This is a genomic window from Komagataeibacter sp. FXV3 (genome assembly GCF_015155755.1).
Lineage (GTDB): Bacteria > Pseudomonadota > Alphaproteobacteria > Acetobacterales > Acetobacteraceae > Komagataeibacter.
Genome location: NZ_VWPI01000043.1, coordinates 1 through 57,671 on the forward strand (window position 1 = coordinate 1; position 57,671 = coordinate 57,671).

At 57.6% G+C, this 57,671-nt stretch carries 46 protein-coding genes, 2 pseudogenes and 7 riboswitches (1 of these 55 running past the window's edge); of the genes and pseudogenes, 17 read left to right on the forward strand and 31 right to left on the reverse strand.

Going from position 1 to position 57,671, the window contains the following annotated elements:
* Positions 1 to 618: 618 nt before the first annotated feature.
* A complete protein-coding gene (metE, locus tag F1542_RS03935) occupies positions 619 to 2,913 on the reverse strand; it encodes a 5-methyltetrahydropteroyltriglutamate--homocysteine S-methyltransferase (protein WP_141301081.1) in 2,295 nt (764 codons plus the stop codon).
* A gap of 113 nt (positions 2,914 to 3,026) precedes the next feature.
* Here metE and F1542_RS03940 point away from each other — a divergent pair, with 113 nt between their 5' ends.
* From F1542_RS03940 to F1542_RS03960, 5 genes are all read left to right on the forward strand, one after another.
* The gene (locus F1542_RS03940; protein ID WP_025811791.1) at positions 3,027 to 3,917 is read left to right on the forward strand and encodes a LysR family transcriptional regulator; all 891 of its coding nucleotides are present in this window, start codon (positions 3,027 to 3,029) and stop codon (positions 3,915 to 3,917) included.
* Positions 3,918 to 4,642: 725 nt separating this feature from the next.
* Positions 4,643 to 4,884, reverse strand: a riboswitch (cobalamin riboswitch).
* 127 nt (positions 4,885 to 5,011) lie between these two features.
* Positions 5,012 to 5,257, forward strand: a riboswitch (cobalamin riboswitch).
* Between the two features lie 234 nt (positions 5,258 to 5,491).
* A complete protein-coding gene (locus F1542_RS03945) occupies positions 5,492 to 6,007 on the forward strand; it encodes a hypothetical protein (protein WP_171791247.1) in 516 nt (171 codons plus the stop codon).
* Positions 5,988 to 6,473, forward strand: coding sequence for a hypothetical protein (locus F1542_RS03950; RefSeq protein WP_025811787.1), 486 nt, complete (start codon positions 5,988 to 5,990; stop codon positions 6,471 to 6,473). The genes F1542_RS03945 and F1542_RS03950 overlap by 20 nt, the downstream gene beginning before the upstream one ends.
* Before the next feature lie 193 nt (positions 6,474 to 6,666).
* Positions 6,667 to 6,902, forward strand: a riboswitch (cobalamin riboswitch).
* Positions 6,866 to 7,234, forward strand: a complete 369-nt coding sequence (locus F1542_RS03955) for a hypothetical protein (protein WP_227000946.1) — start codon at positions 6,866 to 6,868, stop codon at positions 7,232 to 7,234. Its footprint overlaps the riboswitch before it by 37 nt.
* A 53-nt stretch (positions 7,235 to 7,287) precedes the next feature.
* A complete protein-coding gene (locus F1542_RS03960; protein WP_227000948.1) occupies positions 7,288 to 7,761 on the forward strand; it encodes a DUF2147 domain-containing protein in 474 nt (157 codons plus the stop codon).
* A gap of 70 nt (positions 7,762 to 7,831) precedes the next feature.
* Here the strand turns inward: F1542_RS03960 and F1542_RS03965 are convergent, their stop codons facing one another.
* From F1542_RS03965 to F1542_RS03990, 6 genes are all read right to left on the reverse strand, one after another.
* Positions 7,832 to 8,920 (reverse strand): aromatic ring-hydroxylating dioxygenase subunit alpha, encoded by a 1,089-nt coding sequence (locus tag F1542_RS03965; protein WP_141301083.1) that lies wholly within the window; start codon positions 8,918 to 8,920, stop codon positions 7,832 to 7,834.
* A 7-nt stretch (positions 8,921 to 8,927) separates the two neighbouring features.
* Complete coding sequence (locus F1542_RS03970) at positions 8,928 to 10,010, reverse strand: 5-methyltetrahydropteroyltriglutamate--homocysteine methyltransferase (protein ID WP_141301085.1); 1,083 nt, start codon at positions 10,008 to 10,010, stop codon at positions 8,928 to 8,930.
* 35 nt (positions 10,011 to 10,045) lie between these two features.
* A riboswitch (cobalamin riboswitch) is annotated at positions 10,046 to 10,284 on the reverse strand.
* A 68-nt stretch (positions 10,285 to 10,352) separates the two neighbouring features.
* Positions 10,353 to 11,111, reverse strand: a complete 759-nt coding sequence (locus tag F1542_RS03975) for an ABC transporter ATP-binding protein (RefSeq protein ID WP_007396782.1) — start codon at positions 11,109 to 11,111, stop codon at positions 10,353 to 10,355.
* Entirely contained in the window at positions 11,108 to 12,094 is a 987-nt protein-coding gene (locus tag F1542_RS03980) for a FecCD family ABC transporter permease (protein WP_372380121.1), read from the reverse strand. Before F1542_RS03980 ends, F1542_RS03975 begins: the two co-directional genes overlap by 4 nt.
* A gap of 17 nt (positions 12,095 to 12,111) precedes the next feature.
* Entirely contained in the window at positions 12,112 to 12,951 is an 840-nt protein-coding gene (locus tag F1542_RS03985; RefSeq protein WP_025811780.1) for an ABC transporter substrate-binding protein, read from the reverse strand.
* Between the two features lies 1 nt (position 12,952).
* The gene (locus F1542_RS03990; protein ID WP_010516556.1) at positions 12,953 to 15,052 is read right to left on the reverse strand and encodes a TonB-dependent siderophore receptor; all 2,100 of its coding nucleotides are present in this window, start codon (positions 15,050 to 15,052) and stop codon (positions 12,953 to 12,955) included.
* 118 nt (positions 15,053 to 15,170) lie between these two features.
* Positions 15,171 to 15,390, reverse strand: a riboswitch (cobalamin riboswitch).
* A gap of 97 nt (positions 15,391 to 15,487) precedes the next feature.
* Between F1542_RS03990 and F1542_RS17050 the strand changes: the two genes are divergently transcribed.
* Entirely contained in the window at positions 15,488 to 16,459 is a 972-nt protein-coding gene (locus tag F1542_RS17050) for a DUF6925 family protein (RefSeq protein WP_227000950.1), read from the forward strand.
* Between the two features lie 4 nt (positions 16,460 to 16,463).
* A complete protein-coding gene (locus tag F1542_RS04000; protein ID WP_141301087.1) occupies positions 16,464 to 17,918 on the forward strand; it encodes a cobyric acid synthase in 1,455 nt (484 codons plus the stop codon).
* A 202-nt stretch (positions 17,919 to 18,120) separates the two neighbouring features.
* Here the strand turns inward: F1542_RS04000 and F1542_RS04005 are convergent, their stop codons facing one another.
* The 4 genes from F1542_RS04005 to F1542_RS04020 all read right to left on the reverse strand — a co-directional run bounded on the left by F1542_RS04005 (position 18,121) and on the right by F1542_RS04020 (position 22,973).
* The gene (locus tag F1542_RS04005) at positions 18,121 to 18,897 is read right to left on the reverse strand and encodes an aspartyl/asparaginyl beta-hydroxylase domain-containing protein (RefSeq protein WP_084296392.1); all 777 of its coding nucleotides are present in this window, start codon (positions 18,895 to 18,897) and stop codon (positions 18,121 to 18,123) included.
* A 5-nt stretch (positions 18,898 to 18,902) separates the two neighbouring features.
* Positions 18,903 to 19,892, reverse strand: coding sequence for a Rieske 2Fe-2S domain-containing protein (locus F1542_RS04010; RefSeq protein ID WP_227672456.1), 990 nt, complete (start codon positions 19,890 to 19,892; stop codon positions 18,903 to 18,905).
* A gap of 21 nt (positions 19,893 to 19,913) precedes the next feature.
* Positions 19,914 to 20,642, reverse strand: coding sequence for a 5-methyltetrahydropteroyltriglutamate--homocysteine methyltransferase (locus F1542_RS04015; protein WP_227000954.1), 729 nt, complete (start codon positions 20,640 to 20,642; stop codon positions 19,914 to 19,916).
* 310 nt (positions 20,643 to 20,952) lie between these two features.
* Positions 20,953 to 21,187, reverse strand: a riboswitch (cobalamin riboswitch).
* Between the two features lie 148 nt (positions 21,188 to 21,335).
* Positions 21,336 to 22,973: a carbohydrate porin gene (locus F1542_RS04020; protein ID WP_141301089.1), complete on the reverse strand. Its 1,638-nt coding sequence runs from the start codon at positions 22,971 to 22,973 to the stop codon at positions 21,336 to 21,338.
* Between the two features lie 155 nt (positions 22,974 to 23,128).
* A riboswitch (cobalamin riboswitch) is annotated at positions 23,129 to 23,361 on the reverse strand.
* A 329-nt stretch (positions 23,362 to 23,690) separates the two neighbouring features.
* On the opposite strand from F1542_RS04020, the gene F1542_RS04025 reads away from it, so the two are divergent.
* Positions 23,691 to 23,903 carry a CbtB-domain containing protein gene (locus F1542_RS04025; protein ID WP_010518378.1) on the forward strand — a complete coding sequence of 71 codons (213 nt, stop codon included), beginning with the start codon at positions 23,691 to 23,693 and terminating at the stop codon, positions 23,901 to 23,903.
* A 13-nt stretch (positions 23,904 to 23,916) separates the two neighbouring features.
* On the forward strand, positions 23,917 to 24,699 hold the full coding sequence (locus F1542_RS04030) for a CbtA family protein (RefSeq protein ID WP_102325926.1): 783 nt from the start codon (positions 23,917 to 23,919) through the stop codon (positions 24,697 to 24,699).
* Positions 24,700 to 25,207: 508 nt separating this feature from the next.
* On the opposite strand, the gene F1542_RS04035 is transcribed toward F1542_RS04030, so the two are convergent.
* Positions 25,208 to 25,882, reverse strand: coding sequence for a DUF1826 domain-containing protein (locus F1542_RS04035; RefSeq protein ID WP_227672457.1), 675 nt, complete (start codon positions 25,880 to 25,882; stop codon positions 25,208 to 25,210).
* Here F1542_RS04035 and F1542_RS04040 point away from each other — a divergent pair.
* Complete coding sequence (locus F1542_RS04040) at positions 25,869 to 27,101, forward strand: GTP-binding protein (RefSeq protein WP_141301091.1); 1,233 nt, start codon at positions 25,869 to 25,871, stop codon at positions 27,099 to 27,101. The genes F1542_RS04035 and F1542_RS04040 overlap by 14 nt on opposite strands.
* Complete coding sequence (locus F1542_RS04045; RefSeq protein WP_025811767.1) at positions 27,094 to 27,426, forward strand: DUF6525 family protein; 333 nt, start codon at positions 27,094 to 27,096, stop codon at positions 27,424 to 27,426. Before F1542_RS04040 ends, F1542_RS04045 begins: the two co-directional genes overlap by 8 nt.
* Before the next feature lie 114 nt (positions 27,427 to 27,540).
* Here F1542_RS04045 and F1542_RS04050 read toward each other — a convergent pair.
* From F1542_RS04050 to F1542_RS04065, 4 genes and pseudogenes are all read right to left on the reverse strand, one after another.
* Positions 27,541 to 28,856: pseudogene (locus F1542_RS04050) on the reverse strand (OB-fold nucleic acid binding domain-containing protein); the annotation flags it as partial.
* Between the two features lie 335 nt (positions 28,857 to 29,191).
* Positions 29,192 to 32,125 carry an IS110 family transposase gene (locus F1542_RS04055; RefSeq protein ID WP_141301093.1) on the reverse strand — a complete coding sequence of 978 codons (2,934 nt, stop codon included), beginning with the start codon at positions 32,123 to 32,125 and terminating at the stop codon, positions 29,192 to 29,194.
* Positions 32,122 to 33,660 carry a DNA polymerase Y family protein gene (locus tag F1542_RS04060; protein WP_227000960.1) on the reverse strand — a complete coding sequence of 513 codons (1,539 nt, stop codon included), beginning with the start codon at positions 33,658 to 33,660 and terminating at the stop codon, positions 32,122 to 32,124. Before F1542_RS04060 ends, F1542_RS04055 begins: the two co-directional genes overlap by 4 nt.
* Positions 33,560 to 34,336, reverse strand: coding sequence for an ImuA family protein (locus tag F1542_RS04065; protein ID WP_141301095.1), 777 nt, complete (start codon positions 34,334 to 34,336; stop codon positions 33,560 to 33,562). Before F1542_RS04065 ends, F1542_RS04060 begins: the two co-directional genes overlap by 101 nt.
* Before the next feature lie 264 nt (positions 34,337 to 34,600).
* On the opposite strand from F1542_RS04065, the gene F1542_RS04070 reads away from it, so the two are divergent.
* The 3 genes from F1542_RS04070 (at position 34,601) to F1542_RS17055 (ending at position 35,953) form a co-directional block, all read left to right on the forward strand.
* Positions 34,601 to 35,251: an SOS response-associated peptidase gene (locus F1542_RS04070; protein ID WP_141301097.1), complete on the forward strand. Its 651-nt coding sequence runs from the start codon at positions 34,601 to 34,603 to the stop codon at positions 35,249 to 35,251.
* 110 nt (positions 35,252 to 35,361) lie between these two features.
* Positions 35,362 to 35,799, forward strand: a complete 438-nt coding sequence (locus F1542_RS04075; RefSeq protein ID WP_242402479.1) for an SDR family oxidoreductase — start codon at positions 35,362 to 35,364, stop codon at positions 35,797 to 35,799.
* On the forward strand, positions 35,786 to 35,953 hold the full coding sequence (locus tag F1542_RS17055; RefSeq protein WP_227000963.1) for a hypothetical protein: 168 nt from the start codon (positions 35,786 to 35,788) through the stop codon (positions 35,951 to 35,953). Before F1542_RS04075 ends, F1542_RS17055 begins: the two co-directional genes overlap by 14 nt.
* Before the next feature lie 40 nt (positions 35,954 to 35,993).
* Here the strand turns inward: F1542_RS17055 and F1542_RS04080 are convergent, their stop codons facing one another.
* The 14 genes and pseudogenes from F1542_RS04080 to F1542_RS17480 all read right to left on the reverse strand — a co-directional run bounded on the left by F1542_RS04080 (position 35,994) and on the right by F1542_RS17480 (position 50,385).
* Positions 35,994 to 37,766, reverse strand: coding sequence for an AMP-binding protein (locus tag F1542_RS04080; RefSeq protein WP_193731922.1), 1,773 nt, complete (start codon positions 37,764 to 37,766; stop codon positions 35,994 to 35,996).
* Positions 37,767 to 37,780: 14 nt separating this feature from the next.
* The gene (locus F1542_RS04085) at positions 37,781 to 39,028 is read right to left on the reverse strand and encodes an MSMEG_0569 family flavin-dependent oxidoreductase (protein ID WP_193731923.1); all 1,248 of its coding nucleotides are present in this window, start codon (positions 39,026 to 39,028) and stop codon (positions 37,781 to 37,783) included.
* A 16-nt stretch (positions 39,029 to 39,044) separates the two neighbouring features.
* Complete coding sequence (locus F1542_RS04090; RefSeq protein ID WP_045543334.1) at positions 39,045 to 39,332, reverse strand: MSMEG_0570 family nitrogen starvation response protein; 288 nt, start codon at positions 39,330 to 39,332, stop codon at positions 39,045 to 39,047.
* On the reverse strand, positions 39,320 to 40,498 hold the full coding sequence (locus tag F1542_RS04095; protein WP_193731924.1) for an MSMEG_0565 family glycosyltransferase: 1,179 nt from the start codon (positions 40,496 to 40,498) through the stop codon (positions 39,320 to 39,322). The genes F1542_RS04090 and F1542_RS04095 overlap by 13 nt, the downstream gene beginning before the upstream one ends.
* On the reverse strand, positions 40,495 to 41,469 hold the full coding sequence (locus F1542_RS04100; RefSeq protein ID WP_025812335.1) for a sll0787 family AIR synthase-like protein: 975 nt from the start codon (positions 41,467 to 41,469) through the stop codon (positions 40,495 to 40,497). Before F1542_RS04100 ends, F1542_RS04095 begins: the two co-directional genes overlap by 4 nt.
* A complete protein-coding gene (locus F1542_RS04105) occupies positions 41,466 to 42,029 on the reverse strand; it encodes an MSMEG_0567/Sll0786 family nitrogen starvation N-acetyltransferase (RefSeq protein ID WP_141301107.1) in 564 nt (187 codons plus the stop codon). Before F1542_RS04105 ends, F1542_RS04100 begins: the two co-directional genes overlap by 4 nt.
* A complete protein-coding gene (locus F1542_RS04110; RefSeq protein WP_025812334.1) occupies positions 42,029 to 43,135 on the reverse strand; it encodes an MSMEG_0568 family radical SAM protein in 1,107 nt (368 codons plus the stop codon). The genes F1542_RS04105 and F1542_RS04110 overlap by 1 nt, the downstream gene beginning before the upstream one ends.
* Positions 43,132 to 44,106, reverse strand: coding sequence for a Nit6803 family nitrilase (locus F1542_RS04115; RefSeq protein WP_025812333.1), 975 nt, complete (start codon positions 44,104 to 44,106; stop codon positions 43,132 to 43,134). Before F1542_RS04115 ends, F1542_RS04110 begins: the two co-directional genes overlap by 4 nt.
* 24 nt (positions 44,107 to 44,130) lie before the next feature.
* Positions 44,131 to 44,613 carry an MSMEG_0572/Sll0783 family nitrogen starvation response protein gene (locus tag F1542_RS04120; protein WP_110560076.1) on the reverse strand — a complete coding sequence of 161 codons (483 nt, stop codon included), beginning with the start codon at positions 44,611 to 44,613 and terminating at the stop codon, positions 44,131 to 44,133.
* A gap of 340 nt (positions 44,614 to 44,953) precedes the next feature.
* The gene (locus F1542_RS04125; protein ID WP_141301109.1) at positions 44,954 to 46,357 is read right to left on the reverse strand and encodes a PLP-dependent aminotransferase family protein; all 1,404 of its coding nucleotides are present in this window, start codon (positions 46,355 to 46,357) and stop codon (positions 44,954 to 44,956) included.
* 664 nt (positions 46,358 to 47,021) lie between these two features.
* Positions 47,022 to 47,529 (reverse strand): annotated as a pseudogene (locus F1542_RS04130) (transposase); the annotation flags it as partial.
* Between the two features lie 168 nt (positions 47,530 to 47,697).
* Positions 47,698 to 48,399 (reverse strand): hypothetical protein, encoded by a 702-nt coding sequence (locus F1542_RS04135; protein ID WP_025813227.1) that lies wholly within the window; start codon positions 48,397 to 48,399, stop codon positions 47,698 to 47,700.
* Positions 48,400 to 48,667: 268 nt separating this feature from the next.
* Positions 48,668 to 49,924: an IS701 family transposase gene (locus F1542_RS04140; RefSeq protein ID WP_193731925.1), complete on the reverse strand. Its 1,257-nt coding sequence runs from the start codon at positions 49,922 to 49,924 to the stop codon at positions 48,668 to 48,670.
* Positions 49,925 to 50,211: 287 nt separating this feature from the next.
* Positions 50,212 to 50,385, reverse strand: a complete 174-nt coding sequence (locus tag F1542_RS17480) for a transposase (protein WP_199898847.1) — start codon at positions 50,383 to 50,385, stop codon at positions 50,212 to 50,214.
* A gap of 145 nt (positions 50,386 to 50,530) precedes the next feature.
* Here F1542_RS17480 and F1542_RS04150 point away from each other — a divergent pair, with 145 nt between their 5' ends.
* From F1542_RS04150 to F1542_RS04160, 3 genes are all read left to right on the forward strand, one after another.
* Positions 50,531 to 55,741 (forward strand): type ISP restriction/modification enzyme, encoded by a 5,211-nt coding sequence (locus tag F1542_RS04150; RefSeq protein ID WP_193731926.1) that lies wholly within the window; start codon positions 50,531 to 50,533, stop codon positions 55,739 to 55,741.
* Between the two features lie 109 nt (positions 55,742 to 55,850).
* Positions 55,851 to 56,573, forward strand: a complete 723-nt coding sequence (locus tag F1542_RS04155) for a hypothetical protein (protein WP_227672458.1) — start codon at positions 55,851 to 55,853, stop codon at positions 56,571 to 56,573.
* Entirely contained in the window at positions 56,574 to 57,188 is a 615-nt protein-coding gene (locus F1542_RS04160) for an RES family NAD+ phosphorylase (RefSeq protein ID WP_053324228.1), read from the forward strand.
* 288 nt (positions 57,189 to 57,476) lie between these two features.
* On the opposite strand, the gene F1542_RS04165 is transcribed toward F1542_RS04160, so the two are convergent.
* Positions 57,477 to 57,671, reverse strand: partial view of a ScpA family protein gene (locus F1542_RS04165; RefSeq protein ID WP_193731927.1) — the final stretch only. It continues 579 nt past the right edge of the window; the window shows 195 of its 774 coding nt (coding positions 580–774); the start codon falls outside the window, past its right edge — the gene reads right to left on this strand; it ends in the stop codon at positions 57,477 to 57,479.

The window sequence follows — 57,671 nt, forward strand, 5'->3', positions numbered from 1 at the left end:
AGCCCAGTCTGCCAGCAATACGACAGGCCATTCTTGATCGCATCCTGCGACCACCCATCGGGCAATGCCCCCACTGTGGAAACCTTCTACTCCAGACCTCGCAACACATTCTGCCAAAGTAGTGCTAAGTCGACGACCCAGCGTGGCCCATCATTCAACCCGATTATCTCCTCGACCTAAGGTGTTTAGTCCTCGGATTTTATGGTGTGTTAATTTCAGATAAGTCGACGCGCGACCGAACTGGAGTGAGGGTCATGCCAACTTACGCGGCGAACCGATGGCGATCCTCGATCTGGCGAACAGCAGCGCCGTCCGTCGCCTACGAGGTAGGAACGACGCAAAGTGGGAATATTCCGTCTTTATGACAAAGACCAAGGCCAGTAACACAACCAAATCTTTGTATTTCATAAGTTTTGTTATGCCAACAATGGCTTTGTACCGATAAGTACGAATGGACGAAAGCTATGCCGGGCGTCTTACCGGTCCCTGATAGCGAGAGCCGGTCAGACGCATTGCTTTCCGGTGACGTGCGACCAGTCTCTCATGTTATCGTCAGGGAATGGTCACAGCTTTGATACAATCACCCGACTGCAGCGTCCGCCACGTGTAGTCCGCGGTTCAGGCCGACTTCTCCCGCAGCGTGCGGGCCGCGCGTACCATATTGACGAGTGCCGGGATGACCTCGTTCCACTGGCGCGTCTTGAGCCCGCAATCCGGATTCACCCACAGACGTTGTGCTGGAATGCGCTCATTCGCTTTCTCCATCAAAGTAACCATCTGCGCTTCGGTGGAGATGTTGGGTGAGTGGATGTCGTAGACCCCCGGTCCAATCTGGTTCGGGTAGTTGAACGTCTCGAAGACATCAAGCAACTCCATGTCGGAGCGCGAGGTTTCAATGGTGATAACGTCTGCGTCCATGGCAGCAATAGCGGCGATAATGTCGTTGAACTCTGAATAACACATATGTGTGTGGATCTGGGTTTCATCAGCGACACCATTGGCTGCAATGCAGAAGGCCTCCACCGCCCACGTCAGATAGTCCTGCCATTGCGATTTGCGCAGCGGCAGGCCCTCACGCAAGGCAGCCTCGTCGATCTGGATGATGCGAATGCCAGCCTTTTCCAGATCCAGGACCTCATCCCGGATGGCGAGCGCAAGCTGAAAGCATGAGGCCGAGCGCGGCTGGTCATCTCGGACAAAGGACCAGTTAAGAATCGTGACTGGCCCAGTCAGCATGCCTTTCATTGGTTTATCGGTAAGGGATGCTGCGTAGCTGATCCACTCTACCGTCATTGCCTTGGGGCGGCTGATATCTCCGAACAGGATCGGCGGTTTTACACAGCGCGAACCGTAGGACTGAACCCATCCATTCTGGCTGAACACATACCCCTCAAGCTGCTCACCGAAATATTCGACCATGTCGTTGCGTTCCGCCTCGCCGTGGACCAGCACGTCCAGACCCAGCTTTTCCTGCTCGCGCACCGCATGTTCGATTTCACGACGCATGGTTGCCTTATATGTTCCTTCGTCAATTTTTCCGGATTTGAACTGACTGCGCGCGAGACGGATTTCTCTAGTTTGGGGAAAAGAGCCGATGGTGGTGGTCGGGTAAAGCGGCAGTTGCAGCAGTGCGGCCTGTTTTGCTGCGCGAGCCCCAAATTCACTCATCCGACGGCCAAGCGATTCAGTGATGGCCGCAATGGCTTTTTTTACATCCGGATTGTTTACGCGGGGCGAACTGTGGCGTGAGTCCAGCGCAGCCCGATTGGTAACCAGTTCTGACGTCACAGCAGAACGCCCCCGGTCAAGAGCAAGGGCCAGCACGCGGATTTCGTCCAGCTTCTGCACGGCAAAAGCCAGCCACGAGCTGATCTCGGCGTCCATCTTCTCTTCGGCCGCCAGATCCACAGGCACGTGCAGCAGGGAACAGGACGGCGCGATCCAGAGCCGGTCTCCCAGCAGCTTTGCCACAGGTTCCAGCCAGTCCAGCGTCGCTTCCAGGTCCGTCTTCCAGATATTTCGGCCATTGACGATCCCGAGGGAAATTATCCGATCTGGCGGGCTCGTCTTTACCAGTTCAGCGACCTCCTCCCGCGCATTAATGGTATCGAGATGCACGCCCTGCACGGGGAGCCTGCTCACCAGGGCCAGATTTTCGCGCAGCTGACCGAAGTACGTGGCCAGCAGCAGTTTGACCCGGCGGGTATCAAGCGCCTGATAGGTCTGCACGAAAGCGTTCTGCCACGATGCATCCAGTTCCGTTACCAGAACCGGCTCATCGATCTGCACCCATCCGGCACCCGTCTGAGCAAGCGCATCGAGCAGTCTGGCATATACGGGCAACAGTCGCGGCAGCAGATCCAGCTTGTCCGAACCATCTTTGGCCTTACCGAGTGCAAGATAGGTTATCGGGCCGATAATGACCGGCTTCGTCCGGATACCCTGCTTCCGCGCTTCGTCCAACTGGCTCAGCAACCGCGAAGCATCAAGGGTAAACGTCGTCTCGGCATCAAATTCCGGAACGATATAATGATAGTTTGTATCGAACCATTTAGTCATTTCACCGGCGGCGACACCGCCGCAGCATCCGGGCTTTTCTTCAACAACCGTTGCCGAGCGACCGCGGGCAACCCGGAAATAATTATCGAGTTGGTCACCATGGAAGTCACGCACACGGGTGGGCAGGTTTCCAAGCATGAAGCTCGTGTCCAGCACCTGATCGTAAAAGGAAAAATCACCGACCGGTGCGAAATCCAGACCAGCCTGATCCCGCCAGTGGCGTGAGCGTAGTTCCGTGCCAACCTGCTCCAGCATGGCGAGGGAAGACTGGCCTTTCCAGTAAGCTTCAAGGGCGAACTTGAGTTCACGTTTGAAGCCGATGCGAGGGAAGCCGAGATTATGGGTCGTAACCATGAAGATTTATCCAGATGATGTATGGCTTCTGGAAGATAGGGTTTCGGATATATGAAGAAAAATGATATGTTTTCATAGATGTATAAACGGCAATCATATATGGTGCGTAGAACATGAGTATTCTTGAGCGCAGCCATTTGGCGATCATTCAGGAAGTTGCGCGCGAAGGCTCATTGACGGCTGCAGGAGCGCGCCTCAATCTGACCCAGCCTGCGCTTAGTCATTCCATCCGCAAGCTGGAAAGCCAGCTTGGCGTGAAGATATGGCAACGTGAAGGACGCTCTCTCGTGCTCACTCAGGCGGGAGAGTGGCTCCTGTCTCTTGCCAACCGTCTCCTTCCACAATTCACGCTGGCAGAAGATCGGCTTGAACAGTTCGCCCTTGGCGAGCGCGGAACGCTTCGCATCGGGATGGAGTGTCATCCCTGCTATCAATGGCTTTTGAAAGTAGTGTCGCCCTATCTGGAAAGATGGCCCAAGGTAGATGTAGATGTACGCCAGAAATTTCAGTTTGGCGGAATAGGTGCGCTATTCAGCAACGAGATCGATATTCTTGTGACCCCGGATCCGCTCTACAAGCCAGGCCTTAAATTTACGTCGGTTTTTGACTATGAACTGGTACTAGTTGTAGGCCCCGAACATCCTTTGCGAAATTCACAGTATGTTTTGCCAGATCAGCTCATTGGCGAAATACTGATTACATACCCCGTACCGTCAGAGCGCCTCGATATCTATACTCAGTTTTTGCAACCCGCAGGCATAGCCCCGCGACAGCAGAAGCAGATAGAAACGACCGATATCATGCTTGTCATGGTATCACATGGCCGCGGTGTTGCAGCACTTCCACGATGGCTTGTCGAAGAATATGCCTCTCGCTTTGAGCTTTATCCTGTTAAACTTGGTATAAACGGTATTGCGAAACAGATCTTTCTTGGTCATCGCGAGACGGATGAAGACATTCAATATTTACGCGATTTTATAGAACTCGCGGGTATGAATCAGTGAGTCAAGACATGCCTGACTGTACGGGGTCAAAAAGAATAGAAAATGATAAGCACTGCTGGACCTGGCGACAGATGGATAGCGTGATCCGTGCCTGACGCAGTCACTTTTTTAGTGCCGACAGGTGAGTCGATGCGTCTTTCTCCTGTCCCGGAGTTCACGACGGAGACACGAAATAAAGTCATGGTGAACGCTGAAAATTTGTCCGTGGACCAACCGGTCGGCGATCTCTGTATCGTAGAAATTCTCTGTTCCTATCTCACAACGCATACTGCCGACAGGATTCTAAGATCCGCAGCCTTCGAGTTTGTGTCGCAGTTCCCGACCGCGTGCGGTAAGGCGGGAATGCCCCATCCCCCATCGCGCAGAACATCCACCTGCAATAAAGCCCATCAGTACGAGAGATGATCTGATGCTTCCTCCATCCAGCAAGGTTCCATACCCCCCGTCTTTCGGCAGGGACAGAATGGCCCGTTTCTGTGCGGGAGTCAGGCTCTCCGATCCGAAATAAGATCGACCTGTGCCATTTCGCTGGTTGCCGCCAAAATATGTACGCATTTCTCATGTTCCCCTTGTAGCGTTTGACGGGATTAGACCCGCGACACGCCATTGGCCAATGGATGTAATTCTTCAGAACTGGTCAGGAAAGAACACGCTGGATGGGGAACGCAGCAGATAAAACAGAAGACATGATCGCCACTCCGTCTGTCGGGCGCCCCGCCCGATAGAACTGGTTACGTCACAAAGGCAGGTCTCCTGGCTTACGGGTCCTTGATATCGGTTCTGTCTTCCCGGCCTGTTGAGCATAGCCAGTGACGGGTCCTGTTAAGAGGACATACGATCCGGTATCTCTCCGCTTACAGTTGCGGGGGCAGCCACCGACTTGTTCCCGGACCCTGATAAGTCCTGCCAGAACGCACGGCGTTCCCTATTAACCCGTTCGCACGGGGCCTTTGATGTAGAGGTAGTGTGACGCACGCCCGCGAGCAGTGCAAGCCTGCCAGCTTCCCGTCTGTGTGAAGGATACCATGCTCTTTCATCGCAGGTTTTTTGGAAAATCCATATTGCGTAGATCACGAAATCTGACGCATATTGCGACCAGCTTTTATGTCGGTGGTGCCGCGCAAGCGGATTAATAGGGAATACCGTAAGCTCTGGCGGGATCTGCGATGATCCGGGAGCCAGTCGGTAGCTGCGTCCGCAACTGTAGGCGGTATGTAGCCGGATCCGATCATCTGATGTCCGATCAGATGGGTCACTGCTTCCAGTAAGGGAGTGGGAAGACAGGACCGAGCTGCCATGATCCGTGAGCCAGGAAACCTGCTACCGTCGCAAACCGTGCTACCGGGCGGGACCGACCGGTGGCAGGAGATCAGCTATGACGCGTTCTTTCGCGTATCGATATATCTATCAAGCCTCCATATGTATGCGGATCGTTAGCCTGTGCTTGAATGAATCCCGGCTTCGTAAGGCAACCTTAGCAACAGACCTCGCGGCCTGCGGCTTATAATTCGCATGTACTTTCCTGACCCCAGGACACAGGTACCTACGTTTTATTCTGATAAAAAGAAATATCCATGAACACAGATATGAGCATGGTACTCCCTTCCATTGCGTCGCGCCTAATGGCGACCATTACGGAGCCAGAGCCGGTTGTTGCAATTCGGATGCTTATTGCGGCCTGTCTGGATCAATCCTCGTCCCTTCGCCTGCGGCTACCAGAGGTAAAGCAGCTTTTCGCCCGCTTTATAGCCGCCATTATGCGTGAAAGGACAGATGCTCTGGAGGCTATTGCCAACTCGGTGGAAAAACAGATCACCGCGCTGTCTTTTCGTCCGTTTACGCCGCGACAGGTTCGACAGATTCTGGGGATCACCAACCAGGAGCGTCTTTTCTGGACACGAGACGGGCGCCTGCACCAGACAGGAACAATCCTGAACAATCAGCGCGGCCAGAAATTCAGAGTTCCTGTATATTGTGCCGAGAGAATTGGATGGCTCAGTCAGAACCCAGACATGATCGCGGCATGGCGTGACGAGGATGCTCGCATCCTGACTCAAGAAGGCCTGTCCGATGCAGATCTTTCCAGTTAATCCGATCCGATTCCCGGTGAAACGAAAAATGGCCTCTCCCGTCCCTTCGCCTGATTTTATTCTCATACAACAGCGGCGACGTCAGCGTTCTGTCTCGGTATCCCGCCTTATGGAATCCGCACCTCTGCGGGAAGATGTAATTCAGGCAATAGCCAAGACTGAACTCCCTGCCCCCAATCCGGAAGACCGCATTCGTGCGGATGGATTTGAAACATTCCTACGTCTGGTACCTTCCGCTGGCCGATTACCCGCTGCGCCGAAGGCGCGGGGCGACTATCTTGAGGAACTGTTTTCGCCCCTGCTATTAGAAGCTCTCGCCTATGTGGATACAGCCCGCGATTTATCGGACACGCACGGGGTCGAGGCGCTCATGGCCTTGCTTCAGGCCTATATTTCCGCGCAATGGACAATTGGCGCGCGTGACGCCGCCATGCACTTGTATAGCGCATCAAGCCCGAACGCCTGATTGACAACATAGTGGCTAACGCGCGGGCGCGTATCCCCGCCCGCGTGTTTCGAAGATGAAGACACTGAGTGACCTACACTTATTGGATCGGAGCGACAAGTTTGATTGGCATCAACAAGCTCTTCGTTCCATGCAGGCCGGCATCGCGTTTCGAGGAATTGGGCGTTCCTCTCACTTCGCGCATAATGGAATGAGACCCTTGATTGATGATGGCCCCGCGCGAGCGGGTTAAAAGGGAACGCTGTAACGCTCTGGCTGGACAATTCTGTTCCGGGAGCCAGTCAGCGGCTGCTCCCGCAACTGTATGCGGTATGCCACCAGTTCGTTCACCTGCGGGTGAGCCACTGTTTCCCTTGGGGAATGGGAAGGCATGAACTGGCTGGCCATGATCCGTGAGCCAGGAGACCTGCCATCGTCTGCAAACCACGTCGTCGGGCGGGATGCACCGAAGGCAGGAGATTTCCCATGCGTCATGGGAAGACCAATGCGGCCGATCAATGCCCCCCATGTTTCCTGTTTCTGGCGGAAACATCGTGATGCAGCATCGCGGGACCGGCGCGTTTCTGACAACCGGCCTGAAACGCCCGCATGTTGCTGAAGACCCTTACTGGGCCCTTCAAGCCGGTGCAGCAATGGGCAGCAGGCGCGACAAGGCTATCATGGAAAACGTCCATGGCGTAGATAGCACCCTCGCCGCTCATTCCCATGGCGCGCATCTCGGGGCATCAATCATGCGCTTTTCGATCCGAATTCTCCGATAGATCCGCCGATGTTCCATAATTTTAGTCATGTACGAAGCGACGAAAGACACATCATGAATATTGCGCAAAAAGCAACCTGTGTCTCGCTAATACTCAGTATCATGATTGGAGGGGCTGCTGTTCACGCACAAGTTCCTCCAGCGACAACAGTTCCGCCCGCCGTTCTGGGGCAATGGGTCACCAGAAATCACAAGGGTGTTTTCGAGATCACACGGTGTGGCGACCATCTGTGTGGAAAGCTGGTTGGCCTGAACTATAGTAATGACATCCCACGCGACCAGACGGGCCGTTCGGAATGTGGGTTGCCCATGCTGCGGGACTTCGTGCCGGATCCGGATCAACCAGACCGGTGGAACGGGTCCATTCTCGACCCCAATACCAATCATGTGTATCAAGCGCGCATGTGGGTTAACCAGTCCGGACAACTCAAGTTACGGGGCTATCTCGGGATTCCGATGTTCGGACAGACACAGACATGGCTTCCTTATCGCGGTCATATCGGCCCGAACTGCAAAATGAGCACCTGATCTGCGTGGTGCCTGGTCAGGAGAAGATGCCCATGCGCCTTGAGACGGGGCATGGGCGTCTATCAGTTTATTATCCGATATCTTTCTGGGACGGCATACCATTCTGGATAAGCAGTTGGCGCAGCGCCATGATAACTGGAAAGACCTCCTGATTCCGGTCGCCGTCCTGCTCCCGCCAGGCCTGCTGCTCCAGTTCAACAATTTCGCGATCTTCTGTGAAAACACGCTCCGTAAAGGCGATCAGCAGCGGCCACGCCAGATCCAGTAAAAATGGTATTTTCAACCTGCGTATGGAGAGCAGGCCAAATACCCGGTTGATCAATTCTTCCCGGTCCTGTGGCACATATGCAATCCACAGTTCCATGACCGGTTCATCAATCCCCTCCGTCTCGATCCGCAATGTCTGATAGGGATACTGCGTGCGGATGGTCATGACATCCCGATAGGCAAAATCCCGGCCATCCTTGCGACGCTGCCCGTAAATCAGAGCCTCGCTCAGCGGCTGCCTGCCAGACGTGCGGGCAAAGGTATAGCGGGCCTCCACAAAATCCTCACCCCGATCCATGCCTAGAAACCGTGGCTTCATGCTTCCGACCAGTCGGCTGTGCAGAATCTGGTGGTTCATGTCCATCAGGTTTTCATGCATGAAGCTGTAGTGACATTGCACGACTTTTCCAAACCGGCGGGTACGGTAATGGGGGTCACGGACACGTGGAAAGTCCGGCAGCGCAATGCTATCGGATTTTTCCAGATCCCCCATGAACACAAAGATGAGACCATCCTTCTCGCGGCATGCCCATGTCCGCAGTCGTGGCGGTTCGTTTTCCAGCTTCATGCCGGGGGAAAAACACTGGCCACGCCGACTGTATTTCAGTCCATGGTATGCACAGCGAATGAAATCTCCACACACTTCTCCCTTGCTGAGTGGTAACTGCCGGTGGGGGCAAACATCATCCAGCGCAAAGATGGCCCCGGCCTCGGGCCTGACCACCACGATGGGTTGCCCCGCGTACCGTACGCCAATCGCCCTGCCCCGACGAAGCTCGCGAGACCATGCAACCGGATACCAGAAATCCGGATTGCTGCGGACACGACGGATGTCCTGTTGTGGCAAAGCAGCCCCATCCAGGGCGGCTGTTTTCGATGTATTTCCTGTCATGATATTTTCAATGTCTCACGCTGTTATCAGCGCATGGGACAAAACGGATATCATTTTCGCAAAAGTCGCGGATGGATGCGCTGCGACGTGCTATCGTGCGTCGGCTGGCTACGGCCACGATTTCGGACATTTTCTGCGGCAGGACGTTCGTAATGTCCGGATCGGTCAGGGCATTGCTGTCACTTAGCGCACCCGATGGCGCGATCATGAGACGATCCGGCCGATGCGAACGCAGCGTCTGTTCCACGATGCCGTGCGCCATGCTGATGTGGGTAGGCGCCGCGCTGCAGCTATCGACCAGCCCCAGCGAGAGCCAGTGATGCGCCGGGAAATGCTGCAGGACATACGGGAAATCGCGATAGCCATGCACAACGTCCACATGCAGGCCGCCAAAAGGTAGCTGCAGCACGAAAGGAAGATGTCGCCCGAAGCCCCCGCTCCCTCCGACCAGAACAAGTGAAGTGCCCCTTGATGCTTCACTGAGGACATGCCAGGCAACATCCATATGGGTCAGCGTGGCTGCGGGCAGGCCAGGATGGGCAAGGATTGGCTCATCAATCTGGATCCAGAAGCATCCCGCGTTGTTCAGTTGTTCGAAGCATTCAATATAGGCGGGTAGCAGGCGCATCAGTCCCTGGCCGACACTGTCTCCCTTTGTCATGCCGCATAACGCAAGGAAACTGACCGGCCCCAGCAGAACAGGCCGGGTGCTGATACCCAGTTGTTCCGCTGCAAGAAATGCGTCGCGGGGCCAGTTGCGCGCAAGATGGAACGCCTGCCCCGGTCTGAGGATGGGCTTTCTGTAATTGCCGTGCATCGGATCACAGGCTGTGACTGTATTGTCGGTGCCCACGCCAAACATGCGGGCAGTCTGCACAACTCTGTCCCGCCATGGGCTATTGGCCGTAGCGATATGGGAAATGCCTGCCGCGTGCTGGCATCGCACCCCACGCATCTCATCAGCATCGGGAAAACCAAGTGTCGCCGTAAGCAGTCTGGCGATATTCGGGAAGTGATCTATGGAATACTGGCGCGCAGGCACGCCTTCGGTCGTGCCATCATGGCACGCGGCTTTCTGCCATACCGGCATTAAGCTTCTCCCGCCTTCGGCACATCCCGTCCGACGGCTTGATGTATGACGATGGCAGGTCTCCTGGCTTACGGATCATGGCCAGCCGGTTCTGCCTTCCCATTTCCTTTTCGGAAACAGTGACTCACCCCGTCCGGGTGAAATGAACCGGCGGCATACCGCCTACAGTTGCGGGAGCAGCCTCCGACTTGGCTCCCGGGTTCATGACCCGGCCGGAGCGTGACGGCGTTCCCTATTAACCCACTCGCGTGGGACCATCGACTTGATAAGACAACATTGTGCCCGAACCGAGCGGCCGGACGCAAGGTGTCATGGGCAGGATGTCCCAGCGGGCCGCACACGTTAGCGGCACAGGGACCACGGAAGGACCGCGTCCTCGACCCGCCGGACCGTTACGCCGTACACGACGCGCATGATGTCATCATCCAGCACCTGCAGGGCCGGGCCATGGCGGATGACGGCGCCATCATCCATCAGCACCAGTTCATCGCAGAAACGGGTCGCCAGAACCAGATCATGCAGCACGACGACGATCCCCTTTCCCTGCCCTGCCTGCTGGCGGAACAGATGCATCATGGACAGGGCATGAGCGGGATCGAGCGCCGCAATCGGCTCGTCCGCCAGTATGACCGGCGTATCGGTCGCCAGCGCACGCGCCAGATTCATGCGAGCCCGCTCCCCGCCTGACAGGTGGCTGGCCGGACGGGCGCACAGGTCCTGCAAGCCGGTGACATCAAGGGCGTGGCCCACCGCCGGGTGACGGACGGCATGGTCGCCCGCCTGCCCATGCGGCAGGCGTCCGAGTGCGACCAGCGCACGCACCGGCATGGGTGGCGGCGTCCCCCCGTCCTGGGGGATGAAGGCAAGTTGCCGGGCGCGCAGCGCGGAAGAGATCTGGCCCATGCTGCGATCAAGAATCCGGACATCCCCATGATCGGGTGCCTCCAGCCCCGCCAGCAGGCGCATGAAGGTACTTTTCCCCGCGCCATTCGGCCCGATCAGGCCAATGACCCGTCCCTGCGCAAGGGTCAGGGACGCGGCCGAGACGACAGCCCGATCCCCGCGCCGGAGCGACACGTCGCGTGCCTGCAGCAGGATCATGACACGGTTCTTTTCAGCATGATGACGCGGGCGAAGAAAACCGGTGCGCCCACCAGTGCCGTTAGCACACCCAGTTGCAGTTCAGGCCCGACCGCCACCACACGCACCACCATATCCGCCAGCAGCAGCAGCAGGCCTCCCCCCAGAAATGACGGCAGGAGCAGACGCGATGGCTGATATCCCACAAGCGGCCGCAACAGATGTGGCACCACCAGCCCCACAAAGCCGATCGCTCCTGAAACCGCCACGCATGAGCCGACGGCTAGCGCCGCGCCCAGCACGATACGCGTCTGGACGCCGCGCGGGCCATGCAGCTGGAAGCCAAGGCTTGCGGCCACATCCTCCCCCAATGTCAGCGCATCCAGCGCACGCCCCGCGGACAGCATGAGCAGCGTGCCACACACCACACCCGGCAGGCAGATCCAGACATGGGTAAAGGTCCGGTCCGTCAATGACCCCATGAGCCAGTGCATGATCTCGAATGACGCATAGGGGCTGGGCACAAGGTTCAGCACCAGTGCTGTCAGGGCTGCGGCAAAACTGCTGAGTGCAGCCCCCGCCAGCAGCAGCACCAGCGTGCCACCACGTCCCACCAGTCCCATCAGCACGGCCGCCGCACACAGCGCCCCCGTCAGCCCACCCAGCGGCAGGGCCGCGATGGACACCTGCATGAGGCCGGTATAGAACACGCTGACCGCCCCAAGTGCCGCTCCACCTGATACCCCCAGGATGCCGGGATCGGCCAGCGGATTGCGTAGATAGCCCTGCAGAACCGCCCCCGACAGGCCAAGCGTCCCGCCCACCAGGATGGCCAGCAGGGTACGCGGCAGGCGCAGGCGCTCCACAATGATCGCGCCTGCGGTATGCCGCCCGGCCAGCAGGTCCGCCAGTGCATGTGAAAACATGATGCGGGTTTCTCCCCACATGAGCGAGGTAACAAACAGCCCCATGACACCAGCCAGAAGCATGACGTTCAGCAGCATGGTTTGATGGGCAGGTTTCATGGGGCGGACATTTCAAGGTTGTGCCGTGCGTTACGCAGCATGACGACACTATCCAGTGTCTGTGGCAGGCCACACAACCAAAGCCGTGCGGGCAGATCCAGATGATGCGGCCCGGCAAAGGCCTGCTTCAACGCCGGGTGATCCAGCATGGACTGTGCAAGGGACGTTCCCTTCCCCGAACGGTCAAGGATCAGGAGATCGGGTGGCCGTGCAATCAGCAGTTCCATGGAAAAACGGGAAGATGACTGGTGCCCCATGATCGTTGCGTAATTACGAAAGCCGGCATGGGCAAGGACATCATCCGGAAGCGAGCCCTTATGGGTGACAAAGCCGTTGGCCGCATAGACGGCTGCTGTGGGATCGGTGGAACCAGGCTCGACCGAAAGGGAGGCCAGGCGCGTGGCAAAGGCCATAGCCAGTTGCTGCCCACGCTCAGGAACGCCGATGGCGTTGGCGACCGTCATGATCTGGACCGGAATATCCGTCAGGGATTGGGCGGGTGGCAGGGCTACAACCTGTGCGCCCCCTTCCCGCCCCGCCTGCATCGCGACGGCCGCGGTATAGATGCCACCCAGCACGACATCGGGATGGGATGCCACGATGCTTTCCGCCGTGGGTCGCAATACGGGAGCCTGTCGTGCCTGTTCGCACAGCACCGCGCTCCAGCAATCCCGGGCGAGCGGCGTAATACCGACGATCTGGCCCGGTTCGGCCAGCAGCAGCAACAACTGGTCGGTGCAGAGATTAAGCGAAGCCACGCGCGGGAGAGCCCATGCCGGTGCCAACGGGACACAGGCAAGGAAACCGGCCATCATCCCTGCGACCACGCTTTTCATGTCAATAATTCAGCATGAAGCCGCCATAACCGGCGCGACCAGGCTGCAGATAGCCGATGGGATCCTCGAACTGGCGGTTCAGCAGGTTGTCGGCGCGGGCATAGACGGAAACGTAGCGGTTGATTTTGTAATTGGCAGCCACGTCGATGGTGAAATAACCATGCCCCTTGGCGCATGTGCTGCAGGACTCGCTGCCAATAACCGGCAGATCACGCCAGCCACTGGTATACAGGATATTGCCCGAAAAGGTCAGGTCGCGAATGGGGGTCCATGTCGTATTGAAATTAAACTTGTGCTGGGGACGGCGTTGCAACTGGACGTCGTTCGTCTCATCCCGGGCGTGGGTCCAGGTATAGCTCAGGTTAAATTCCAGATTGCTCAGCGCCTTCCAGTTCAGGAAGGCTTCCACACCATACATCCGCGCCTTCGCCACATTGGCGTAGGAGTAGTTGTAGTCATATGATGAATCAATCGAAAGCGAGGACTGGATCAGGTTCCTGACCCGGTTGTCATACCAGGTTGCGCCGAAATTCAGACGGTCATGCAGCAGTTTCTGCTCAACACCCGCGTCATAGCCGATCAACTGTTCCGCCTTCAGGTTGGGATTGCCCTTTTCCGAATAACCCACACCCACCTGATTTGCGAATAACTGATACAGCGAAGGACCATGAAAACCGGAACCGGCGCTGGCCTTGATGATGGTTCCGGTGCCCGGCACATGGATTGCCGGGGCCACGCGCCATGTCACGTGGTTGCCGTAGCGCGAATTGGCATCATAGCGAATATTGGCCGCACCATACAGAATATGGTTCCAGTTCCCCTGATACTGCCCGTAACCTGCGGTCGTATCCATGCTGGCGGATGTATCGTATCCGCTGTCCCACATGCTTGAGGCCGTATGGCTGGTATTGAACGTATCATGGAAATGTTCGGCACCGATCAGAAGCTGGCCATACTGCTTGAAATTGAACGTGCCGTGCCAGTCCACCTTAAGTCGGCTGGAACGGTAATAATCCGGGTCTGGATTGACCGGGCTGCCGTAACTCGTGCCCGTCTCCGTCCAGCGGTTGCGGTTGGTCATGTAGCCAAGGCCAAGCACCTGATCAAAAAGCCCGTGAAAGGAAACCAGATGGGCCGTCCCGCGCACGATGGCCTCGTTCTGGTTGTTCTGTTCCCGCACACCCTTATCACCATACAGATTTTCACTTTGCAGGTCATACAGAGAGTAGGAATGATAATTGCTCTGTATCAGCCGTGCGGTCAGGCCAAGATCGAAATTATGGGTGACGTCATAACCCAGCCTGATATTGACGCCACGGTTGTCATTCCGGTTGCCTTCATGCCGCTGCTGCCGGTTGGCCCCATAATAACGCTCGATATAGGAAGGGATATTGTTGAACCCATCCATCCGGTAATGGGAGAATTCTACATTATAATGAAAACGTCCCTTGCTGCCGCGTGCGCCAAAGGTCTGATTGAAGGTACCATACCCACCGCCTTCGATACGGACAAACGGCTTGAAACGGCCCTGCCCCTGTGCCGTGGTAATGTCGATAACCCCCGCCATGGCGTCGGCGCCGTACAGGCCGCTCTGAGGCCCACGCAGTATCTCGATCCGGCCCATGCCGTCGGTTACAAACTGACCGGCATCGAACATGCCATTGGTGGAACTTCCGTCATTGATGTCCATGCCATCCAGGCGGACCTTGACCTCGTTGGAATTATTACCACGCATGAAAATGGATGACGTGCCCCCTGGGCCGCCTGTCTGGACCACGTTCAGGCCCGGTTGGCGTGCCAGAATATCCGTCAGGCTGCGCCGCTGCTGGGTCTGGATCTGCTTTTCCGTGATGATGGTCATGCTGGTGCCGATATCATCGGTGGAGGTCGGCCGACGGGCTGCACTGACGCTGATCAGTTCGGGAAGACCCGTATCCCCCAACGAAACAACGGCTTTCGATTTTTTATTCTCGATGACGTACTGGTTGGCGGACTGTTTTTGCGGCGCGTGCTGTCTGACTGAATCATCGGCACGCGCCACTACAACCCCCATGGTCATCAACGTGGTGGAAGCAATCAGCAGATTACGGAATAGGATCATCTGGTTCAGGTCTCGCGGTCACATCATCGTTGCCACGAGAGCGCGCTGCCACAGGATTTCCGATCTGCACGGAATCCTGTAACACCACACCGTCAGGACACCCCGCCCGACAGTTCCCGGTCGCAACCATCATGACGGCAGGTCTCCTGGCTCACGGCGTAGCGTCCTGCACAACCTTCCCGGAAAACCGCGGTTTCCAGTGGCCCGGACCATGACATCCGGTAATGCAAGGACAGACCGTTTACAGTTGCGGGGGCAGCCGGAGCATTGGATCGCAATCCGCACTCTGTTCCCTTTTCATCCCCCCGAAAGGGGACACCGTCGGAACGGTTCTGATCGGATGGGATGTTCTTGTCAACCCGCATTCAATCTTTCAGTATCCTGTCAGGATTGCTGTTATTTTCAGCCTGATTGATGAATCACAGGATATTTCCGATGAAACGTATCACGCCTTCCATGCTGACTTCACTGGCGCTGGATCTCCGTAACGGCTGGAGCATTGGAACATTTGGTGCGATCGGCGAATTCCATCATGTTCCGGATGATAGGGTCTGCCTCACCCCATGTCCTGACGGGCTGGAGATCGTCACCCAACGCGGTGCCATACGCATTAGTCCCAGCGAACCCTTGCATGCCCTTGCGTGGGACTCTCTCGTCGGAAAAGGCAGACGCTGGCGGCATAGCATGGCGTTATGCGGCCCGTTACAACTGACTGCGAAGCATACCCTGAAGGTTCTGGGAAAGGATGCGGACGCTGTCCGACCAGAGGATCGTGATGCGTGGCTGATTGATCTTGGAATTGGCGTGGGTCAGGTCCGGATGTGTGTAAGGACAGAAAATGCCCGCCTGGTTGAAGCCCTTGCTGTTGATACGGATGACCCATTGGCCGTCGTCACGGCTGCATTTGCGCTTCTGATGGAAGCCCAGCCCCACAGGGTCATGCTTTCGCCTGCTGGCAGGCTGGAGGTCTACCAACCCATTCCCGCGCCTGATGGAGACTCTCCACTCGGTGCCCATACCCACCTGCTGCCAAAACTGGTGAAGTTGAAACGGTCCTGCTCTGCTCTCGATCCCATTCCGGAAGGCTGGCAGCCTTTCCTGACACTTCATCCGGCGGCACCGTTCCGACCGTCCGATGATGATTCCCATGATTATGACCGGCTTGCCGATCTATCCTTTCTGCCGTTGCTTGAGGAATTCGGCATGGAGGAAGACTTGCAGGTTTCAGGCACATTCCAGGCCCATGTTCGTCAACATGGAACACCGGAAAATCTGAAAATACCCGCTACAAGACGTGGTCGCGCGCGCATGCATATCGAACTGCTTCGCATGGCAGCGCGGGCTCACGAGGGCATGGAGCGATTTGTGCCTGCCGACACGATCAAGAGCGCTACGGACTGCGGCTGATTCCATGACAGCGATCATGTTGCAGGGCACGGGATCCGATGTCGGAAAGTCCGTTTTGACGGCAGGTTTATGCCGGGTTTTCGCTAACCGTGGCCTGACGGTCCGGCCTTTCAAACCCCAGAATATGTCGAACAATGCCGCCGTGACGGTAGATGGAGGTGAAATCGGTCGGGCGCAGGCACTTCAGGCGCAGGCCTGCCGTATTGCCCCTTCCACCCTTATGAATCCGGTCCTTCTGAAACCGGAAAGTGATCATACAGCGCAGGTTATCGTCCGTGGACGCGCAAAAGGACACCTGCACGCTTCGAATTTTATCGGTGGCCGGGCCGCATTCCTGCCCGAGGTTCTGACCGCCTTCAGGACATTATGTAGCCAATCCGATCTCGTGATTGTCGAGGGCGCGGGCAGCCCGGCGGAAATCAATCTACGTCAGGGCGACATCGCCAATATGGGCTTTGCCAGAGCCGCGAATGTTCCGGTCGTCATGATCGGCGATATAGACCGGGGCGGCGTTATCGCGTCACTCGCCGGTACCCATGCTGTTCTTGATCCAGATGACCGTGAGTTGATCAAGGGATTCATCGTTAATCGCCTCCGGGGAGACGCCAGCATTTTCCAATCTGGGTATGACTTCATAGAAAAGTTTACCGGCTGGAAGGGGCTTGGCGTTCTTCCTTGGATAGACAGTATACGTGAACTGCCTTCTGAAGACAGTATTCCTGAAGATGTTGACTGTTCCGCGGCCTCACGGATCGAGATAGCCGTCCCCCTTATGCCCCGCATTGCCAATTTCGATGATCTTGATGCGCTGGAAGGTGAAACGCATGTAAAGATCACACGGATCCGGCCCGGGCAGCCCCTTCCCGCGTCCGCGCATGTCGTGTTCCTTCCTGGTAGCAAGGCGACAATAGCAGACCTGCAATTTTTCAGGCGGCAGGGATGGGATATTGATCTGGCGGGACACGTCAGGCGGGGTGGATATGTATTCGGTCTCTGCGGTGGCTATCAGATGCTGGGACAGACCATAAATGATCCCGACGGAATAGAAGGGAACCCGACCACGATACCAGGACTTGGACTTCTGGAGGTTGATACCGTTCTGACCCGTGACAAGCAGATCAACCAGACTTCAGGCATGACGCTTTCCGATAGCGCGCGATTCAGCGGCTACGAAATTCATTGTGGGGAAACAGTTCGATCACATCACCGGGTCATGCCCCTAATCAGATGCGACGACGGACGGTTGGACGGAGCAATAAGCCCGGACGGTCGTATTGCAGGCTGCTATGTGCACCGTCTGTTTGACATGACTAGCCAACGCGCGGCATGGCTGGACAGATGGGGCGCACGCTCCGATGGACTGGATTACACAGCGCGGGTGGAACGCGCCCTTGAAACCGTTGCTTCCACCATGGAAAGCAGTCTGGATATTGAAGGGTTACTGGCTATTGCCAGATGATCTTCTTTCCGTCTCAGGGCCTTGGTTCGTCAGGGCATCCAGACAAACAGGACAGAGACACCCTGCCTGAGCATCCGTCGGAACCGGCAGGCCACGGGGCTTTTCCATGCACCAGCACGCACCTTCAGGCTGACATGAAAAATCAGCACCGCACTTTTTACACTTTATCATTCTGCGCCTTCCCGTTGTTACCATGACTGGATCAAACAGTCAGTCCGCTGGTTTGGCGTTCTGTCCGGGCCATCTCATGATGGAGGGCATGCCAGTGTGCAAGATTGTTTTTGGCTTCCTGCACGAATGCCGAACGACGAACGGCCTTGAGAAACATACCCTGAACCAGACGGCCAACTCCGTATGTGGGCCGTTCAAACTGGATAAGCAACACTGCCCGATGATCCGATGTATTGTTCTGGACTTCATGAGGGTATGTGTCGTCAAACAGGATACATTTTCCATCCTGCCAGCATAACATTTGATCGTCTATCCGTATCCAGCAATCCCTGTAGTCCTGCGGCACCTGTAAACCCAGATGACAGGTTAACAGCCCTTTGGTCACTCCATTATGCAGCGGAATACGCGCACCAGGTTCAAGGAAAGAAACAAAGGCCGAGTTCAGTCCGGGAATGGCCGCAGCAAACCGTGCTGTGCAGGGCATCCGCCGGCAGTTCTCCAGAACGCAGTTCCCGTAGCCGTAAAGGAAAAATGACTTCCATCTTGTATCGGGTGCAATACGCGTATGGTCTGGCGAAATATCGCGCAGAGCGGGAAAACTGCTTACCCCATGCGTCATAAGGATCCTGAATTCCTCTATAATCCGGAACGCCCGCTGTTCCATGTTGGAAATCCATGGGAAAAGACTGGTATCAAGAACTGGCGTATCGGGAACAAGGGAATTGTGTGCAATCAGCGTGTTTAATAGAGGCCGCACTTTTTTACCAACCCGAATGATAAATGGCCGACTAGCAACAGCATCCGACATGAAATCTATCCTTCTTTAGCCATCCTTTGGTTATTTTTTGTTACAAGATCCTGCATAGCTTGTGCTGGCGGAAAGAAATCACTGTGCCCTACTCGACCAGACCGTTGGATGGCAGACCACTCCGCTTCCGGGAGGCTCTGCTCCTTCCACAGCAGTTTCCATAATAATTTCGCCCAAAGAGAACCCGATACGCGACCTGGCAGACGCGTATGGTCCTGCCGTATGGATATTTTACCGCACACACGTGTTCGGCCGTCACGTCCGGTCGGCATGTAACCAAGCCATATCTCCGCGCATAGTGTGGCATCGTCTTCGGAAGAAAAATAAACGTTCTGGTCAACCAGGGTCGTATCGACCGTCGCCCGCCAGGGCCGTGCCATACCAGGCAGAACCGATAATGGTGTGGAAGCCACAACACGGTAATGACTGGAAATCTGCTGTTCGGTAATGTTCTGATCAAGATAGGTTACCGATCCTGATGTCGTCCTTCTCCCAAAGCGTTGTACATGATCCATCAGAAGCGGAACTGGCGCATTGATTTCGCGTATGAATGTTTCATGACACCAGTCTTTACCATCGTGATGCGTCATGGCGGGAATCAACGCTTCGTCTGCATCGTCGGCATTACCTGAATACAGGAATATCCAGCCTTCTTTCTCCCTACATCCCCAGCCTTCCGCGCGCGGCGGCATTTCTTCCAGAACCATATCAGGAGAATAGCAACGGCCACTGCGTGCAAATTTGATCCCATGCAACGGACATCTGATAAAGGTTCCGCTGACCACGCCACGACTGAGTGGTACCTGACGATGCGTACACCGGTCATCAAGTGCGAACACCAGCCCTGCCTCTGGACGGACAATGACAACCGGTCTGCTGCCGCAATAAACCCCGATTGCTTTTTGATGTCTCAGATCTGCACTGCGCAAAGCGGGATACCATTGTGCATTGTGGTTCGGATCAAAAGGTTGCAGTAGAGTATGTGTCATGCCCATGACAATTCCTCCAAAATCTTGTTAGTGGACGAAGGTCGCCGCCACGCAAGCACGTTGAACCTTCGCCAGGTCTGAAAGTGTATTGTGAACCTCAGGCGGTAATTGCCTACCGTCCTTATTGGTGAAACGCATTGTCGTAGACGGTGTAATAATCACGCGCCTTCGTGGACATTCTGATCGGATCTTATCTATCCATCGCAGCGTGCTATAGACATCCGTTGGAATCCGATTCAGGCCGTCCACAACTCCCAGAAGAAGGTCACAGCGCGGATTAAGATTAGAGAGCACCGATGGAAGTTCTGCGCCGCCGCGCACCATATCGATATGAAGGCCATTCATCGGCAATGACATGACGTGGGGCAGGTTACGCCAGAAGCCCCCTCCTCCCCCGACGAAGACGAGGGATAGTGCATGTCCGGATGCCACCTCTGCCATGCTCCGCCATGCCAGTTCCATCGCCGTCTGGCGTTCTTTCGACATCGGACCAGCCGTTGTGACAGGTTCCGTAATCTGAACCCAGAAACAGCCTGCCGTGGCGAGTTCGTGCAGAATCTCGATGTACACCGGAAGAAGCTTCAATAACAACAGGACAGGGTCCGTGCCGTCAGTCCGGTCACATGCGGCAAGAAAGCTCACTGGCCCTAGAAGCACAGGCACAGTCGCGATCCCGCGTTGCCATGCATCAACAAATGCATCGCGGACAGGATTGCAGCATAAGTGGAAGAACGTCTGATCTGTCAGTTCGGGCATGCGCTTCCTGCCGCACTGAGGAGCCTTCCCCACACCCACCATCTGTGCTGTCTGCCACACGCGATGCCAGTCATCCGGGCAGGAATTGGACGCTACATGCGAGACGCCTGTGCGCCGCTGCAAAGCGGTCAATGCGGGGGTATCAAAACCCGAGAGACCAAGCGTCCCGGTCAGTAGCATGAGGGTTCACCGCAGGTCTGCGCATCATCATGCCAGTTTGTAATTGTGGAAGTGCCGTGTCGTTCAGCGACAGGCAAGCCTATGCAGTGCTGCAAAGCCGTGCTCCTGCCTCCGGTTCATCCCGCCCGGCGGCCGTGAGATCGACAGTGGCAGGTCTCCTGGCTCACGGATTATCGCAGATCGTGTCTACCTTCCCGTTGCTGATACAACAGTGGCCCATTCCCCTCAGAAAATGGACGACACGACCCCATACCGCTTACAGTTGCGGGAGCAGCCACCGACTGGCTTCCGGGATGGACCCTGCCGAAGCGGAACGGTGTTCCCTTTTCATCCGTTTGCACGGAACCACTGACTATATAGAAGGCGAATATGCCACCACCTTCCACTTTTCAGCAATGTTTTCCTTTCATTGCTGATCAGACGGCCAAGTACACTCTACGTCTCATCATATTCATACGTTTTATATGATTTAACAATAATATAAATTAGTACTTTCTGTTCGTGTATTTATACTTAAAAAGTAATGCTGCTGTGCAGGCCGAAAATCGCTTCGTCACCTACGCGGCGCAAACCGGTCCAATCCGGCGCGCCGCCCGAAGGGTGCCATACGTACTGGAAATCAGGCTGCATGACCATCCACGGCGTAACCTGCGCCTGATAGGTCAGTTCAAGATGGTTTTCATTGCCCTGCACAAGCGTCTGGCTGTCGCGGTCAAATTGCCGCAGGCCGGAACTGGCGCGACCAATACCCCAGCCCAGACCGATCGTGTCGTTATCGCGCCCCTTGAACGGCGCCTTAAGATTCAGGCCAGCGTCAATGGCGAAGCTGATCTGGTTACGATCACCGCCATTACCCGTGGCGCGTACGAACACGCCCACCGAGCGGGCCGATGTGAGCGACGGCCGCCAGATCATCTGGTCGATGATACCATACACCATCCAGTTACCCCGGTCCCAGCGCGGGGTCAGGTCACTTTGTGGCGTGGCTGCGGTGGCGTTGGCCACGGCAGCTCCTAACGAACCGCCATTGCGGTTGTAACGATAGTCGGCGAACTTCGCGGTATCATAGAACCCGCCCAGCTTGTACACGCCCGGCAGGCCAGGATTCTTGGTCACGTTCGACATGTCGGCCGGCTGCGGGTTAAGCGCGTATTGCAGTTCGGTCATTAGCAGGGCACCGGTGCCCATGTTGAAATTGGTGCCGTTGGCGCCATCATAGGTCTGGCTGGTGGGATCGGAATTATAGCCGCTGATGGAGCCGGTAGCCTGCTGGATGGGGGTAGAATTATAGCGGTTACCCGGCGGATTGTCGTCCGCTGCGGCAAACATGAAGGTGAACTTCTCGCTCGGCCGGTAGCGGATCCGGATGGCGGGAGACGACAGCGGCCAGGATGGCCCGCCGCCATACAGGTTGACCGAGGGCGCCATGGGCCAGCCGAAATTGGCGTTGAGGTAAAGCGAGGCGTAATCGCTGATCAGGAACTCGGTATCAAGATCCTGCTGGCCGATCTTTACGTCCAGTTTGCCGCCAAGGAAAGACTGCTGGTACCATAGTTCGAACAGGCGGGTGGAACGGTCAGCCTCAAATCCGCTGACAGGGTTGAAATTGGCCAGATGGTCCTGCGAGATCGAGCGTCCGCGTGTCTGCAGTGCGCTGACATTGAACAGCCCCCCCTTCAGCCCGAACAGTTTCTCGGTATCGACGGTCAGCGTGGGCATGGTTACACCGTCGTAGGACGGGCCGGTGCCTGATCCGCCTGCACCATCATTACCAGAAGCCGAACCGCCAGTCCCGTTGCCCCAGAGTTCATCGACTTCCTGGATGTCGAAGCTGATGCCGTGCTTGTACATCCATGACCGCGCGCCCCACATATTGCCTAGCAGGTTACCGCTGGTGTCGAGTTTATCGTCACCAGCCGCCTTCTCCGCCGCATCGGCTTGCGCGCGCTCCGAATCACGTATGGTTGCTGGGTCGATCTGCTCAACCAGCGGAGTGGAGTTGCCAAGGCGCGCCCGATCTTCCTCGATCTGGGTCTGAGGAGCCTGAGCATAAGCGGCTGAGTATGCGAAGAGACTTCCTACCAGAGTGGAATTGATAAAAAGCAAACGAGCCGAGCGTCGCGTAACGCCCGGAGAGTCAAGAAATGTCATGGAGAGAGCCTGTCGGGGAAGCGTCGGTAAAAGGAGCAACAATTCCGAATGCAGTCATTTCCCGACTGGGAAACAAACACGCATGCCATCGCGACAGAGCGTCAAAGAAGAAAATGCATCACGCCTTGATCCGCCTCCGGCTCCACCCGCCCGGCGACATATCTGAACTCGACGGTAGGTCTCCTGACTCACGGGTCACCACGTTGCATCCGCCTTCCCAACCGAAGTCAGTGGCTGCTACCCAATCTGGTAGCTGAGGACACAATGCTCGCCGTCTACAGTTGCGGGGGCAGCTGTCGACTGAACTCCCGGGGAAATTGCCCCAGCCAGAGTGATACGACATTCCCTTTTCACCCGTTCGCACGGGACCGTCGACTTGATAGACAGTATTATAAAATTCTTATCCCCAAAAAGGCAAGACAGGATAATTAGAGAAATCCCTTCCTGATGGATATTGACCGCCTGCGCTTCGGCGTTTCACCTGCAGCCGTGGTAGTTCATGTCAAATTATGTCAGGCTATGCTCTTTTAGGAGTTTTAGATTAAGGGAGAGTAGATTATACCCCTGCAGGCCATAAACGCGGAAGCCGGTGAAATCCCGGCACGGTTGCGCCACTGTAAGCAGGTGTAGAACACAATTTTCTACCCGAAAGTCAGACCCGCGCATGGCTCCGTTCCGAGCGAAACAGGACGCATTTTTCCTGAGGAGTCGTATAAAATGTCTGATACTGCAATAGGTTCCCACGCCATCCCCTCTCCCGCGCCTATTCCCGTCAGGGAGATAGCGCCGTGGTTGGTTTTCGGCTTACTGATGCTGCTGGCCCTTTATTTTGTCGGCGCAGAGGAAGGGGCGACATCAATTATTCCTGGCATGTATGTGCACGAGTGGGTGCATGACAGTCGCCATCTTCTGGGTTTCCCCTGCCACTGACATGGAAAACAGAATGATGGTCCGCACCCTACTTATTCGCGGAATGCTCGTCGGTTTTCTGGCCGGCATTCTGGTATTCAGTTTCGCAAAAGTTTTTGGAGAACCTCAGGTCGATCATGCCATTGCATTTGAATCTGCCATGGACGAGGCTAAAGCCAAGGCAGATCTGGAGCGAGGCATCCATGATGTTGAAGAGCCGGAACTTGTAAGCCGGAAACTTCAAGCCAGTTACGGATTGCTCACAGGTGTAATGGTTTACTCGACAGCGTTTGGCGGGCTTTTCGCTCTTGTATTTTCTTATGCAAATGGGCGCATGAAAAGCACAGACCCTCGTGTTGTGTCTGTTCTGCTGGCGATAACCGGGATTATTGCGGTATATGTGGTGCCAAGCATCAAGTATCCTGCCAACCCGCCATCCGTAGGAAACCCGGATACAATTGGCATGCGGACAGAATTGTATTTTATAATGATGCTGGTCTCCCTACTGGGGATGATCGCAGCCACAATGCTTCAGGGACGCTTACGTCAGCAATATAATGCATGGACATCAACTTATCTTGCAGGCGCGTGTTATATTCTGATTGTCTTTACAACAGGCGAGTTACTTCCTGCGGTTAATGAAGTCCCCTCTAATTTCCCTGCTGATTTGCTCTGGAATTTCAGGATTGATTCCTTAGGCATGCAGATCATCATGTGGACCACACTGGGTCTGGGTTTCGGTGCCTTTACTGAATATGCAAATCGAAACCGGTTTGGATATCGTAATGGCGCTAACATTCAGCTTAATGCCCATTAAAATGGCTTGAAGTTAAAAACGTGAGAACTGGCGTTGACTTGAAGTCACGCCAGATACTCAATGACAATTACGAGATTTTTCCGCGATATTTATGGGAAACTCGCCAATATCCATCACAACGTACTGTTTTCGGTTGCCGATTTCCCCATGCGCCAACAGGCATAGGAAAGGGCGAAAATTTCGCGACCAGATGGTGCCCTTCCCTTTTCTTTCCACAAGCAGTCCAAAACCCAGCATCTGCCCTGACAGAACTACAGACTAATATTAAGCCCGACAATAATATCACGCGTCGCTGTTTCGTGCCCCAGTGTCATGGACACTATGCCCGCCACCGTCATGTCGGCGCTACGCCACAGTTCATCGTTCCAAACAAAGGAGCGATCGGCCCATGCTGATACGATTCAACCATGACTCGGGTTGTCCATCACACCGACAGTTCGCCCCGCTGTCGGGCAAGAGCGTTGGCGATCCTAGCCGAAAGCAGCTTGAATGCTACGGCATTAAGGCGTCATCGCCGTCCCATGCCACATGCGTCCGGATGGTCAAGGGTCAGAAGCAGGCGCGTAACAGGAACCGGGAGATCCGAGATGGGCGGCGAACGGTGCAGTACTGCCCCTTTTGTCGACCAACCGGGATATAACCGCCCTTTCAGAAGGGTGATCCAGCACGCTGGCGTATCATGGATGATCTCGCTGTCAGCATGTTTCCATTGAACCCCAGGGCCAGTGTAGGTGCACAGGAGACGTAACGGAACATGGTCAACATGAAAGCGGCGGCAACTGTCGTGTCTGACTTTTTCCAGCCGGAAGCGGATTTCGGCCAGACCTGACAGGCGCTGATAGCGACGGGCTAGGCACAGGGCATCTTCAGCAAGCGCCTGCGCGCCTGCTGGTAAAAGAGTCCGCAACTCGGTTTCAAGAATTCCAGTAGTGCCCCGACGCAGGAACAGGTCCGGGCCGTGCGCATTCCACAAGGCCGCAGCCTGCATGATATCCTGCCCGAGGTGACGTTCCTGCTGAACGATGAAACAGTCTTGCCTGTCAATGTTCTGGAACGGCATCGGGATGGCAGAAAGCGGACGGGTCGGACAGGACTGTCGCATGTCAGGGCCTTTAGGGATTGTTATATTATAACGTAACATATAAGTTCGGCGGATCGCAACCCAATGAATGGTGTCCGTCATGCGCGAAAGACTTCCGGTAACGGTTCTTTCCGGCTTTCTGGGAGCTGGAAAGACGACGCTTCTCAACCACGTGCTCAATAACCGCGAGGGCCGGAAAGTCGCGGTCATCGTCAATGACATGAGCGACGTGAATATTGACGCCGATCTGGTGCGCGACGGCAGTGACCTGTCCCGAACAAATGAAACGCTGGTCGAGATGAGCAATGGCTGCATCTGCTGCACGTTACGCGATGACCTGCTGCACGAAGTCCGGCGACTGGCGGAAGAAGGCCGCTTCGATTACCTCCTGATTGAATCAACAGGGATTGCGGAGCCGCTTCCGGTTGCAGCGACATTCGAGTTTCGTGACGAGGCGGGCGAGAGCCTGTCCGACATTGCACGGCTCGATACGATGGTCACGGTGGTGGATGCCGTCAACCTGCTGAAGGATTACGCCTCGACGGACTTCCTGCGCGACCGGGGCGAGACAGCGGGCGATGAGGATGACAGGGCGCTGGTTGACCTGCTGGTCGAGCAGATCGAGTTTGCCGATGTGGTGGTGCTGAACAAGGTCTCGAGCGCTACGCCAGCGCAGCGCGAAGCCGCGCGGCAGGTCATTCAGGCCCTTAACGCCGATGCGGATATTATCGAAACGGATCAGGGCATCGTACCCTGCGCGCGCATTCTCGATACACACCGCTTCGATTACGACCGGGCGCACAAACATCCACTCTGGTACAAGGAACTGTTCGAATTCCACAACCATGTTCCCGAAACCGAGGAATATGGCATCCATACCTTTGTCTGGCGCGCCCGCCGCCCGCTTGTGCCCGAGCGCTTCAAGGCCTTTATCGACTCTTCCTGGCCGGGCGTGATCCGGGCGAAGGGTCATTTCTGGCTGGCGACCCGTCCGCACTGGGTGGGCGAACTGGGGCAGGCCGGAGCCTTGATCCGCACGCAGGCCATGGGGCGGTGGTGGGTAACGATACCCAAAAACCAGTGGCCGGACAGTGATGAATGGCGCGACCTGATCCTGTCGAAATGGGATCCGGTTTATGGGGACCGCCGGCAGGAGATCGTATTTATCGGCACGGCAGAAATGGATGATGCCGCCATTGCCGCGGTGCTGGATGCCTGCCTTGTGCCCGACTTTGATGTGCAGCAGTTCGATCCGTTGCTGTTTGCCCATCTGCCTGACCCATTCCCCGCCTGGGGGCAGGGAGAAATGGCGGATGCGTAAGGTGACGGCAGATAACGAACGGACATTACGCCACGAGATGTGGCGGCGGTATGCAGGCAATGACTGGGCCGCCTTTGACGCGCTGCCCCCAGCAATCCGCCAGCGGGTAACAGCGCATGCCTATGATGCCTGGTCGGTCAATGTGATGATGCTGTGGCAACATTACAAACGGCTTTATGGACGCACGATGCGCGCCGAGCGCGCGCTGATCCGGTATCTTGATTATTGCGAACGGCTGGAGCGCGAAGCTTTCGCGTCACGCTACAGCGCAGCCTACGGCATGGTCCTGCCGCATGACGCCGCCTGCGTGTCAGTGCTGAGGTAAAATCAGTATTTTACTGTCATGGCACTCGTATTTTCAGAGAGCATCCTCATTGGGATCGCCAGCCTGAAAAATAATCCGATGCTGCCCGTTGGGACGATTATGCCTGTAGAGCGTTCAATGGAAATTTCGTGCCTTAACCACGATATTTTCTCGCAAGCGACCCTGGTCATGGTCGGGGAAGACCTGTAGCGACCGGTTCCCCACATCGGCTAGCAAGTGGGAAAGATCCACAATCTCACGTGTCACGAGATGCACCACCTCCCCTTCCTTCTGCAGTCGCCCGACAACCCCAAGCATCTGGCCTGAGAGGACCACACGACGAAAGCGCTCGAACATATCGGGCCAGATAATCACGTTGATCGCCGCCGTTTCATCCTCCAGCGTCATGAACACCACGCCCTCGGCTGAACCGGGTCGCTGGCGGACCAGCACCAACCCAGCCACCGACAGGCTGCTCCTGTCCCTTGCCTCAAAGGCCTGCCGGCACGTCACCATTCCGCGCTCGATAAGATCGGCACGCAGGAACGCCACGGGATGATCCCGCAGGGTCAGGCCGGTGCGGTTGTAATCCCGTGCGACCTCGGCCCCGTCCCGCATGGGCTGGAGCAGCACGTCGGGTTCTTCCGCTTCACGCATGACGGCGGCTGCGGCAAACAGCTGCAGGGGTTCGTCACGTAATGCCTTGATGGCCCACAGCGCCTCGCGCCGGGCCAGACCCAGCCCCGGCCGGAAGGCGTCCGCCTCGGCCAGATGGGTCAGGGCCGTTCCCTTCACCCCTGCCCTGCGCCACAGATCGTCGACCGAGGCAAAGGGACGGTCGCCCCGCGCCGCCACGATGCGGGCGGCCTCCTCATTGGCCAGCCCTTTCACCAGGTTCATGCCCAGGCGGACGGCAAACAGCCCGTCATCCCGCTCCGGGCCTTCCAGCGTGCTGTCCCAGCGCGAGGCGTTGATGCAGATCGGCCGGATCTCGACCCCGTGTTCGCGCGCATCACGCACAAGCTGCGCCGGGGCATAGAATCCCATGGGCTGGCTGTTCAGGAGTGCTGCCAGAAATACATCCGGATGGGCACATTTCATCCAGGATGACGAATAGGCAAGGATGGCAAATGAGGCGGCATGGCTTTCGGGAAAGCCGTAACTGCCAAACCCCTCCAGTTGCTGGAAGATGCGCTCGGCAAAGGTCTCGGGATAACCGCGCGCCGTCATCCCCTCGATCAGGCGCGTGCGGAAGCGTGAGACCGTGCCGGTATTCTTGAACGTCGCCATGGCCCGGCGCAGACCATGGCCACCTGCATCACCTGTTCCTGGAACAGCGGAATGCCCAGCGTCTTCCTGAGCACCTTTTCGAGTTCCGGCGTCGGGTAGATCTCCTTTTCCTGCCCGGCCCGCCGGCGCAGATAGGGATGCACCATGTCGCCCTTATGTGGACGGCCTTTACGATGCAAGAGGTCACATTGATTGCATTGTCGTATCTTTCTTCTGCGTATTTTCGCTCCAGCGAAATGCACTGATACTGTCATGATGTGGAGATCCGGTCAGATGCGCCCTTATGTCCGGCCTGTTTATGCGAAATCCTTCGCTGGCCATCATGGGTGTTCGCTTGCGTGTCAGGCACCAATCTGGATCTCGTGCTCAATGGCACATGGGGACATTCGGTATTGCCTGAACTGCTTCTGATTACAGTCTTTCCCATCACGCGGTCAGTGCATACTGCCGGATCTACCGGGGCTTATTCCGGTATCCATCATCCTGGTGGTACATGTCAGACTATAGCGACACTGCGACCGGCCGGACGATAGATCTCTTTGCGCGACAACAAAACCCAGATGATCCGGGCCAGCTTGTTGGCTAACGCCACGGTTGCCAGACGGCCCGGGCGACGTTCCAGAAGCTTGCAAAGCCATACTCCCGCAGCGCTATCCCATTTCTGTGCGCGGTAAAGCATGGATGTTGCGCTCAGAACGAGCATCTTTCTTATTTCCCGGTTGCCCGTTTTGGTAATTCTGCCCAATCGGGTTTTTCCGCCCGATGAATGCTGGCGCGGTACGAGACCAAGCCAGGCTGCGAAGTGCCGGGCCGTATCGAAGGCCCCAATATCGGTAACAGACGCGACAATCAGGGAGGCGGTTACCGGACCAATGCCCGGGATGGTCAAAAGACGGCGAGCATCTTCATCCTGTTTGGCATGTGTCCGGATACCTCCTTCCAGGTTTTCTATGCTTTCGTTCAGTCGACCATACTGTTCAAAGAGCAGCATGGTTGTCTGTTTCAGGGCATCAGGCAAATTGGATGAGGTTTCGATTTTCGCCAGAAGTTCGGGCAGACGGGCATTTCCAAGGGGAACAATCAAACCGAATTCCGCTGCAAGTGCACGCAACGCATTCACCAGCATCGTTTGCTGTTTGACCAGAAGGGTACGAGTTGAGTGCAGCGATAACAGGCTTTGCTGCTCCCGATTTTTAATCGGGACGAAGCGCGTGTCGGGATGGATCGCGGCAAGACAAATCGCGGCGGCATCAACAGCATCGTTTTTCTTGCCACGTTTGACAAATGGTTTGACCATTTCAGGGGGAATGAGTTTTACCTCATGACCGGTGTCACGGATGACACGAGCCCAGTGATGCGACGTGCTACAGGCTTCGAGTACGACCAGGCAGCGCTCCAGCCTTTCAAAGAATGAGATAACTTCACTCCGCCCGAGTTTCTTCTTGAGCAGACATTTTCCGCTTGCGTCCGTGCCATGCACTTGAAAAACAGACTTGGCGATATCCAGGCCGATTATGGTAACTTTCATCCGGGCGGTCTCCTCTGAATGGTCTTCCGACCTCATCATGGCACATTGATGTCGCATGGAGGCCGTCCACCCCATCTGGATAGGACCGGGCCGGACAATGGCCACCTCGATCACCAGATCATAGAACACCCGGGGCCTGAGACGTGGCAGCATGGACATCTGGGCGCGGGATTCGATCTGGAACACCCCGATCGTGTCCGCCTTCCGGATCATGGCGTAGGTCCGCGGATCCTCGGCCGGAATGGTCTGCAGCGTGTAATGCTGCCCCTTGTGTTCGGCCAGAAGGTCCAGCCCTTTCTTCATGCAGGTCAGCATGCCCAGCGCCAGCACATCGACCTTCATGAATTTCAGGACGTCGATATCGTCCTTGTCCCATTCGATGATCTGGCGAGCGTCCATGGCCGCCGGTTCGATCGGTACCAGTTCATCCAGCCGGTCATGGGTCAGGACAAACCCGCCGGGATGCTGCGACAGGTGGCGCGGCACGCCGATCAGGCAGCGCGCCAGATCCAGCGTCAGCCGGATGCGCCGGTCGGACAGGTCGATCCCTGTCTCATTCAGCGCGTCCTCATCCAGCTTCCGCCCCCAGCCCCAGATCTGGCCGGACAGGGTGCGAATCAGGTCTTCGGGCAGACCCATGACCTTGCCGACATCGCGCAGCGCCCCCTTCGCACGATAACGCGTGACCACCGCCGTAAGGGCAGCGTGGTTACGACCATAATGGCCGTAAATCCACTGGATCACCTGCTCCCGGCGCGCATGCTCAAAATCCACGTCGATATCGGGCGGCTCGCGGCGCTCTTCGGAGACGAAGCGTTCGAAGATCAGCGACGTCCGTGCCGGATCGATGGCGGTAATGCCCAGCACGTAGCAGACAGCGGAATTGGCTGCCGATCCCCGCCCCTGGCACAGGATGCCCTGCGATCGGGCGTAACGGACGATACTGTGGACGGTCAGGAAATACGGCGCATAATCCATGCGCCCGATCAGGGCGAGTTCATGGCTGAGGGTTTTCCTGACCTCGGGCCGAATCCCTTCGGGATAGGCCGCTGCCGCCCCTTCCCAGGTCAGGGCTTCGAGCGCCTGCTGCGGCGTCTGGCCGGGGACGGAGACCTCGTCTGGATACTGGTAGGCCAGGTCATCAAGACTGAAGCGACAATGGGCCACGATCTCACGGGTCCGGTCGATCGCCTCGGGATACCGGCTGAACAGCCGGGCCATTTCCGCGGGCGGCTTGAGGTAGCGGTCTGCATGGCGCTCCCGCGCGAACCCGGCTTCATCGATGGTGGTGTGGTTGCGGATGCAGGTCACCACATCCTGCAGGATGCGCCGGTCATGGGTGTGGAACAGCACGTCATTGGTCACGACCATTGGCACCCGCGCCTGATGGACGAGGTTCGCCAGTTCATACAGCCGCATCTGGTCATTGGGCCGGCGCCGTAGGGTCAGCGCCATGGAGGCCCGGTCGGCAAAGGCGTCCTTCAGCTTGCGCAGATGCAGGGCGCAGGCATCATCCGCCGTATCCGGGAGCAGGATCACAAGGAGGCCCTCGCCCCATGCCACCAGATCCTCCCAGAGCAGATGGCATTTCCCCTTCCCGGCCCGGGCCTTGCCAAGGCTCAGCAGTCGGCACAGGCGACCATAGGCGGCCCGGTCCGTCGAGTAGACCAGCACGGGCGCGAAATCGGCGAGGTCGAGACGGCAGCCCACGACCAGGCGGATGCCGGTCTCTTTGGCCGCGACATGGGCCTGCACCATGCCTGCCAGGGAATTGCGGTCGCAGATCCCCAGCGCTTCAATGCCAAGGGCCTTTGCCTGCTCGAACAGTTCAATTGGTGAGGACGCGCCGCGCAGGAACGAGAAATACGTCGTCACCTGCAGTTCGGCGTACTGCACACTCATTCAAAGAGACCGTGCAGGAACCAGCCCTGCGAACCCGTTTCACCATGTTCGCCATCCCCGGTCCGGTAAACCCAGAATGTCTCTCCGCTGGTGTCTTCCACCCGAAAATAGTCCCGCACGGTGGTCAGTTCGGCATCGCCCTTCCACCATTCGCCAAACACCCGCTCGGGGCCATCAGCGCATCTGATCCGGCGGCGGATGCCACGCCAGATGAAGAAGACCGGCGGATGGTCGGGCAGTACCGCCATGGTCTGGATCGGCTCGGGACGGGGCAGCAGGCGCGTGGGGCGCGGCCAGTGATCAGGCCAGTCCCTTGCGTCCTCGGATGCGAGGGCAGGCACGCGGCAGACGGCCCGTTCCGGCACGTCGCTTTCCACCGGGGCGAAGCGATACAGGGCCTGCGTGCCGACACGGTTGGCAAGGGTGTCGATCAGGTCGGAGACGTCGGCCTCTTCCTCCTCGATCAGGGCGGATACACCCTGGCGGTGCAGGATCGGCTCGGCCAGTGACGCCGTCAGCACCATGCGCTCGATCCCGAAGCCCGGATCGATGGTCTCGATCCTGTCACAGAGCAGACGGGTCAGGCGTCTGACGTCCCGCACCGGCATGGCCGTGGCCACGCGGACGGCCTCGGTGCGGCTGTCCACCCGGTGCAGCAGCAGGTCGAGGCGACGCACGCCCTGCTCGCGTTCCTCCAGCCCGGCGCACAGGGGCGGGACGAGTTTGGTGATGTAGCGGGCTATGGTCTCGGCTGCGCTGATCGGTTCGGCAAAGTTCCGGCTGACCTGCACCGGCGTCTGCAGCCGGACCGGGACAATGGCTTCCGCCTGCCGTCCGAAAGCCTGGTCCAGCCTGCGGGCGACATCCGGACCGAAGCGCAGGGCCAGCGGCGCACGCGGCATGCCGGCCAGCGGGCCGATGCGTGATACGCCCAGCCCATGGAGGCCATCGATGATATCCACCGGCAGGCGCAGGGCTTCAATGGGCAGGTCGGCAATCGCTGCCGCAGTCTCACCAGGCGGCACGAGGGTGATGCGTTCCCGGCCATAGCGCGCCAGCGCATGGGCCGCACCCCATGTATCGGCAATCGCGGCCCGGGCCGTGATCCCGGACTCCTTCAGGCGGGTAACCATGTTCTCCAGCATGACGGCCTCGCCCCCATGCAGGTGATCGGCACCGGTCGTATCCAGCACGATGCCGTCTGGCGGATCGGGGGCCACGATGGGGGCGATGCGGTGCTGGAACCACAGGGCCAGCCGCTCCAGCCCTGCCCGGTCACCGTCCGGGTCGGCATCCATGATGAGCAGATCGGGATGGAGCGCCTGCGCTTTCGCGACAGGCGTGCCGGGACGCAGGCCCAGCCTGCGGGCGGCGAGGTCGACCGACAGCACGACCCGTCGCCGCCCTTCCCGCCCGGCCAGCACCAATGGGCAGTCAGGCGCGGGCGCGTCGGTGCCCAGCCGCTTCCTGAGCCGGTCTGTCGGCCAGAGCGGCAGGTAGAGTGAGACGACACGGTGCCAGTCTCCCTTTGGCATCACAGGCCTCCACTTCGAAATCGGCGCATTCGCCCGCACGGGCACGGATCAGTTCCAGCAGCCAGCGGGACCGGCCGACGCCGGGGACCGGCAGCGGCACGGATGGCAGGACCGAGACCCGCCACCGGGTGACCGACGCGGTAGGCTGGCCGAAATCGGCCGCATCCGTCTGTCGCCGCCAGCGTCGTATGGCGATGCCCAGCGCGCCGGATGTCTCGGCCGCCAGCTGCAGGCGGCGTGAGGCGGTCATGGACAGGCGGGCGACCTCGGCCACGACCGCCCCCAGTCCCTGATGGCGCAATGCCTCCTCGAAACAGGCCAGGACATCGACGTCCGAACTGGCCGCGACATAAATGGTCCGTCGTGCCGACAGGCCGACCTGCTGCAGTGCCGGGGCATACAGGTCCTGACGGGTGGCGATCCACAGCACCTTGCCCCGTGTCCGCGCTGCGATTCCGGCAGAAAACAGCCCGGATGCCGCCGCATTGAGGGCATCATGACCGCCGCCTGCCACCTCATGCAGCGCGCCCAGCGCCAGGCCACCATCCGGCAGACGACCGTCAATCTCAGGCATGCCGAAGGGCAGCACGCCCCGCCTGCGTCGGCCCTGGCCTTCGAGGCGGCTGACCTGTGCTCTCAGCGCCTCCAGCGCGGGACGGGGTTCGGGTGCGGGCATGGGGTCGGACAGTCCATTCGGGTGTTTCTGGCACGGAATCAGTGATCGTGTTCGTTATTTGTTCTGGTACGGTGACGAATGTCAACCCATCCTGGAAAAGCGGCTGTGATCCGGACGCGGGTAAAGGCGTGTCGGTCAATCCAGGCTTGATGAAAACTGTCTAGATTGCAGGAGTTTATCAGGAACAGTCCAGCCGTCCCCGTCCTGCAGGGTGGATACCGTCCGGCAGGGCACCCATATTCGGACTCGCGAAAGGACGGCGTGATGTGCAACCTCTATGCGATGACCAGCAACCAGCAGGCGATCCGGGAGGCAGCCAGGGTCATGACCGACCGCACCGGCAATCTCTGCCCCCTGCCCGAGATCTGGCCCAACACCATGGCGCCCATCGTGCGGAACACGCCGGATGGTCGCGAACTGGTCATGGCGCGCTGGGGCATGCCCACGCCGCCGGGCTACCTGAAAGGCCACAGGGTCGATCGGGGTGTGACCAATATCCGCAATCCGACCTCGACCTGGTGGAAGCGCTGGGAAGGTGTCGCGCATCGCTGCCTGGTGCCGCTCACGGCCTTTTCCGAACCGGAACGCCTGCCGGATGGGACCAGCAGGCCCGTCTGGTTTGCCCGTAGCGATGGGGAGCCTCTGGCTTTCTTTGCAGGGATCTGGTGCCAGTGGACGTCAGTGCGGAAACTGGCGGATGGCGAGACGACGGATGACCTGTTCGGCTTCCTGACCACCACGGCCAATCGGGAGGTCGGCGCCATTCACCCGAAAGCCATGCCGGTCATCCTGACCCGGCCGGAAGAACTGGATCTGTGGATAAAGGCGCCCTTGGACGATGCGCTACAACTGCAGCGCCCCTTGGTGGATAACGCCCTAACGGTGGTAAATGCTCCTGCGGGAAATAAATATTAAATGTCGCTCTTAGCGGAGAAGCTGTCTGGCCGGACGTGCCGGGTGGAACGGTGCAGTAGTCGGGTGCAGAGCCTTTGCTCCAACGCGTTTATCGCAGCAGAGCCCGAGCGGTGGCCCTGCAACTCGACACCGGCGATACGTACGCCTTTCCTGCCTTCGCCGATGGAATCCGACGCGTGCTGCGCGAATGGGGGGCAGAGCGTTTCAATTATCTGATCAACATGGCCGGTACGTCCCGTAGCGGGTTGTTTTGCGAAGTGACCGAAGAAGATTTTGATGCCGCCTATCGCGTGCATGCCAAAGGGCCATTTTTCCTGACGCAGACGTTGCTGCCATTGATCGCGGAAGATGGCCGGATCGCGAACATCTCATTCGGTCTGATGCGCTTTGCTTATCCCGGCCGGATTGCCTACGCTGCCATGAAAGGGGCGGTGGAAGTGATGACGTATCTACATGGTCAAGGGACTTGGATCCTGTCGTATTGCCGCCAACACCGTCGCGCCGGGCGCGATCCAGACGGATTTCTGAGGGGGCATGGTCAGGGATAATCCGGACATCGCCCGTCACATCGCGGAGATCACCGCACTTGGCCGTCCTGACTACCCAGATGACATTGGCCCGATGATCGCCTCACTCCTGTCCGAGGACAATTGTTGGGTCAACGCGCAGCAGATCAAAGTCTCCGGTGGTCAGGCCATCTGAAGGCTGGCCGTTCCACAAATGGAACGCCATAGTGATTCCGTCAGGAGACCAACAGGCGCTTCCGCGTGATCTTTCCGGACACGGTGGTTGGCAGATGCCTGACGAAGCGGACTTCTTTCAGGCCAATCCAGCGTCCGAGGACTGCGTTAACCCGCGCAACGATTTCCTCGGCAGAAGGCGCGTATTCCGCTTCGGGATCTGGCACCACATAAGCGATAGGTCGCTGCCCTCTCAGTTCGTCCGGAATTGCGACGACAGCACACGCATGAACGGCAGGATGGGTGGCGATGATCTTTTCAACCTGCACGCCCGAAATCCGCCGTCCTGCGACCTTGATGACATCATCGGAACGTCCGAGCATATGCACGGCGCGGCTGGCCTCGATCATGCCTTCGTCAAAGGTGCGATAATACTGGCCGGTCTCGTCCAGGTAAGCTGTAGGAACATGGATCGCTCCATCCTTCCATACGCCAGCCAGACAGCCGGGCGGCAGCGGCAGAGAAAGGACAATCTCGCCGCACTGTTCACCGGGTATGGACGGCACAATTTCCGGGCGAAATCCCGGTGCAGGTCGCCCAATGTCGTTCATGAGCGAGACCGGCTCGCGCTCGGGCAGGCCAAAAAAATGAGCGGTGATGCTCCACCCCGTTTCAGTCTGCCACCAGTGATTGACCACGGGTTTGCAAAAATAGGATCGTGCCCACTCCAGCAATGTCGGATCCGCATATTCCCCAGCCACGAAAATGCGGGCAAGTGCTGGCAGGATGGCCCCTGACAGGTTGCGGCTTTCCTGCCGCATGAGGCGCATCTGGGTGGGTGTGGTGAACAGGCATTTCACCTCGTGCTCATGGCAAAGCGCGCGGATAGCGGAAGCCGATGCGCCGCCTTCCACGATCACGCTGGTGCAGCCGCTGAGCAGCGGCGCATAGACGCCGTAGGAATGGCCAACCACCCAGCCCAGGTCCGATGTGGTGAAGAAGGTATCACCGGGTTTGCAGCCGTAGATCAGATCCATGGACAGGGCGAGGGCCACAGCGTGGCCACCATTGTCACGCACAATGCCCTTCGGATGACCTGTCGTGCCGGATGTATGAAGAATATACAGGGAATCTTCAGACCTCAGCATGACCGGCTCTGCTGGCGCGGAGAGTTCCAGCGTATGGAAATTATGATCCCGCATTGGCAGAAGGGCTGTCGGACACGCTGCACGTTGCACAACAACGCAGACCTGTGGGCGGTGCGTGGCCCTGGCCAGTGCCTCGTTCAGGGCCGGCGCGGACGCAACGGGCGTCTGCCCCTGAAAGCTGCAACTGGCGATGATGATGACTTTGGGCGCCACATCATCAATCCGGCGCGCCAGTTCAGGCCCGGCGTAACCGGCGAAAACCACCACATGCACGGCGCCGATCCGCGCACAGGCCAGCATGGCAATAGTCGTTTCGATCATGGTCGGCATGGCGATCAGGACGCGGTCGCCCTGCCCTACCCCCAGCGCGCGCAGGCCACCGGCAAACCGGGCCACCCTGTCCTGTAGTTCCCGGTAGGTTACCACCTGCCGTTCCTTTGTGGCGCAGGAATGCCAGATCAGCGCCGCCTGCCCGCCGCGTCCGTCCTCTACATGCCGGTCGACGGCGTTATGGCAGGTGTTGAGCGTGGCGTCGGGAAACCAGTCATGCCAGCCATCCGCCCGCGTCCTGCATGCAGTCACAGGTACCTGTTTCCATGTGATGCGTTGCGCCGCAGCCAGCCAGAACTGTTCTGGCTGGTTCCGTGCCGCATCATACATTGCCTCATATGTTGTCCATGGAAGCATGGCGGTTACTCCGTTCAGGCTACAGGCACGTCTTTGCCGGTGATCTGGCTGGCCAGCCACGCGGCATCACGCGAAACGCCGGAGAACCGTCCCGATCCCCAGGTGTGCAGCCATGGCAGGCCGAGGAAGTAGAAGCCCGGCGCATCGGTCACGCCGCGATGCCAGACCGGCTTGTTGGCCCCATTGAAGACCGGCACGTCGATCCAGCGATAATTCGGGCGGAAGCCGATGCACCAGAGGATCGAAGTGATCCCGGCAGCCTTCAGGTCGAGCGGGGTGTTACTGCCATCGGGCTCCCACACAGGCACATAAGGGGCTTCGGTCGGGGCCGTGATCCCTTCACGGGCGATATAGGCGTCGATGGATTTCTTGATGTCGGCATTGGTCTTGTCCGCATCATCAAGGTTTTCCGCAAGATCCGGCGCGAAGTGCGCCACTTCATCGCGGATTGTCTCCAGCGTGCCGTGCAGGCCCACGCCTTCCTTCGCGAACTTGCGCAGATCAAGGTCATGCCCGCCATTTCGGCCCGTGACATAATGATTGGTCTTGTCGCGTGCACCGTCACGCAAAGGATGATTATCCACCGTCAGGTCATAGAAGTGCATGTCCGCCAGCCAGTCCACAACGTCGCGGCCACGGTAGAAGCGTGAGACGCGCGGGGCAGAGCCGACACAGAGATGGACCTTGCGTTTTTCAAGGAACAGGTCCTCGACAATCTGCGCGCCGGACTGGCCGCTGCCCACGACCAGAACCGCGCCTTCAGGCAACTGGGCCGCGTTGCGGTAATCCTGCGAGTGAACCTGATGAATGGCGGGGTCGATGCCGCTGGCATAGCCGGGGATGACCGCGTCCTGATATGCGCCGGATGCGATAACAACATGTTTCGCGTGCCAAGTCTCACCACCTGCTACCACGCGATAGCCACCACCTTCATGGCGGGTGATGGAGGTGACGGCTGTGTGTTCACGCAGGGGCGGGTTGAAGGAGGCAACAAATCCCTTCACGTAGTCAATGATTTCCTGCTTCACCATGAAGCCGTGCGGGTCTTTCCCCTTGTAGGGATGACCGGGAAGTTCGCACTGCCAGTTCGGTGTGACCAGGCAGAAATTGTCCCAGCGTTCATCATCCCATGAATGGCAGGCGGTCTTTGCCTCAAAGACGATGTGCTCCACCTTCTCGCGGCAGAGATACCAGCTCATGGAGAGCCCGGCCTGTCCGCCGCCCACGATGATGACGGGGATGCTTTTTTCGTTCTGTGTCATGGTCATTCTTTTCGTCTCAATAACTGAAAGACAGGACGCGCACCTGCGCGTCGGACTGGTTCAGGAAGGGCGCACCGGCCTGCCTGATGGCGTGAAGCTGGCCAAGGGCGCGGCTGCATGGGAAACCGTAGCGGGTGCGAACCCGCTCGCTAGCGTCCGTCAGGGCGCTGTCCGCCTTTTCAAGAAACTCCCGGACCGGATAATCCTGACCGGGCGTGAAGTGGTCCCTTATGACCAGCGATGGGGAGTAACAGTCAGTCTCCTGCCCATCGGGCCAGCGCACACGAAAGGTCATTTCGGGCATGGTGACAAAACTCCTGAAGCAGAGATGCCAGCGTGCGGCAGCGCCGCGAGACGCCGGTATGCGGGGAGGTGCCGACTGGCGACGCGGCCCCAGTCGAAATGACGGGCCGTTGCGGGGCCGCTGACCCGGAAATGGTCACAGCTTTCGACGCGCAGGGCGTCGCGCAACGCCATGAACAAGGTGTCGGGGTACTCCGGTTGGCACCACAGCGCATCCGTTGCCGAAAAATGCTCCGTGAAAGGTGCGATTGCTGGCACAATAACAGGCGTGCCACAGGCGAGCGCCTCCAGCGGACACAGCCCGAACCCTTCGGTGACGGATGGATAGGCCAGCACATCCGCCTGCCGGTAGAATGAAGGCATGTCTTCATCCGCAACCGGCCCGGTGATGGTGACATGATCGGCCGCACCGCTTTCGCGCAGACGCGCCATGAACCGGGTGCGGTAGGCAGAATGATCCAGCAGCGAAGCCCCGCCCGCCACAACCAGATGCGCATCAGGCCGTTCACGGCGAAGGGCCAGAAATACGTCGAGCAATTGCAGCGTGTTCTTGCGCCGCTCGATCCCGCCCACGGACAGGATCAGGTGCTGGCCCGCAGGCAGATGATACCGCACCCGCAACGCGGCATCGTGCGCAGTTGGTAGGGGCGAAAAGCGCACAGGATCAACCCCGTTGCCCACGACCGGGGCTTCGCGGCCATGGTCGTTGCGCAGGACATCTTCCCACATTGTGCTGACGGTAAACAGTTCGGCCGCCGCCCTGATCCCCCGTTCCTGCCGCGCGGCAAGGACCGGGTGCGTGAAATGGTCAAGATGGTGGACCGTGCGGGCAAAGCCCGGTATCCGCCTCTCTTCCACCAGTTCGGCCAGTGCATTGGCGCTGATCGGGTCCTGCGCATGCAGCACGTCAAAATGCTGCCCACGCAGGGCGTCCCTGATCTCGCCAATGCGGCGTTCCACCAGCGTTGGCAGGTCGGTCTCGGGCGCGGCCGGGATGCAGTTTGTGGCGCAGCGGGGCGTGCGGAAGAAACCGGCCCCGGTTACATCCGGCGCGATGAGCGTGGCGTCGTGGCCTGCGTCGCACAGGGCTTCGGCCAGTGCCATGCCATGCACCACGCCGCCACGCGGATTGGTGGAATGAGTCAGGATGCCGATGGAGAGGCTCATGGCACACACCCCATGAGCGGCGTCCGGGCGAGATCCCAGAAGGTTTCTTTCTCGTCCGCCCATGTGACATCCAGCCGCTGCGTGCTGTCACACTGACCGATGACAGAAGCCGCAATGGCCCGCCCATGAAAGCGGGCCATGATCGCTTCGGCATCTTCGGGGCGCGCCGTGAGCAGGTAGCCATAGCTGGGGAATGCGGACAGCCAGCGTTCCATTGGTGCATCGTCGGGGCGTGGAATGTCATCGAGCGTGATGGTCATACCGATACCCGAACATTCGGCTAGCATGAGCGCGGTGCCCAGCAGTCCGGCCATGCTGATATCCTTGGCAGCGCGGCTCAACCCGTCCTCGGCAATGCCGGGCAGAAGTGCGAGATCACCCCGAAGACGCGCCGCCCCCTCGGTGCCGCACAGCGCGGAACTGGCGTCCCAGAACGGATGCGGGTCATGCCAGCGGCCACGCAGGTCGATGGCGGCGATCAGGACCTCGCCCGGTCGGGCATCGAAACTGGTCAGCAGATGACAGGCACGGCCAAGGATCGCGACTGACAGCGAATTATGGGTGCTGCGCATGTTGGTATGACCGCCGACAACCGGTACGCCATAGGTGCGCGCACCTTCATGCAGACCGGTCAGAATGGACGCGGCCGCCTCGGATGTATCGCTCCACAACGCATCCACCACCGCCACAGGGCGACCACCCATGGCCGCGATGTCGCTGACATTGACCATCACGCCGCAATACCCGGCAAACCACGGCATGGCGCGCACGAAGCTGTCCTGAAACCCCTCGCTGGCCAGCAGGAGATAGCCATCGCCATCCGGTATGGCGGCGCAGTCATCTCCAAGGCGGATACCATCGCTTGTATCCCGACCAAGAATTGCGACGGTTTCGGCAATATCCTGTTTGCCCGCAAGGGCCCGACCGTGTCGAAGCGTGCGCAGCAGTGTAGTCAGTTCGTGTGCCATCATGCCACCTGCCGGTTACGAGGCTGCGGGCGCAGCAGCCAGGTCTGGTCCTGGCCATGCGCCGGATAGCGTGAGAGGTCAGCCTGCATGTCGTGATGGGGCAGCCCATGCAGGGTCATGGCTCCAAGGCTTTTCCAGTGCAGGCGGCGGAAGAACAGCACGTTCTGTTCCTGTACCTGGGCCAGGAACCGCGTGGCGCCAAGCCCGTGCGCCGTGCTGACCGCCATGCGGATGAGTTCCGCGCCGATCCGTCCCAGTTTGCGATGGTCTTCATGGACGGCCAGACGGGAGCCGCGCCAGACGCCGGACTCGGCCTCATGGATGCGCACCGCGCCTACCACCCGGTCCGGCATGCCCGCCATGCAGCACGCCGCGATGATGGGAATGGCAACCGCGTCGATTGCGTCCCGGTCATCATCCGCAAAGACCTGCTGTTCGGTGCAGAACACGTCGCGGCGCAGCGCATGGTAGCCCGCCCGTTCCCACGGCGTGCGGGCCAGACGCACGACATATTCCGTAGGGATGAACGGGCGGTCGTCCACGTCTTCGAGGATCGCTGTCATTATTCGTACGCCGAAAGGGAGGAACAGGCGCCACACCGGCCGCACCCGGCGCGGATGTCGGTGGATTTCATGTTCGCCTCGCGCAGCATGCGCCCGAGTGGTGCGAGCACGGACTTCATGAAATCGGCCGAAGGCGGCGCGTGATTTTCCAGTGGTGTTCCGGAAATGGGCACGAACGGCACCACGAAGGGATAGACCCCAAGTGCGATCAGCCGTTCGGCCAGCGCCAGAATATCTGCGGCACTGTCGCCAAGACCCGCCAGAATGTAGGTATTGACCTGTCCGCGCCCGAAGATCGGCACGGCGCTGGCGAAAGCGTCCATATAACGATCGACGCTGACCGTGGCCTTGCCGGGCATGATCTTCTCGCGCACCGCCTGTGTTGCGGCTTCGAGATGCATACCCAGGCTGTCGGCCCCGGCGTCGCGCAGCCGCTCGAACCAGCCGTGATCGCGCGGCGGTTCGCACTGCACCTGAAGCGGCAGATCCACAGCCGTCCGGATGGCACGGGCTGATTCCGCCAGCACGGCCGCACCCCGGTCCACCACGTTAGGCGTGCCGGTCGTCAGCACCATGTCGCGCACACCGTCGAGTTCCACGGCGGCCTTGGCGACCTCGGCCAGTTGCGCGGGTGTCTTGTAGGCAATGGTGCGATCGGCCTCCAACGACTGGCCGATGGCGCAGAACTGGCAGGAGGTGCGCCGGTCGGCATAGCGGATGCAGGTCTGGTGCACCGTGGTCGCCAGCGTGTCACGGCCATGCAGCAGGGCGATCTTCCAGTAGGGAATGCCGTCCGCCGTGCTCAGGCCATAAAAGCGCGGGGCGGCTGGAAAATGGATCGTGCCCAGTGTCTGCCCATCGCGTAGCAGCGTGCTGGCCCCGTGCTGGTCCGGCGGGCTGGCCTGAAATGGTGAATGCCGCGCGCCAGATGTATAGACCGGGACCATGACGGTCTGGCCTGCAATGGTGATCGTCTTGTGATCCGAAGGACCGGCGCCTCCCTTGCGGGCAATGCCGCCGGTCTGCGCGCCAATCTGTAGTCCGAAGGATTGCAGGTCGGTGACGAGCTTGCGACCAGAAAGTGTACCGAGCGTCGGAATGGTCATGACGCAGCCTCATCTGTAGATGTGGGAACCTGATTGGCTTCCCCAACGTAATGAACGGTGCGGGCGGCCCGCCGGTCCTGAAGCAGGCTGAGCAGTTCGGGCCGGGCGTAATGCCCTACGGAATCCATCATCCGCTTGCGCTTGGTAATCAGGGCGAAGTCGAGATCGGCAATCACCATCCCCTCGCCTTCCGTCAGCGGTGTGCCGAGCAGCTTCCCTTCAGGCGAGACGATGGCCGTGAAGCACCCACCCCGCAGCGGCCCTTCCAGTGCAGGGTCGCCCGCTATTTCCTTGATCTGCTCTTCCGTCAGCCAACCCGTGGCGTTCACCACAAAGCAGCCGGATTCCAGTGCGTGGTGCCGGATGGTGACTTCCATCTGGTCGGCAAAGATCTGGCCCACCAGCGAACCGGGGAACTGGGCACAATGGATTTCCTCGTGCTGGGTCATCAGCGTGTAGCGGGCAAGCGGATTGTAATGCTCCCAGCAGGCCAGCGCGCCGATGCGTCCGGCGGCACTTTCCACCACTTTCAGCCCTGCGCCATCTCCCTGCCCCCAGACCATGCGCTCATGATAGGTGGGCGTGATCTTGCGGCGTTTGAGCAGGATTTCACCTGTGGTGTCGAAGATGATCTGGGTGTTGTAGAGCGTGCCGAAATCGCGCTCGTTTACACCTAGCACCACGACCATGCCGGTCTGGCGCGCGGCCTCGGCCACCATGTCGGTGACCGGACCGGGAATGACGACAGCGCGTTCATAAAGCGCCAGATGCTCGCCACCAAAGCGGAAGGCGGGCTGGATGAACGAGAAATAGGGGTAATAGGGCACAAAGGTTTCGGGAAAGACCGCCAGTTTCACGCCTTTTTCGGCGGCCTCGCGGATGGCCTGACAGACTTTCCGGGCAGTTCCCAGACCATCGTCACCAAGGACGGGGCTGATCTGGATCGCTGCGGCGCGAACGATACGGGACATGGCTTGCGGTCCTCCCTCGGGCCTTCAGAGGGTCCAGGTATTGAGGATGAAGGCGTTGTCGCGCCGGGCCAGCAGGATGATGTCGAGCACGTCCTGCGGGTTGATCGGCGTGATGCCGGGGATCAGGTTCTGCTCGCCGTAGCCGTAGAGGGCCTGAAGCGCGAAGCGGCAGGCATAGACCTTTCCGCCTTCCTCAAGGATTTTCGCGATCTGCTTGTTGCAGTTCATGTGCCCCGGAAAGGCTTCGTCGCCCAGACGGGGAAAGCCGCGCTGCACACCAAGGGTGACACCCGGTCCGTACAGCAGCACCGACGTCTCGAAGCCCTTGCGGATCAGGCGTGTGGCCTGCAGCAGGTTGACGAACCCGACCGAGCCTTCATTGGCGACGGTGTGGAAGGTGATGAGGGCTTTTTCGCCGGGTTTGGCTTTGACGTCCTCAAAGACCTTGTTTTCATAATTGACGAAGCAATCGCCGTCTTTGTACGGAGCGTGTTCGACTTTCGGCATGGTATATCTCCCGTGTGCTGCGGTCTCCGGCAGGGAGCCGGGACTGACCGCGTTGCCGAGGCAAACGTGGCACGGGATGGCAGAGAGCCAAAATATTGTATGTCTTATGGAAAGGGTACAAACGGCTCAAACCAGATCACATGCCGCCATCCTGCCAAGACAGAGACATACAAAAAATATACGACAACCATACAATCGTAAGGAGCATCCATAAGGATCTGTTTTAGCTTGATTTTATAATCACGCAGTCGTGAATGAAGTGCCTTTTTGTTTTTCCATGTGCCCGCATGGCGCGCCCCGAAATCAGATGTTCCCATCGATTCCAGAGACTGCGCGCAGGTCACACAATATCGGCGAAGCCGGGTGAGCGTTTGTGTTGCAGGACCGAGAGAACCCCATGCAGGGATTCCTCAAGACTTGCGGCATCCGGCGCGCTGCCGAGTGCGATCCGAGCACGCTGCGGCGGCTCGCCACTGATGGTGAAAACGGTGCTGGGTACCAGCGCCAGTCCCCGCCTGCGGGCGTAGGCCACAAAATCCGCACTGCCCCACCAGTCGGGCAGTTTCAGCCACACATGCGGCCCGTCCGGGTTCATGCAATGCCCCTCCCCCAGCACCCTGCGGGCAATGGACTGGCGCAGGCGCAGTTCTTTCCGGATGGCGTGCAGGATTGTATGCGCCTGCCCTGTCTGCATCCATCGCGCCGTGAGCGCGCTGAGCAGACCGGCATTGGTGAGCGCAATGGCCCGGATGGCCGCCGCGACCCGTCGGGTCATGTCCGCATTGGGCAAGGCCACATAGGCGGTGCGCAGGCCGGGGCTGAGCGTCTTGGCAAGGGTAGCCACGTAGCTGACACGGCTATGGTCGAGGGCTGCCAGCGCCGGTAGCGGACTGTCCATCAGCAGGCTGTATGGGTCGTCCTCGGCAATATGCAGATGGTGGCGCTGGGCGACCTTCAGGATGTCCTTGCGTCGTTGCAGGGACATGGTGGCCGTGGTGGGATTGTGGATGGTCGGGATGCAGTAGAGCAGCCGGGGATGATGCTCGGCACAGACGCGATCGAGTTGGTCCGGCATCATGCCTTCCATGTCGCTGTCCACGCCGACCAGAATGAGATCGAACTGCGCCGCGATGGTCCGGATGCCGGGATAGGCAATACGGTCGGTAACAATCACATCACCCGGCTGGGTATGGGTGCTGACAATGGCCGCCAAAGCGCTCTGGGCGCCCGGTGAGACAAGGATTTCATCCGTTCGCCGCTGCCCGATGACGGGCGCGATCCATTTTGCGCCAAGCTGGCGTTCCTCCAGTGTGCCGCCGGTGACCCGATAGGACATCAGGCTGTTCAGATCCTGCTGCTTCAGGATGGCCGCGATGTCGCTCTGGATAATCCGTTGAAGCGGCGGGTCCTGCGGGATGGGCGGGAGGTTCATGGTCAGATCGACCACGGCCGGTCCCGTATGGCGCCAGTGGCTCTCGCCGGCGCCGACACGGACAAAGGTGCCCCGGCCGACCGTTGCGTCAATCAGGCCCCGCCGCCGGGCCTCGGTAAAGGCCCGGGTTACGGTTGTCAGATTGGTGCCAAGATACTCTGCGATCATGCGCTGTGGCGGCAGCCTGTCCCCTTCCCGCAGGTCGCCCTTCCGGATGGAAAGCGCCAGGGCATCGGCCAGCGTCATGTAAATCGCGTTCGGACTCCGGCTGATCTCTTCTTTCCAATGGGCGAGATAGGGGTATGCGGACATGAGATGGAATTTCCATACATTCAATGAGATTCCATTCGACCACATACCATACAATCCGTGCAATAATGATCGATACAGATTATGGTTGGGTGCTCCGTCCAAGTCTATCACGCCAATTCGTCGCGTTAATGTCCTGTCCAAAGAGTTAAGTTCACGTAGCCCTATCACTCACTGTTTAAAGTGATCCGACCAGACCCACATCCGTTCGATCCGGAGCCAATAGGTTCATAGGCAAAATGTATCGTTCCATTATCTCTTTGCTGGTCGCAGTTAAGGCTGCGTCCAGAATGCACTCCTTGAATATCGTGGTGGCCCTGTTTCCACAGCGAGATCCCAAATAGATAGACTTTGCCAGTAGCTGTAGGGCTGCGGGCGATGGTACTTAGGGCAAAGCCTTCGTGCGATTCACCAGATAAGCGTATTTCGCGCGCTTCACACGTCCATATCGGCAAATTACGACTATGTGGGGAGAACGGAAGGTCATCTATTGAACGAGAAGACTAAAAAGTTTCCATTTCCTGTGTCTACGATATTGCTCGCACGTCGGCCACTGGGACTAACCGGTTCTTCCTTGCGACGACGATGAATATGAATTTTCGGTATAAAGGCGACGTCAACGGGACTGTCAGGGATTTCGTGTAAGAGGCGTTGTTCACGTTATTGATCAGACGGTGGCGGGGGCGAAGCGGTCACCGAAGAGAATGGCGAACTGGGCCTTTGCCATGGACCATTCCCGTGGGGGCATGAACCATTCTTTCTCGGCTCGATTCAAGGCCAGAAAGAGGAGCTTGAGAGCCGCGTCGCCATTGGGGAAATGCCCTCTAGCTTGAACGGCCCGCCTGAGCTTGGCGTTCAGCGCTTCTATGGCATTGGTCGTATAGACCAGCTTCCGGACGTCGGCAGGGAAGGCGTAGAAGGGAATACCCTCCTCCCAGGCCAGATCTCAGGACTGGACGATCGCTGCGTATTTCCGGCCCAAGGGCTTTCGGCAAAGGCACCCAGAGCAGTTTTTCCAGGCGACGAAATCCAACGAATGGCGCAGCAGATGAACTATGCAGGTTTGCACAAGGACGTCGGGAAAAACCACGCGGACGGCGTGGCTCGTTCATGACACGAAGCCAGAATTTGGCGCCCTCGTTCTGCTCGATCATCGTGCGGACCACGCGGTCAGCCAGAACCTGCTCCAGAACATAGTCAGGGATGATGGGTTTCTTGCGTCGGACCATGATGCTGCTCATTCTTTCGCATCAAACGCCCAAACACGAAATTTAGGATAGGCCCACGTCGACCTATTCGCAGTATCCCCGATATGGCCTTCCAATTTAAAATTAGTGTAGCAATTATATCCGAGAGAACACACCAATCATCGCAATAGTAAGCTGCTCGTCACCGCTCAGCGTTGGTCCTCCTTCTTCATCCCAATCTTCCGGTGTAGGTTGGCGTGGCTTGCTGCCATCAGAAACCACTTCTACGGTCCAGTCGATCTTAACATGGCTTGGGTTTGCCAGCATTCCCGTAAGTCGACGCTGCATGTTTCCTGCAGATTTGGATGCCGAGCGACGGAGAACGTCAGAGAATGCTCGGGTGTTCTTTTTACGAATAAGGAGAACGATTGCCCCCATTTCAAACGAACTACTTACTCCACCGCCGTTCAGCAGCAGCAGTTCTTCGATTCGGATAATATCCTTGACGACCTCATCATAAGAATCAACAACGTCCTTCACCTCGATCACATATCGGGGCAGTTCGAGTCCGCTGCGCTCGAACAATACGATGTCGATCCGTCCTTCTGCGCGTGTCAGAACAGCAGTCGGAGTTCGACCTTTCAGAGCATTCGTGGCCGTTTCTGCCACATCTTCTTCTAGCCGAAGTATACCCCAGTCACTTTTAAGATGAGCCAGTTTTTGCGCGACGCAGACCGTCACTAGATACTCTGGCCAGATCTGCCCGTCGGGATCATCAGTCATTTCAATCAGCGAAGTGTAAGCCGCACCAATCCCGCTATGCAGGTCATCGGAAAAATCGGCCGGGGTATAAGACATTCGCGCTTCCGATATAAAATTAACCTATCTTATTTTCACTATGGCATAACTTAAAATGAGTTCCCATCATATTTTGTTTAATCTAATTGTTTCTAGGTTTCGTCGGTATATAGATGTTTACACCCTACGTAACCGGGATAGGAAATTCTTCGTATACTCTCCGAACGTGGAGAGGACTTAACACTACTTTGGCAGAATATGTTGCGAGGTCTGGAGTAGAAGGTTTCCACAGTGTGGGCATTGCCCGGTGGGTAGTCGCAGGATGCGATCAAGAATGGCCTGTCGTATTGCTGGCAGACTGGGCTGTGGTGGTGGGCCGGTGACTCTTTTTTTTCCGCCCGACCGCCGTGAGGCGCCGGGACTGGAGAAAGGCGTAGGCCATCATGGACATCAGGGCGTGTCGGTGCAGGCCTGTCCATGATCGCCCCTCAAAGTAATCGAGGCCCAGTTCCTCCCTGAGTTGCTGATGCGCCTGTTCGTAGACCCATCGGGCCTTGATCGCAGCGGCCAGTAGCCTGAGGGAGGTGTCGGCAGACAGGTTGGACAGATAGTATTTCCGTTCTCCGGTGGAACGGTGCTCGCCAGTCAGCCAGGCTTCCTCTCCCGGCATATGCTGGGCCGTCTGGCCACCGATACGCTGGGCTGGACCATCTGCAACGCGTATCCGCATGGCTGCAAAGCGGGCCGCCAGGCCACCTTTGGTCCCGCGACGCCAGCTGACCCTGCGCCATGTTGCAGTTTCCAGTATCTTATGGGCAGGGACAGATTGCTGATCCGGTACCGGATGCATCCGGGATGGGCCGCGCTTTCTGGCCGGAAACACCAGCTCCACATCGGTGGAACAGACTTTCTGATGACGTGGTATCCCGACTGCCCAGCGCAGGCCCCGCGCGTTCAGAGCCTGACGGAACGGGGCGGACAGGCCATAACCGGTATCCGCAAGAACACAGCCAAAACGGACACCTGTGGCACAGAGGCGATCAATCTCTTCGATCGCCATCTCCGGTTTGGTCCTGGAGCCCTGATGTTCCAGTGGAACACTAGCCCGCTTCAGGCGTGCCGGATCTGCTGTCCAGATATCGGGCAGGAACAGACGGAGTGACAGCATCAGTGGCACTTCACGCGAAGTCAGTGTCACGGACACCAGTGTCTGGCAATTCGCTTTCTTGCCCAGGGTCGAAGCATATTGGGGCGCCACGCCAACAGAATGTTCTCCCTTTTTGGGAAGGGAGGTATCATCGATGATCAGCCATGAACGCTCGCCACCCACCAGATGGTCAGCATGACGCCATAGAGCAGCCTCAAGTGGCGCACTGTCCCACACACTGGCACTGACGAAATGATGCAGCCGGTCATAAGGGATATCGCCATTGCGTGCAGCCATGGGCTGCACGCTCTTGCGGTCACCAGGTCCAATCAGGCCTGCAATATAAGCCGGACACATCGCCCGCTGCGCTTTGTGACCCAGGGCCACCAGAAATGGCGCAAGCCATACTTCCAGATCCGATCGCCAGTCGGTGTTCATCGCCAGCTCCCACTACAGCTGGTCTTCCATGAATCACCGATCGCACCCATTGAGAATCCTTATCCCAAATTTTCTGCCAAAGTAGTGCTAATGGTTGCGAATGCTCCTGTGGGACCTAATTATTAAATCTCGCCTTTTATGCCAGACGCCTGGCTATGCCTCCGAACGACTGTGCTGTCGATCATGTGCTGCCAGTTATCGATTAGTCCGAGTTCGACCAGTGTTTCCAGCCAGGAATTCCAGACACCTTGCTCAGCTCACCGGTGAAACCGGACATAGACCGAGTTCTATTTTCTGTAGCACTCATGCATGTTTCGCCATGGGCAACCGACACGCAGGACATAAAGCATTCCATTGAGAAACAGATGGTTATCCTGTGCCGGTCGTGACCAACGCCCACGTTCAGGCGGCAGCAGGTCGCCAATGATCGCCCCTTCTACGTCCGTCAGATCGCCACGCATTCATAGATTTCTGCAAATACCAGCGTTGAATCATGTCCACGTCAGTCTGAAAAACCTTTTGTCAGCAGGCCCTATTCCCCATCCCTGCGGCAAGGGTTAATCTGACCAGACGTGATTTTCAGACCGTCCAAAGGCTTGCCCGATTATGTCCGCGCTTTCCCAACTGCTTGATACCTATAGAAATCTATCCGTCACAGAGCGCGAGAAAGGCACCTACTTCGAGGAACTGATTGTCTGCTATCTGCGGACAGAGCCGAGCTACGCGGACCTGTATGACCAGGTATGGACATACAAGGACTGGGCAACCCAAGAAGGCTATGTCGCGAAAGACACGGGTATCGATCTGGTCGCCAGAACGCGGGGCACCGGCGAATACCATGCTATCCAATGTAAATTTTATGCCTCGTCCCATCGTATTAGCAAACAGGATATCGACAGCTTTTTCACCGCCTCGGGAAAAAAGCATTTTGCCCGACGTATCATTGTCGCCACGACCAACCACTGGACCGACAATGCCGAGGCATCACTTGCGGACCAGCATCCGCCCGTCAGCAAGATTGATCTGTATGACCTGGAAACCAGCCTGATTGACTGGTCGCAATATCAGCCCAAGATTGCGCCTATCCTGCGGGCGCAGAAGAAAGCCCGCGAGCATCAGGAAACCGCTATCCGCCGGGTTCTGGCAGGCTTCAAGAGCCATGACCGTGGCCGTCTGATCATGGCCTGCGGGACGGGCAAGACTTTCACCAGCCTGAAAATCGCGGAACAGCAGGTCGGTACCGGTGGTCGTGTCCTGTTCCTCGTCCCCAGCCTGTCCCTGCTGTCCCAGACCCTGACCGAATGGACCCAGGAAAGTCAGGTGCCGCTCCACAGCTTCGCGGTCTGTTCCGACAGTGACGTAGGAAAAAAGAAGGCGAGGAACGACGACGAGATTAAGGTCAACATCCACGAAATCCGGTACCCGGCAACCACCAGTCCCGGCCGTCTGGCGACCGAACACGCCAAACGGCATGACGACGCGCATATGACGGTCGTGTTTGCGACCTATCATTCCATCGATGTCATCAGCCGTGCCCAGAAGGAGCATGACTTCCCCGAGTTCGATCTGATCGTCTGCGATGAAGCGCACAGGACAACAGGGGTCACTTTCGGGGGCGAGGAGAACGATAGCGCCTTCGTCCGCGTTCATAACCAGGATTATCTGGCTGGCAGGCACCGACTCTACATGACTGCCACCCCGCGTATTTACGGCGATGTGGCGCGGGAAAAGGCTGAAAAAGAGGGGGCCATTGTCTATGGCATGAACAATGTGGCCATCTACGGGCCTGAGTTCCATGTCATCACCTTCTCCGAGGCCGTCCGGCGCAAACTGCTGGTGGACTACAAGGTCATTGTCTTGGCGGTTGACGAAGGAACCGTCAGCCGTAGTGTCCAAAAGCTTCTTGATGATCCCGATAACGGCCTGACCGTATCCGATGCCTCCAAAATTGTTGGATGCTGGAAGGCGCTGGCGACGGGCGGATTGCCTCGTGAGGGGACAGCTATCCCCGAACCAATGAAACGGGCTGTCGCCTTCTGCCAGGTCATTTCTCCTGACTACAAGGGCAGAACACCCAAGGTCAGTTCCATCCAGATTGCCGATATGTTCCAGCAGGTCGTGGAGGAATATCAGGAACAGGAAGGCATTGAACCTGAAGCCCGTCTGATCTGCGAAGCCGAACACGTCGATGGCGGGATGAACGCCAGCGAAAAGGAAGGCAAACTCGCCTGGCTGAAGGACGAGACCCCGGAAGGCATATGTCGGGTTCTGTCCAATGTCCGTTGCCTGTCGGAAGGGGTGGACGTGCCGGCGCTGGATGCAGTCCTGTTCCTGACCCCCAGGAATTCACAGGTGGATGTGGTCCAGTCCGTAGGCCGTGTGATGCGGGTCGCACCTGGTAAGAAGCGCGGCTATGTCGTACTGCCCGTAGTTATCCCGGCTGGGGTTGAGCCAGACCAGGCTCTGGATAACAACAAGACCTATCAGGTGGTCTGGCAGGTGCTTCAGGCCCTGCGTTCTCACGATGACCGTTTTGATCACATGGTCAACAAGATGGATCTTCAGGCCAGACCTGACACATCCCGCATGGAAGTCATCGCGGTCACGAAGAAGATCACGGCCAAGACAAAGGCCCTGACAACAGGCACAGCCCAGAAAGCCCATTCGTCCTACAAAATTGGAAAGAAGGCTTCATTCCCTGACGACGACAGGCAGGAAACCCTGCAATTTGAAGTCGGGGAAATCGAACGGGCTATCTATGCCAAAATCGTCAAGAAGGTCGGCAACCGCCATCACTGGGAAGACTGGGCCGACGATATTGCCCAAATTGCTCAGACCCACATCACCCGCATCAAAACCATTCTGGAGAATCCCAACAACGTGGAAGCCCGGACCTCGTTCAAGGAATTCACGTCAGACCTGCGGACGGAACTGAACGACAGCATCAGCGAGGACGAAGTCGTCGAGATGCTGGCGCAACATCTCATCACCCGCCCCGTGTTCGAAGCCCTGTTCTCCGGCCATAGCTTCATTGGCGACAACCCTATGTCCAGAGCCATGCAGACAGTTCTGGATGCGCTGGACAGGCATAGCCTGCACAAAGAAACCGACAGGCTGGAGGCATTCTATACCAGCGTCCGTGAACGGGCTTCGGGGATTGATACCTCCTACGGCCGCCAGAAGGTCATTAAGGAACTGTATGACGGTTTTTTTCAGAAAGCCTTCCCACGCCTGAAGGACCGCCTGGGTATTGTCTACACGCCTATTGAGGTGGTGGATTTCATCATCCGTTCCATCAATGACGTGCTGGAAAACGAGTTCGGTCAGACCCTCGGGAGCAAGGGTGTCCATATCATGGACCCCTTTACGGGCACGGGCACATTCATCACTCGGTTATTGCAGAGCGGGCTGATTACGAAGGAGCAGATGCTCCATAAATACCGACAGGAACTGCACGCTAACGAAATCGTCCTGCTGGCTTATTATATCGCTTCCATCAATATCGAAGCCTCGTTCTCCGATCTGATGGACGGGACATATGAACCCTTCGAGGGTATCTGCCTGACGGACACCTTCAGGCTGAACGAACCGCATGATCTGGTGAGTTCAACCCTGGAAGATAACAATCGGCGCATCCGCAAACAGAAAAAGCTGGATATCCGTGTCATCATGGGGAACCCGCCTTACTCGGTCGGGCAGGAAAGCGGAAACGACAACAACCAGAATGTGACCTATCCCACCCTGGATACACGGATTGCGAAGACCTATGCGGAACGGTCCAGCGCCACGAACAAGCGCGCCCTGTATGACAGCTATATCCGCGCCATCCGCTGGTCATCTGACCGCATTGGGGATTGTGGCGTCATCGGTTTCGTGACCAACGCAGGCTTTCTGGATGCCAATACGGCAAATGGTTTGCGTCAGTGTCTGGCCGAAGAATTTTCCTCCATCCATGTGTTTCATCTGCGGGGGAACCAGCGTACATCAGGGGAAACATCTCGCAAAGAAGGTGGAAAGATATTCGATGCTGGAAGCCGGGCGCCGATTGCCATTTCCCTCATGGTCAAGAATCCAAATGCAAAGGAACAGAGTCGTATTTTGTTCCACGATATTGGGGATTATCTGACCCGTGAGCAGAAGCTGAAACGCATTGCAGAACTGGCCAGCATCAATGGCCTGACTGGCGAAGATCTATGGCAGACAATCACACCGGATGAACATGGCGACTGGCTGCGGCAACGGGATGATAGCTTCGGAAAATTTATTGCTATTGGGAGCAAGGACAAAAATACTGATCCTGTAATATTCAGTCTGTTCTCTCGTGGCATTGAAACCGCACGGGACGCTTGGTGCTTCAACTCCTCCCGCTCTGTTCTAGAAACCAATATTAAAACAATCATTTCTACCTATGAGGGAGAACGTCAGCGATTTAATGATGCTTTCCCGTCATTGGACCGCAAAGAGCGGGAAAAACAACTGGACAGTTTTGTTACTTCAGACCCGACGAGAATTAGCTGGTCACGTTCCTTGCGTCAAGATTTTACAAAAAATGTGCCATTATCATTTGATGGCGTTCAGATAGTTCCATCTCTTTATCGTCCATTCCAAAGGCAGAATCTCTACTTTGATAGGAATATAAACAATTATGTAAACCAGATGCCTCGACTGTTTCCTGATGCCCAAGCGGATAATAAAGTAATTATGATTAAGCAACGCCAGCATGATGACAGTCAGTTTGCACTTATGAGCAACACTGTCCCAGACTTACAAAGTGATGGTGGAGCACAATGCTTTTCTGAATATTTATATGAAGAAGTAAGGACAGGACAGGACAGGACAGGACAGGACAGGACAGGACAGGACAGGACAGGACAGGACAGGACAGGACAGGACAGGACAGGACAGGACAGGACAGGACAGGACAGGACAGGACAGGACAGGACAGGACAATTATACTCGATCAACAACAGAAGTACAAGAGAAGAATCTTGTTATTTGCATAGCCAGTCCGGGAGAAGACCGGCCTTTCTCAACAATGATGATATCCTGTACTCCGGACCTGCACCTTCTACACGGAGGCCAATGCTTTCCGATGTTTCTTTACGAAAAGGAGGACAGTCAATGAACCTCTCCCAGGGTAGTCTATTTGAACAGACACCTTCTCAACCACGTCTTGTACGACGCGAAGCCATCACAGATGAGGGCTTGAAGCACTTTCAGGACGTCTATCCGGGCAAGGAAATCAGCAAGGCAGACTTGTTCTATTATGTCTATGGCCTTCTGCATTCGCCCGAATACCGGGAACGCTACGCAGATACCTTGCGAAAGGAACTACCCCGCATTCCCCGCATGAAGACATACGAAGCCTTTAAAGCTCTCTCCGAAGCTGGTCGCAGGCTAGGCGAAATGCACGTAAATTTTGACAGCCAGCCTATCTATGAAGGCGTGGAAATTGACTACGGCAAAGGATCACTAGCACCCGACGACTATCGGGTGACACAGATGAAATACGGCAAGGGCAAGGGCAAGGACAAAACCATCCTGCATTACAATGACCGCATCACTGTCACAGGTATTCCCCTCGAAGCCTATGACTACGTGGTGAACGGCAAGCCTGCCCTCGACTGGGTAGTGGAACGTCAATGCGTGAAGACCGACAAGGCCAGCGGTATCGTCAACGATGCCAATGACTGGGCCATCGAAACCATGAACGACCCCCGCTATCCGCTGGATCTGTTCCTGCGTGTCATCACGATCAGCCTGGAAACCATGAAGATTGTGAAGAACCTTCCAGCCCTGGAAATTCTGGACAACTGATAGGCTGCTAACAGGTCATGAAAGCATGACGTTAAACGCCATACCTTTACGAACTTATCGGACTTGACAGATTTATCGAAAATGAGGAGGATACGGCAGGAGATACGCCATGCCCCGAGCAACTACATCCTCTTTCACCACACAATCGCGCCGCCTTGAGGCGAAAACGCGTAGCGGCGCTGTGGTTCTCAGCGCGCGCGGCGTGCAACCCGTTTCCATTCCTGTCGGACGCACTGCGCTGACAGCTGTCGCCAGACAGGTGGGAACAGCACGCTCTGTGATCGAAAATCTCGGCCACGCGCTGACGGAGACCCAGAAAACAGGACGTGGCGTCCGCTTTTCAGTCGAAGTCACGCCCGAAGGCACAGTCCGGATTGTGCATCCTCCAGAGAATCAGGACATTGCAGGCACACAAGCGGCGGAGCGCACGTCCGGTAGCGGTCTGGCGCGCGCGAAGGCGCGTGGCGAGGCGCTGGCCGCCAGCATTCTTGCCCATGAGGATATGGTGACGGCGGAAGAACTGGCGCGACGCATGGGAACAACCCGTGTCACGGTGAATGCCCGTCGGCACGCTCGCCAGCTGATCGGCCTCGAAGGCCCGACACGCGGTTATCGTTACCCGGCCTGGCAGCTCGATCGCGACGGTCGTCCATTCGCTATCATCCCGAACCTGTTTACCGCGCTTGGCGACAGTCCGTGGACCATTTACCGGTTCCTCACTCAAAAGCACCCTGAACTCGAAGGACGGACTGCGATCGCGGCCTTGGAGAAAGGAGAAGATAAACGCGTCCTCTCGGTCGCGGTCAGTATCGCCGAGGGCACCTTCGCGTAAATGTCGTCCGCAAGCCTACCCCCCAGCAACTTCGACCAAGCTGACCTCGTTGTGACAACAGTACCAGCCGGTACCCGCTATGGGCGCATCCTGTTGCGGCGGTTTTCGGACACTCTGGGTTTCGGCAAGAACGAGAGCCGGTTCAGCGATCCTAGGGATCTGCCGCCACCTGAGCGGTTTGGGGTTCTTTATGTCGGCAGCACCCTGAAAGTTTGTTTCGTGGAAGCCATCCTGCGCGACAGTCGTGATGGCGTAATCGGAGAGCTTCTGCTCGCCGAGCAGGAAATCACCGACCGTGATTATGCGGAGATCGTGGTGGTCACTGATTTGCAGGTTGTCGATCTGCGGAGCGACAATCCCTTAAGGATGGGCATTCCCAGCGATGTAGTCGGCGGGTCGGACCAGCGTCCCGCGCGCCAATGGTCACTCGCACTCCATAACCATCCTGCCAAACCTGACGGTATTCTCTATCCCTCCCGATTGAATGAGGAGATCAATCTGGCAATCTTCGAACGTGCCATTCCAAAACTATCGGAAGCTGCCAGGATGAATCTTAATGGAATCTTCGCACTCGAAGATATTCTCGATCTCTTTCAGGTGGCCATCAGAGAGTGAATAGTCGGAAGCAACGGTCATTGAAGAACTGCCACGACACGCGCAGCTTGAGGCGGCGGTACAGTTCGGACAGCAACATATTGTCAATGCGGCACCATTGCCCCAGATGCGGACCTCTTTGAGGTCATAGGATGCAACGAAAGCCAGGAAATTCTCTAGAACAGGAAAAAGGCTGCCGCTACGTTGCAGAGCGGCATATCACTGCGCTTGTGCTGCCTTCGGCTACCGTGCACACCATTCCATCGTGGCGTTGTCCCGCTCATTCCAAAGAGTCTGCAATCGCTAACATCATGCCATGGGAAACACGACCGTATCGATCGATGCATCTCCCTGCCGCACCAATTCCAGCCCAGCCACAAATGTTGCAGCTACAGCCGCTCGACGAGCGATTAATCCCTCAGGCTCAGCAGACGGCGTCGCAGGAACACAGTCCCATATGCTTCGGAAAGCTCCGTTTCTCATTTTCGCTCGGATAAAGGCCAA

Excerpts from the sequence above, each read along its gene's own strand:
- metE (WP_141301081.1), bottom strand. The coding sequence starts at position 2,913 with ATGGTTACGACCCATAATCTCGGCTTCCCTCGCATCGGCTTCAAACGT.
- F1542_RS03940 (WP_025811791.1), top strand. The coding sequence starts at position 3,027 with ATGAGTATTCTTGAGCGCAGCCATTTGGCGATCATTCAGGAAGTTGCG.
- F1542_RS03945 (WP_171791247.1), top strand. The coding sequence starts at position 5,492 with ATGAACACAGATATGAGCATGGTACTCCCTTCCATTGCGTCGCGCCTA.
- F1542_RS03950 (WP_025811787.1), top strand. The coding sequence starts at position 5,988 with ATGCAGATCTTTCCAGTTAATCCGATCCGATTCCCGGTGAAACGAAAA.
- F1542_RS03960 (WP_227000948.1), top strand. The coding sequence starts at position 7,288 with ATGAATATTGCGCAAAAAGCAACCTGTGTCTCGCTAATACTCAGTATC.
- F1542_RS03965 (WP_141301083.1), bottom strand. The coding sequence starts at position 8,920 with ATGACAGGAAATACATCGAAAACAGCCGCCCTGGATGGGGCTGCTTTG.
- F1542_RS03970 (WP_141301085.1), bottom strand. The coding sequence starts at position 10,010 with ATGCCGGTATGGCAGAAAGCCGCGTGCCATGATGGCACGACCGAAGGC.
- F1542_RS03975 (WP_007396782.1), bottom strand. The coding sequence starts at position 11,111 with ATGATCCTGCTGCAGGCACGCGACGTGTCGCTCCGGCGCGGGGATCGG.
- F1542_RS03980 (WP_372380121.1), bottom strand. The coding sequence starts at position 12,094 with ATGCTGCTGAACGTCATGCTTCTGGCTGGTGTCATGGGGCTGTTTGTT.
- F1542_RS03985 (WP_025811780.1), bottom strand. The coding sequence starts at position 12,951 with ATGAAAAGCGTGGTCGCAGGGATGATGGCCGGTTTCCTTGCCTGTGTC.
- F1542_RS03990 (WP_010516556.1), bottom strand. The coding sequence starts at position 15,052 with ATGATCCTATTCCGTAATCTGCTGATTGCTTCCACCACGTTGATGACC.
- F1542_RS17050 (WP_227000950.1), top strand. The coding sequence starts at position 15,488 with ATGAAACGTATCACGCCTTCCATGCTGACTTCACTGGCGCTGGATCTC.
- F1542_RS04000 (WP_141301087.1), top strand. The coding sequence starts at position 16,464 with ATGACAGCGATCATGTTGCAGGGCACGGGATCCGATGTCGGAAAGTCC.
- F1542_RS04005 (WP_084296392.1), bottom strand. The coding sequence starts at position 18,897 with ATGTCGGATGCTGTTGCTAGTCGGCCATTTATCATTCGGGTTGGTAAA.
- F1542_RS04010 (WP_227672456.1), bottom strand. The coding sequence starts at position 19,892 with ATGGGCATGACACATACTCTACTGCAACCTTTTGATCCGAACCACAAT.
- F1542_RS04015 (WP_227000954.1), bottom strand. The coding sequence starts at position 20,642 with ATGCCCGAACTGACAGATCAGACGTTCTTCCACTTATGCTGCAATCCT.
- F1542_RS04020 (WP_141301089.1), bottom strand. The coding sequence starts at position 22,973 with ATGACATTTCTTGACTCTCCGGGCGTTACGCGACGCTCGGCTCGTTTG.
- F1542_RS04025 (WP_010518378.1), top strand. The coding sequence starts at position 23,691 with ATGTCTGATACTGCAATAGGTTCCCACGCCATCCCCTCTCCCGCGCCT.
- F1542_RS04030 (WP_102325926.1), top strand. The coding sequence starts at position 23,917 with ATGATGGTCCGCACCCTACTTATTCGCGGAATGCTCGTCGGTTTTCTG.
- F1542_RS04040 (WP_141301091.1), top strand. The coding sequence starts at position 25,869 with ATGGTGTCCGTCATGCGCGAAAGACTTCCGGTAACGGTTCTTTCCGGC.
- F1542_RS04035 (WP_227672457.1), bottom strand. The coding sequence starts at position 25,882 with ATGACGGACACCATTCATTGGGTTGCGATCCGCCGAACTTATATGTTA.
- F1542_RS04045 (WP_025811767.1), top strand. The coding sequence starts at position 27,094 with ATGCGTAAGGTGACGGCAGATAACGAACGGACATTACGCCACGAGATG.
- F1542_RS04055 (WP_141301093.1), bottom strand. The coding sequence starts at position 32,125 with ATGAGTGTGCAGTACGCCGAACTGCAGGTGACGACGTATTTCTCGTTC.
- F1542_RS04060 (WP_227000960.1), bottom strand. The coding sequence starts at position 33,660 with ATGCCAAAGGGAGACTGGCACCGTGTCGTCTCACTCTACCTGCCGCTC.
- F1542_RS04065 (WP_141301095.1), bottom strand. The coding sequence starts at position 34,336 with ATGCCCGCACCCGAACCCCGTCCCGCGCTGGAGGCGCTGAGAGCACAG.
- F1542_RS04070 (WP_141301097.1), top strand. The coding sequence starts at position 34,601 with ATGTGCAACCTCTATGCGATGACCAGCAACCAGCAGGCGATCCGGGAG.
- F1542_RS17055 (WP_227000963.1), top strand. The coding sequence starts at position 35,786 with ATGGTCAGGGATAATCCGGACATCGCCCGTCACATCGCGGAGATCACC.
- F1542_RS04080 (WP_193731922.1), bottom strand. The coding sequence starts at position 37,766 with ATGCTTCCATGGACAACATATGAGGCAATGTATGATGCGGCACGGAAC.
- F1542_RS04085 (WP_193731923.1), bottom strand. The coding sequence starts at position 39,028 with ATGACACAGAACGAAAAAAGCATCCCCGTCATCATCGTGGGCGGCGGA.
- F1542_RS04090 (WP_045543334.1), bottom strand. The coding sequence starts at position 39,332 with ATGCCCGAAATGACCTTTCGTGTGCGCTGGCCCGATGGGCAGGAGACT.
- F1542_RS04095 (WP_193731924.1), bottom strand. The coding sequence starts at position 40,498 with ATGAGCCTCTCCATCGGCATCCTGACTCATTCCACCAATCCGCGTGGC.
- F1542_RS04100 (WP_025812335.1), bottom strand. The coding sequence starts at position 41,469 with ATGATGGCACACGAACTGACTACACTGCTGCGCACGCTTCGACACGGT.
- F1542_RS04105 (WP_141301107.1), bottom strand. The coding sequence starts at position 42,029 with ATGACAGCGATCCTCGAAGACGTGGACGACCGCCCGTTCATCCCTACG.
- F1542_RS04110 (WP_025812334.1), bottom strand. The coding sequence starts at position 43,135 with ATGACCATTCCGACGCTCGGTACACTTTCTGGTCGCAAGCTCGTCACC.
- F1542_RS04115 (WP_025812333.1), bottom strand. The coding sequence starts at position 44,106 with ATGTCCCGTATCGTTCGCGCCGCAGCGATCCAGATCAGCCCCGTCCTT.
- F1542_RS04120 (WP_110560076.1), bottom strand. The coding sequence starts at position 44,613 with ATGCCGAAAGTCGAACACGCTCCGTACAAAGACGGCGATTGCTTCGTC.
- F1542_RS04125 (WP_141301109.1), bottom strand. The coding sequence starts at position 46,357 with ATGTCCGCATACCCCTATCTCGCCCATTGGAAAGAAGAGATCAGCCGG.
- F1542_RS04135 (WP_025813227.1), bottom strand. The coding sequence starts at position 48,399 with ATGTCTTATACCCCGGCCGATTTTTCCGATGACCTGCATAGCGGGATT.
- F1542_RS04140 (WP_193731925.1), bottom strand. The coding sequence starts at position 49,924 with ATGAACACCGACTGGCGATCGGATCTGGAAGTATGGCTTGCGCCATTT.
- F1542_RS17480 (WP_199898847.1), bottom strand. The coding sequence starts at position 50,385 with ATGCGTGGCGATCTGACGGACGTAGAAGGGGCGATCATTGGCGACCTG.
- F1542_RS04150 (WP_193731926.1), top strand. The coding sequence starts at position 50,531 with ATGTCCGCGCTTTCCCAACTGCTTGATACCTATAGAAATCTATCCGTC.
- F1542_RS04155 (WP_227672458.1), top strand. The coding sequence starts at position 55,851 with ATGCCCCGAGCAACTACATCCTCTTTCACCACACAATCGCGCCGCCTT.
- F1542_RS04160 (WP_053324228.1), top strand. The coding sequence starts at position 56,574 with ATGTCGTCCGCAAGCCTACCCCCCAGCAACTTCGACCAAGCTGACCTC.